Origin of the sequence: Arthrobacter sp. WCS2018Hpa-7, from assembly GCF_031843805.1 — a bacterium.
GTDB lineage: Bacteria > Actinomycetota > Actinomycetes > Actinomycetales > Micrococcaceae > Arthrobacter.
Window position 1 is genome coordinate 57243 of record NZ_JAVTJB010000018.1, and the last position, 47306, is coordinate 104548.

Annotated in this window: 43 protein-coding genes (1 of these 43 only partly in view); 34 read left to right on the forward strand and 9 right to left on the reverse strand. The window is 62.1% G+C overall.

Annotated elements, in window-relative coordinates; genetic code table 11:
* The 20 genes from rsmH to dnaE all read left to right on the forward strand — a co-directional run.
* Positions 1-422, forward strand: the 3' end of a protein-coding gene (rsmH, locus tag RQH14_RS17500; RefSeq protein ID WP_311214409.1) for a 16S rRNA (cytosine(1402)-N(4))-methyltransferase RsmH. Its footprint begins 577 nt before the window's first position; the window shows 422 of its 999 coding nt (coding positions 578-999); the start codon falls outside the window, past its left edge; it ends in the stop codon at positions 420-422.
* Positions 419-1081: a hypothetical protein gene (locus RQH14_RS17505; protein ID WP_311214410.1), complete on the forward strand. Its 663-nt coding sequence runs from the start codon at positions 419-421 to the stop codon at positions 1079-1081. The genes rsmH and RQH14_RS17505 overlap by 4 nt, the downstream gene beginning before the upstream one ends.
* Positions 1082-1123: 42 nt before the next feature.
* Entirely contained in the window at positions 1124-2920 is a 1797-nt protein-coding gene (locus RQH14_RS17510; RefSeq protein WP_311214411.1) for a penicillin-binding protein 2, read from the forward strand.
* Positions 2921-3022: 102 nt separating this feature from the next.
* Positions 3023-4660, forward strand: a complete 1638-nt coding sequence (locus RQH14_RS17515) for a UDP-N-acetylmuramoyl-L-alanyl-D-glutamate--2,6-diaminopimelate ligase (RefSeq protein WP_311214412.1) — start codon at positions 3023-3025, stop codon at positions 4658-4660.
* A 6-nt stretch (positions 4661-4666) separates the two neighbouring features.
* Entirely contained in the window at positions 4667-6157 is a 1491-nt protein-coding gene (murF, locus tag RQH14_RS17520; protein WP_311214413.1) for a UDP-N-acetylmuramoyl-tripeptide--D-alanyl-D-alanine ligase, read from the forward strand.
* Complete coding sequence (gene mraY / locus RQH14_RS17525; RefSeq protein WP_089594499.1) at positions 6154-7263, forward strand: phospho-N-acetylmuramoyl-pentapeptide-transferase; 1110 nt, start codon at positions 6154-6156, stop codon at positions 7261-7263. Before murF ends, mraY begins: the two co-directional genes overlap by 4 nt.
* Positions 7245-8834, forward strand: coding sequence for a UDP-N-acetylmuramoyl-L-alanine--D-glutamate ligase (gene murD / locus RQH14_RS17530; RefSeq protein ID WP_311214414.1), 1590 nt, complete (start codon positions 7245-7247; stop codon positions 8832-8834). The genes mraY and murD overlap by 19 nt, the downstream gene beginning before the upstream one ends.
* Positions 8835-8836: 2 nt before the next feature.
* On the forward strand, positions 8837-10138 hold the full coding sequence (ftsW, locus tag RQH14_RS17535) for a putative lipid II flippase FtsW (protein WP_311214415.1): 1302 nt from the start codon (positions 8837-8839) through the stop codon (positions 10136-10138).
* 6 nt (positions 10139-10144) lie between these two features.
* Positions 10145-11263, forward strand: coding sequence for an undecaprenyldiphospho-muramoylpentapeptide beta-N-acetylglucosaminyltransferase (gene murG, locus RQH14_RS17540; RefSeq protein WP_311214416.1), 1119 nt, complete (start codon positions 10145-10147; stop codon positions 11261-11263).
* Entirely contained in the window at positions 11260-12630 is a 1371-nt protein-coding gene (gene murC, locus RQH14_RS17545) for a UDP-N-acetylmuramate--L-alanine ligase (protein ID WP_311214417.1), read from the forward strand. The genes murG and murC overlap by 4 nt, the downstream gene beginning before the upstream one ends.
* A complete protein-coding gene (locus RQH14_RS17550; RefSeq protein WP_311214418.1) occupies positions 12623-13528 on the forward strand; it encodes a cell division protein FtsQ/DivIB in 906 nt (301 codons plus the stop codon). The genes murC and RQH14_RS17550 overlap by 8 nt, the downstream gene beginning before the upstream one ends.
* Positions 13529-13744: 216 nt before the next feature.
* Complete coding sequence (gene ftsZ, locus RQH14_RS17555) at positions 13745-14965, forward strand: cell division protein FtsZ (protein ID WP_011774419.1); 1221 nt, start codon at positions 13745-13747, stop codon at positions 14963-14965.
* Between the two features lie 25 nt (positions 14966-14990).
* Entirely contained in the window at positions 14991-15713 is a 723-nt protein-coding gene (locus tag RQH14_RS17560) for a polyphenol oxidase family protein (protein ID WP_311214419.1), read from the forward strand.
* Positions 15706-16464: a YggS family pyridoxal phosphate-dependent enzyme gene (locus tag RQH14_RS17565; RefSeq protein ID WP_311214420.1), complete on the forward strand. Its 759-nt coding sequence runs from the start codon at positions 15706-15708 to the stop codon at positions 16462-16464. The genes RQH14_RS17560 and RQH14_RS17565 overlap by 8 nt, the downstream gene beginning before the upstream one ends.
* Positions 16465-16549: 85 nt before the next feature.
* On the forward strand, positions 16550-17086 hold the full coding sequence (locus RQH14_RS17570) for a cell division protein SepF (protein WP_026542515.1): 537 nt from the start codon (positions 16550-16552) through the stop codon (positions 17084-17086).
* A 106-nt stretch (positions 17087-17192) separates the two neighbouring features.
* Complete coding sequence (locus tag RQH14_RS17575) at positions 17193-17480, forward strand: YggT family protein (protein WP_017200850.1); 288 nt, start codon at positions 17193-17195, stop codon at positions 17478-17480.
* Positions 17481-17636: 156 nt separating this feature from the next.
* Positions 17637-18338, forward strand: a complete 702-nt coding sequence (locus RQH14_RS17580; RefSeq protein ID WP_311214421.1) for a DivIVA domain-containing protein — start codon at positions 17637-17639, stop codon at positions 18336-18338.
* A gap of 99 nt (positions 18339-18437) precedes the next feature.
* Positions 18438-19061, forward strand: a complete 624-nt coding sequence (lspA, locus tag RQH14_RS17585) for a signal peptidase II (protein ID WP_311214422.1) — start codon at positions 18438-18440, stop codon at positions 19059-19061.
* Positions 19054-19980, forward strand: a complete 927-nt coding sequence (locus RQH14_RS17590; protein WP_311214423.1) for an RluA family pseudouridine synthase — start codon at positions 19054-19056, stop codon at positions 19978-19980. Before lspA ends, RQH14_RS17590 begins: the two co-directional genes overlap by 8 nt.
* 56 nt (positions 19981-20036) lie before the next feature.
* Positions 20037-23594, forward strand: coding sequence for a DNA polymerase III subunit alpha (gene dnaE / locus RQH14_RS17595; RefSeq protein ID WP_311214424.1), 3558 nt, complete (start codon positions 20037-20039; stop codon positions 23592-23594).
* A gap of 33 nt (positions 23595-23627) precedes the next feature.
* Here dnaE and RQH14_RS17600 read toward each other — a convergent pair whose 3' ends face one another.
* Positions 23628-24128, reverse strand: a complete 501-nt coding sequence (locus tag RQH14_RS17600; protein WP_311214425.1) for a flavin reductase family protein — start codon at positions 24126-24128, stop codon at positions 23628-23630.
* A gap of 110 nt (positions 24129-24238) precedes the next feature.
* Between RQH14_RS17600 and RQH14_RS17605 the strand changes: the two genes are divergently transcribed.
* The 3 genes from RQH14_RS17605 to nrdR all read left to right on the forward strand — a co-directional run bounded on the left by RQH14_RS17605 (position 24239) and on the right by nrdR (position 26818).
* A complete protein-coding gene (locus RQH14_RS17605; RefSeq protein WP_311214426.1) occupies positions 24239-24772 on the forward strand; it encodes a hypothetical protein in 534 nt (177 codons plus the stop codon).
* 4 nt (positions 24773-24776) lie between these two features.
* Positions 24777-26141: a histidinol dehydrogenase gene (gene hisD, locus RQH14_RS17610; RefSeq protein ID WP_311214427.1), complete on the forward strand. Its 1365-nt coding sequence runs from the start codon at positions 24777-24779 to the stop codon at positions 26139-26141.
* 173 nt (positions 26142-26314) lie between these two features.
* Entirely contained in the window at positions 26315-26818 is a 504-nt protein-coding gene (nrdR, locus tag RQH14_RS17615; protein ID WP_311214428.1) for a transcriptional regulator NrdR, read from the forward strand.
* 86 nt (positions 26819-26904) lie between these two features.
* Here nrdR and RQH14_RS17620 read toward each other — a convergent pair whose 3' ends face one another.
* The 3 genes from RQH14_RS17620 to map all read right to left on the reverse strand — a co-directional run bounded on the left by RQH14_RS17620 (position 26905) and on the right by map (position 29434).
* On the reverse strand, positions 26905-27672 hold the full coding sequence (locus tag RQH14_RS17620; protein ID WP_311214429.1) for an SDR family oxidoreductase: 768 nt from the start codon (positions 27670-27672) through the stop codon (positions 26905-26907).
* Positions 27673-27680: 8 nt separating this feature from the next.
* Positions 27681-28484, reverse strand: a complete 804-nt coding sequence (ppgK, locus tag RQH14_RS17625) for a polyphosphate--glucose phosphotransferase (RefSeq protein ID WP_311214449.1) — start codon at positions 28482-28484, stop codon at positions 27681-27683.
* A 71-nt stretch (positions 28485-28555) separates the two neighbouring features.
* Positions 28556-29434 (reverse strand): type I methionyl aminopeptidase, encoded by an 879-nt coding sequence (gene map / locus RQH14_RS17630; protein WP_311214430.1) that lies wholly within the window; start codon positions 29432-29434, stop codon positions 28556-28558.
* Between the two features lie 108 nt (positions 29435-29542).
* Here map and RQH14_RS17635 point away from each other — a divergent pair, with 108 nt between their 5' ends.
* Positions 29543-29707 (forward strand): SPOR domain-containing protein, encoded by a 165-nt coding sequence (locus tag RQH14_RS17635; RefSeq protein ID WP_011774435.1) that lies wholly within the window; start codon positions 29543-29545, stop codon positions 29705-29707.
* Here RQH14_RS17635 and panB read toward each other — a convergent pair.
* On the reverse strand, positions 29704-30609 hold the full coding sequence (gene panB, locus RQH14_RS17640) for a 3-methyl-2-oxobutanoate hydroxymethyltransferase (RefSeq protein ID WP_311214431.1): 906 nt from the start codon (positions 30607-30609) through the stop codon (positions 29704-29706). The genes RQH14_RS17635 and panB overlap by 4 nt on opposite strands.
* Before the next feature lie 190 nt (positions 30610-30799).
* Here panB and glnA (RQH14_RS17645) point away from each other — a divergent pair, with 190 nt between their 5' ends.
* Both glnA (RQH14_RS17645) and RQH14_RS17650 read left to right on the forward strand, forming a co-directional pair.
* A complete protein-coding gene (gene glnA / locus RQH14_RS17645; RefSeq protein ID WP_311214432.1) occupies positions 30800-32140 on the forward strand; it encodes a type I glutamate--ammonia ligase in 1341 nt (446 codons plus the stop codon).
* 9 nt (positions 32141-32149) lie between these two features.
* A complete protein-coding gene (locus RQH14_RS17650) occupies positions 32150-35161 on the forward strand; it encodes a bifunctional [glutamine synthetase] adenylyltransferase/[glutamine synthetase]-adenylyl-L-tyrosine phosphorylase (protein WP_311214433.1) in 3012 nt (1003 codons plus the stop codon).
* Here RQH14_RS17650 and RQH14_RS17655 read toward each other — a convergent pair.
* The gene (locus RQH14_RS17655) at positions 35158-36645 is read right to left on the reverse strand and encodes an arylsulfatase (RefSeq protein ID WP_311214434.1); all 1488 of its coding nucleotides are present in this window, start codon (positions 36643-36645) and stop codon (positions 35158-35160) included. The genes RQH14_RS17650 and RQH14_RS17655 overlap by 4 nt on opposite strands.
* Positions 36646-36705: 60 nt before the next feature.
* Between RQH14_RS17655 and RQH14_RS17660 the strand changes: the two genes are divergently transcribed.
* The 4 genes from RQH14_RS17660 to RQH14_RS17675 all read left to right on the forward strand — a co-directional run bounded on the left by RQH14_RS17660 (position 36706) and on the right by RQH14_RS17675 (position 38520).
* Positions 36706-37275 carry a GNAT family N-acetyltransferase gene (locus RQH14_RS17660; RefSeq protein ID WP_311214435.1) on the forward strand — a complete coding sequence of 190 codons (570 nt, stop codon included), beginning with the start codon at positions 36706-36708 and terminating at the stop codon, positions 37273-37275.
* Positions 37276-37329: 54 nt separating this feature from the next.
* Positions 37330-37545 (forward strand): hypothetical protein, encoded by a 216-nt coding sequence (locus RQH14_RS17665; protein WP_026542533.1) that lies wholly within the window; start codon positions 37330-37332, stop codon positions 37543-37545.
* Positions 37546-37604: 59 nt separating this feature from the next.
* On the forward strand, positions 37605-37832 hold the full coding sequence (locus RQH14_RS17670) for a hypothetical protein (RefSeq protein ID WP_311214436.1): 228 nt from the start codon (positions 37605-37607) through the stop codon (positions 37830-37832).
* A 337-nt stretch (positions 37833-38169) separates the two neighbouring features.
* Positions 38170-38520 carry a hypothetical protein gene (locus RQH14_RS17675; RefSeq protein ID WP_311214437.1) on the forward strand — a complete coding sequence of 117 codons (351 nt, stop codon included), beginning with the start codon at positions 38170-38172 and terminating at the stop codon, positions 38518-38520.
* 72 nt (positions 38521-38592) lie between these two features.
* On the opposite strand, the gene glnA (RQH14_RS17680) is transcribed toward RQH14_RS17675, so the two are convergent.
* Entirely contained in the window at positions 38593-40017 is a 1425-nt protein-coding gene (gene glnA, locus RQH14_RS17680) for a type I glutamate--ammonia ligase (RefSeq protein ID WP_089594519.1), read from the reverse strand.
* Between the two features lie 324 nt (positions 40018-40341).
* On the opposite strand from glnA (RQH14_RS17680), the gene RQH14_RS17685 reads away from it, so the two are divergent.
* On the forward strand, positions 40342-40779 hold the full coding sequence (locus RQH14_RS17685; RefSeq protein WP_311214438.1) for an RDD family protein: 438 nt from the start codon (positions 40342-40344) through the stop codon (positions 40777-40779).
* 83 nt (positions 40780-40862) lie between these two features.
* Here the strand turns inward: RQH14_RS17685 and RQH14_RS17690 are convergent, their stop codons facing one another.
* Positions 40863-41624: a DUF4191 domain-containing protein gene (locus RQH14_RS17690; RefSeq protein WP_311214439.1), complete on the reverse strand. Its 762-nt coding sequence runs from the start codon at positions 41622-41624 to the stop codon at positions 40863-40865.
* 189 nt (positions 41625-41813) lie between these two features.
* On the opposite strand from RQH14_RS17690, the gene RQH14_RS17695 reads away from it, so the two are divergent.
* From RQH14_RS17695 to RQH14_RS17705, 3 genes are read left to right on the forward strand one after another with little or no spacing between them, the layout of a single operon-like run.
* Positions 41814-43838 (forward strand): CDP-glycerol glycerophosphotransferase family protein, encoded by a 2025-nt coding sequence (locus tag RQH14_RS17695; protein ID WP_311214440.1) that lies wholly within the window; start codon positions 41814-41816, stop codon positions 43836-43838.
* The gene (locus tag RQH14_RS17700; protein WP_311214441.1) at positions 43838-45712 is read left to right on the forward strand and encodes a hypothetical protein; all 1875 of its coding nucleotides are present in this window, start codon (positions 43838-43840) and stop codon (positions 45710-45712) included. Before RQH14_RS17695 ends, RQH14_RS17700 begins: the two co-directional genes overlap by 1 nt.
* Positions 45696-46553, forward strand: a complete 858-nt coding sequence (locus RQH14_RS17705) for an acyltransferase (RefSeq protein ID WP_311214442.1) — start codon at positions 45696-45698, stop codon at positions 46551-46553. The genes RQH14_RS17700 and RQH14_RS17705 overlap by 17 nt, the downstream gene beginning before the upstream one ends.
* Before the next feature lie 51 nt (positions 46554-46604).
* Here the strand turns inward: RQH14_RS17705 and RQH14_RS17710 are convergent.
* Positions 46605-47306 (reverse strand): lipoyl synthase (locus RQH14_RS17710; protein WP_311214443.1); only part of this gene is annotated, 702 nt, incomplete at its 5' end.

A 47306-nucleotide genomic window follows, 5' to 3' on the forward strand; every position in this document is an offset into this window, starting at 1 on the left:
TTGCAACCACCGGCGAACTCGTGGAGCAGATCCGCAGTGTTGTCCCCGCCGCAGCCGCGAAGAGCGGTGGCCATCCCGCTAAACGCACGTTCCAGGCGTTGCGGATTGAGGTCAATGAGGAACTGGATGTTCTGGAACGGGCCGTTCCTGCAGCCGTTGCCTCTACGGCCATGGGGGGCCGGATTGTAGTGATGTCATATCACTCGCTGGAGGACAAGATTGTGAAGTCGGTTTTCCAGACCGGATCCAAATCCTCAGCCCCACTTGGTTTCCCCGTGGAACTTGAAGAACACAAACCCGAACTAAAGACCATCACCAAGGGCACGGAAGTGCCTACGGCAGCAGAAATCGCTGAGAATCCCCGCGCGGCGTCCGCCCGTTTGAGGGCAGTAGAGCGCATCAAACCGAGGAGAGACGCATGAGCAACGCCGCAGCGAAGACACTGCCCTCCGTGGTGGGCAATACCGCCCGTGCGCTGCCCGCTCCTGCCGGAAAGCCCGACGCCGGACGCAAGGCCCGCACTCCGCTCTCCCTGGTGCGCACCGCTCCGGGCAAACGCCGGACACCTTTCGTGGTCCTCTGCTTCGTGGCCATGGCAGCCGCCCTCCTGACCGTACTTGTCCTGAACATCTCAGTTTCCACTGCCCAGTACCAACTGGTGCAGCTCAAGGCTGAGGCAGCCACCCTGAACAAGGAAAACCAGGACCTGACACAGAAGAAGCAGAATTTCGAAGCTCCCCAGAATCTGTCGGCAAAGGCTGCAGAATTGGGGATGGTTCCTTCCACTGTCAAGGGACAGATTGATCTGAATACGATGACCGTCACCGGAAAGGCAACGCCGGCAGTTAAGGGAGATGCTCCTTTGGCCCAACTTGCTCCTCCGGCCGTCGCGGGGATGCTGGACGTGGTTCCCTCGGTGACAACCAAGGATCCGCTGGAGAACCTCAAACCGGTAACACCGGTGGCACCGGCCACTCCAGCGGCGCCTGCTGCAACCACCGCACCACCGGCAGCCGCACCGCCGGTTGAACTCAACGGGGGATCAGTCCCGGCCCCCCAGCAGAAGGCACCCGGGCAGTAATCCATCAGTCCACTGAAGCTAGGCCAGCAGCAAGGAATCAACGTGGCTCAGAACCCCGGCACATCGAAAAAAACGAAGACGCCGGCGGCAAAAAAGCGGCTGCGTGTTGGTCTTGGCATCATGCTGACCCTGCTCCTGGTTGTGGGTGGGAAGCTCTTCATGGTCCAGGGCCTGGACATGGGAGGAATGGCCGAAGCCGCACTGGCGAAGCGCCTCACTCCCCAGGTCCTGCCGGCAGAGCGCGGACAGATTGTGGACGCGAATGGAACTGTGTTGGCCAGCAGCGTCATCCGCTACAACCTGGTGGTCGATCAGGTCTTGAATACGAACACAGCCTCTTTCAAGCGCTATAACGAGAAGACCGACGAGATAGAGACCATTACCAGGGACCAGGGCATCTCGGAGCTTGCTACGCTCCTGGGGTCTGACGTGGAGAAGATCCGTGAGGCCCTGACCGGTGAGAAGAAGTACTTCGTGGTCGCCAAGGACATCAAGCCCGAACTTGAAGACCGCATCTCCAAACTGAACATCCCGGGAGTGGTCCCTGAAGGCGTCAGCAAGCGCGTGTACCCCAACGGCAGCGTTGCCGGTGGCGTGGTGGGTTTCCTCCAGGACGGGATCACTGGACAAGCGGGCATCGAGCAAACCCAGGACGAGATCCTTCGCGGTGTTGAAGGGAAGCGGGTCTTTGAGATCGGCGCTGACGGCCTGAGGATTCCGGTGGCCACCGATGAACTGACTCCGGCCGTGGACGGCAGCGACGTCAAGCTGACCATCAACACCGACATCCAGTACTTCGCCCAGCAGGCCATCCAAAGCCAGGTGAACAAGATGAACGCGGAGTGGGGGTCCATCATTGTGATGGACACCAAGACCGGCAATCTGGTGGCCTTGGCTGATACCAACGCCCCGGATCCCAACGATCCTGGAAAAGTGGACGCCAAGGATCGGGGCGTGCGCTCCGTGACGGCAGCCTACGAACCCGGGTCAGTGCAAAAGATGATCACCGCAGCAGCTGTCATCGAGGAAGGCAAGTCCTTCCCCTTGGATCACTTCACCATTCCAACGGCCTACACCATCGACGGACAGACGTTTACGGATGCCTTTGAGCACGGTACGGAGGAACGCACCCTGGCGGGCATCCTGGGATGGTCCATGAACACCGGAACCGTCATGGCAGGCAGCAGGTTGACCAAGGAACAGCGCTACGACTGGCTGAAGAAATTCGGCATTGGAGAGCAGACGGACATCGGGTTGCCGGCTGAAGCCACGGGCATCCTCGCCAAGCCTGAGCAGTGGGACGAACGGCAGCAATATACGGTGCTGTTCGGCCAAGGCGTTTCCCAATCCACCCTCCAGACAGTCCGGGCGTTCCAAAGCATCGCCAACGACGGCGTGATGCTGCAGCCCAGGCTTATTGACAGCTACGTCACCCCCGAGGGGGAGGAACAGAAGGTTGCCGCCAAGGATTCGCGCCAGGTGGTGTCCAAGGACACCGCGCAGCAGGTCCGGGACATTCTCGAGAGTGCCGTGACCGAGGGGCAGATCAAGGACGCGGCCATCGATGGCTACCGGGTTGGTGCCAAGACGGGAACCTCCCAGGCGCCCCGTGAAGACGGTTTGCCCGGCTTCGACGGCTATACCGCCTCGATGGTGGGCATGGCACCGATGGACGACCCGCGTTTCATCGTCGAAGTGGTCCTGCAGCGTCCCAAGGGAAACATCTACGGCGTCACCAACGGGCCGGTGTTCCGATCGGTGATGGCGCAGGTACTGCGGACCTATAACGTGGCTCCTTCCACGGGAACTCCCGCGCGCCTGCCCCAGTTCGTCAAGTAAGCTTCTTGGGCGTCTGTTTCGGCCAAAATTCGATCCACCACTAACGGCCCGGGCGCCGCTGGCCCCCAGCCGGTCGTTCCACGAGCACCAACGGAGAACCACGTGTCAGAGCACAATGAGGCAGCCAACAACGTCACGACGCCGGATGCAGGCCGGTCCGGCTTTCGCCCCGGGTCTGTGGCAGCGGTGCCTTTGGCCACCATTGCGGAGGTCCTTGGCGTTGCTGCCCCGGAGGGATTCCAGTCCGGGGGAGTAACGGGTATCACGCTCAACTCCAGGGCTGTGGAACCCGGTGATCTCTATATGGCTTTGCCGGGGGCTTCGCGCCACGGTGCCGACTTCGTTCCCCAGGCAGTTGCGGCCGGTGCAGTCGCGGTGGTGACGGACGACGACGGGGCGCGCCAGCTTGCGCTGGCCGGCGAACAGCCGGTGCCTGTCCTGATCATTGACGAGCCGCGCACGGCGGTGGGTCCTTTGGCAGCCCTGATCTACCGCAGCCAGCCGGCCGAGGGTGGTTACCCGACGCTCTACGGTGTCACCGGGACCAACGGCAAGACAACCACCACCTACTTCATCAACTCGCTGCTGCGGGCCCTGGGCAAGAAGCCGGGGCTCATTGGCACCATCGAGATCGTGGCGGGCGGCGAACCGATCCCCAGCCTGCTGACCACACCGGAGTCCACAGACGTCCACGCCCTGCTGGCTTTGATGCGGGAACGAGGCTTGGAGGCTGCCTCCATGGAAGTGTCATCCCATGCGATCTCCTACCGACGTGTGGATGGTGTGATGTTCGACGTCGCGGGCTTCACCAACCTCACCCAGGACCACCTGGACCTGCATGGGAGCATGGAGGAGTACTTCCGCACCAAGGCAGATCTTTTCACCGCAGGCAGGGCCCGGCACGCCGTTGTCACCGTGGACGACGAATGGGGACGCAAGCTCGCGGAGGCAGCCGGCATCCCTGTCACAACCCTCTCGGCCAAAGACTCCAACACCGTCGCTGACTGGCATGTCGCGGAGGTCTCCGCACGAGGACTCGGCTCGGAGTTTGAACTCCGGCACGTCGGTGGACGCGCCCTGCGCGTCCATACGGGTCTGCCCGGGGACTTCAACGTCGCAAATGCAGCCCTTGCAGCCGTCATGGTCCTGGCCTCCGGCGTCGATGAGCAGACTCTGCAGGCAGCGTTGGATGCCCACGATCCTTTTACCGTTGGTGTTCCGGGACGAATGCAGTTGGTGTCGACCGAACCGGCGGCCGTTGTTGATTTTGCCCACAATCCCGATGCTTTGGCGCGTGCCCTGGAGGCCGTGCGTTCCCCCCAGGAGGGCTCCAGGGTCATCGTGGTCTTCGGCGCCACTGGCCAGCGCGATCAAGGTAAGCGGCCCACCATGGGTGCCATTGCCGCGCGCCTGGCTGACGTAGTGATTGTCAGCGATGACGATCCCCATGACGAAGATGCCGGCTCCATCCGCGCCGAGGTCCTGCAGGGCGCCCACGCGGCGCGCGATGCCGAGGGTCTGTCCAGCGAGATCATCGAGTCCTACCCCAGGGACGCGGCGATCCGGCTGGCCGTGGAGATGGCCACAGTCAGCGACACCATCCTGATAGCCGGACGTGGCCACGAAGTGTGGCAAGAGGTCAAAGGCGTCAACCTGGCGCTGGACGACAGGGTGGAATTGCGCGCCGCCTTGACATCCAAGGGATTCAGCGTTTCAACGGACCAGCGGATAGAGTCCTAAACCGAGATGATTGCACTTACTGCGGCGGAGATCGCCGACATCACCCATGGCCGATTGACCGGAGCTCCCGACGTCGTGCCCACCTCCGTCGTCACTGATTCACGGGAAGCGACACCCGGTTCCCTGTACGTGGCCAAGCCCGGCGAGCACGCCGACGGCCACGACTTCGTTGATGCCGCGTTCGAGCGCGGCGCCGTACTGGTCCTCGCCGAACGTGAAGTGGCCGATGCCGCCGGAAGCCCTTTCCCCGCCGTCGTGGTTGACGACGCGGTCTTGGCCATGGGCGCGCTGGCAGCGGAGAGCGTCCGGCGCATCCGGGCTGAACGTGCGCAGCGTGGCGAGGACTTTACCGTCATCGGCATCACGGGCTCGGCCGGCAAGACCACCACCAAGGATCTCCTCGCCGGAGTGCTGACGGAGGCCGGCAAGACGGTGGCCCCGCAGGGTTCCTATAACGGTGAGGTGGGTGTGCCGCTGACGGTTTTCGCCGCTGACGCAGACACCCGGTACCTGGTCATCGAGATGGGCGCCACTGGATTGGGCCACATCAAGTACCTTGCGGACATGGTCAAGCCGGACATCGGCGTTGTCCTGGTAGTGGGCACGGCGCACGCAGGTGAATTCGGCGGCGTCGAAAACATCGCCCAAACCAAGGGCGAACTCGTTGAAGCCCTCAGCGAGCACGGCACAGCGGTCATCAACCTGGACGACGGCCGCGTTGCAGCCATGCGCAGCAGGACCAAGGCCAAGGTCCTGGGCTTCACGTCGTCACCGGCGACTACCGAGGAAGTCGAAGCCCGCAACGTAGTGGTCAATGACCAAGGGTTCCCGGAATTTGATCTTGTACTGCCCGACGGCGGGCCTGCCGTCGAGGTGCGAAGCCGCCTGATCGGTGGTCACCATGTGACCAATCTGTTGGCCTCCGCGGCAGCCGCGTTTGCCGCAGGCATCCCGGCCGCCGCTGTTGCCGCCTCCTTGAGCTCACAGTCTGCGGCCAGCCGCTGGCGCATGGAGCGGACGGAACGCGCGGACGGCGTGACCATCATCAATGATGCCTACAATGCCAATCCCGAATCGATGCGGGCAGCGCTGCGGACCCTTGCAGACCTCGGGCAAGGCAGGAGGACCTGGGCGGTCCTTGGGGCCATGCTTGAACTGGGGGAGGACTCCATCCGCGAGCACACCGCAGTGGGCACGCAGGTGGTCCGCTTGAACATTTCACGGCTGGTGGTGGTGGGACGCGAAGCACGTGCCCTCTACGTCTCAGCCATCCAGGAAGGATCCTGGGGTGACGAATGTTCGTTCACCGAGACAGTGGAAGAAGCCTACGAGCTCCTTCAGAACGAGCTTGAACCCGGTGACCTGGTGCTGTTCAAGTCCTCCAACGGAGTGGGGCTGCGGCATTTGGGTGATCGGATAGCATTACCTCCACGGGCCGAGCCCACCGGAGACAACGCGGCTGAAGCGGCCGCAAGCGAAGGGAACGAGCTGCTGTGATTGCACTTTTGATCGGCGCCGGCGTCGCCCTTCTGGTGGCCCTGATTGGGACACCCCTGTTCATCAAGTTCCTCGTGGCCAAGAGCTACGGGCAATTCATCCGGGACGACGGTCCGACGTCCCACCACACCAAACGCGGCACCCCCACCATGGGCGGAACTGTGGTGGTGGCGGCCGTCCTCATCAGCTACTTCGTGACCCACCTGATCATGTGGATGATGAACCCCCGCTCCCCGGGGCCATCGGCGTCCGGGCTCCTGCTGCTGTTCCTCATGGTGGGCATGGGTTTTGTGGGCTTCCTGGATGACTACATCAAGATTTCCAACAAGCGAAGCCTGGGCCTGAACGCCCGCGCCAAGCTGATCCTCCAGGCAGCGGTGGGGATCATCTTCGCTGTCCTGGTATTGCAGTTCCCCAACGAGGACGGCTTGCGCCCGGCATCCACCCAGATCTCGTTGGTTCGCGACATCCCCTGGCTGGACCTCGCTTTTGGGGGAACCGTGCTCGGTGCGATCCTCTTCATCGTGTGGTCCAACCTGATCATCACCGCGGCCACGAACGGCGTGAACCTGACTGACGGCCTGGATGGTCTGGCCGCGGGTGCCTCCATTATGGTCTTCGGGGCGTACACGATCATGGGGATCTGGCAGAACAACCAGGCCTGCGGATCGCCGCGTGAAGCGGGCAGTGGCTGTTACCAGGTCCGGGACCCCATGGACCTTGCCCTGCTGGCAGCGATCCTCAGTGCCGCCCTGGTGGGCTTCCTGTGGTGGAACACGTCACCGGCCAAGATTTTCATGGGTGACACGGGGTCCTTGGCGATCGGCGGCGCAGTTGCGGCCTTCGCCATCCTGTCCCGCACTGAACTGTTGCTGGCCTTCATCGGTGGGCTCTTTGTCCTGATCACCCTTTCGGTCATCATCCAGGTGGGCTTCTTCAAGCTCAGCGGCGGCAAACGTGTCTTCAAGATGGCGCCGCTCCAACACCACTTCGAACTGAAGGGCTGGGCGGAAGTCACCGTGGTGGTCCGTTTCTGGATCCTCGCCGGCCTCTTCGTGGCCGCCGGCCTTGGAATTTTCTACGCTGAATGGGTGGTACTGCTGTGAACGGAAGCCCGGAGACAACGCCGTCCGCCGTGGACAGGCTCAACGGACTTACAAGCTGGGACGCTGACTGGAGCGGCCTGCGGGTGGTGGTAACGGGAATCGGCGTGTCCGGCTTCTCGGCTGCTGACACCCTGATCGAGCTTGGAGCCAAGGTAGTGGTGGTTGATGCGGCCACCACACCCAAGGCCAAAGCCCAAGCAGACACCCTGAAAATTGTTGGCGCGGTGGATGTGTTGCTGGGGGAAGATGCCGTCAGTGCCTTGCCGTTGATCGATGATTCTCAGCCTGAACTCGTTGTTACCTCGCCGGGATGGCGGCCCGACCAAGCGTTGCTCGCTGCCGCCAAGCGCAAGCACATCCCCGTCTGGGGAGATGTAGAACTGGCCTGGCGACTCCGCGTCCGCGAGGGACGCAAGACGGCGGATTGGCTCACCATTACCGGTACCAACGGCAAGACCACCACCGTGGGCATGACCGAATCCATGCTGCAGGCGGCGGGGCTCAAGGCCATCGCCGTAGGCAACGTGGGAACCCCCATCCTCGATGCGCTGCGCGATCCGGTGGACTACGACGCCTTTGCTGTTGAGCTCTCCAGCTTCCAACTCCACTGGAGCCACTCCTTGTCACCTGTGGCCAGCGTGTGCCTCAACGTCGCTGAGGACCACGTGGACTGGCACGGATCGTATGCCTCCTACCTTGCGGACAAGGCCAAGGTGTATGAGAACACCCAGAAGGCTGCCGTCTACAACGCGGAGCAAATCGAAACCGAACGCATGGTGGAAAATGCCGATGTGGTGGAGGGGTGCCGTGCCATTGGCTTCACCACCAACACACCTGCCATCAGCATGCTGGGTGTGGTGGACGGACTGCTGGTTGACCGTGCCTTCATTGCCGAGCGCAAAGACTCCGCAGCGGAGTTGGCCGCGATGTCCGACCTCGGGCCCGTGGCGCCGCGGCACATGGTGGCCAACGCGCTGGCAGCCGCTGCGTTGGTCCGCGCTTACGGGATTGAGCCGGCAGCGGTGAAGCAGGGCCTGGTCAACTACCTGCCCGGCGCCCATCGCATCCAATTGGTGGCCAAGCAGAACGAGGTTCTGTGGATCAATGACTCCAAAGCCACCAACCCCCATGCTGCGTCCGCTGCGTTGTCTTCCTTCCAGCAGGTTGTGTGGATAGCGGGAGGACTGTCCAAGGGAGTCAACTATGACGACCTTGTCAAAGAACATGCGCCCCGACTGAAAGCTGTTGTGCTCATCGGTACCGATACCGAGGCGCTGGAAGGCTCCCTCCAGCGACACGCACCGGATGTCCCCGTGATAGCGCAGGCGAAGGGCGACACTGAAAAAGTGCAGACCGTAGCCGGCAATGCCGCTTCGCCCATCTACGGCGAGGCCATCATGGCCCAGGCCGTGGCGTCGGCGGCCCAACTGGCCATGCCAGGGGACACCGTCCTGATGGCACCCGCGGCTGCATCCATGGATCAGTTCTCTTCCTACGCTCACCGCGGCGATGCTTTCGTCCAGGCAGTTCGCGAGCTTGTGGAAGGGCAGGCACCGACCACCGAGGAGTAACAATGGTCAGCACGCCCACCCGCACCCGCGGCAAGGACCCCCGGGACGGGAAACCCAAGGCTCCGGCCAAGCCGGGGAAGAAGCCTTCCGGGCTCCGCGGACACCTGCGCAACTTTTGGGACAGCCTGGAAGGCAAGGACAAGGCGCCCAACAGTTCCACCTACTACCTCATCCTGGGGTGTGCCTTGGCCCTCACTGCCATCGGAATCATGATGGTCTTGTCCGCTTCAAGTGTCGAGGCGATTTCCGAAGGGAAATCGCCCTATGCGGATGCCTTGAAGCAAGCCGGGTTCGGCGTGGTCGGTCTGATAGGTATGTATGTCATTTCGCGGACCAACGTAAACTGGATGAAAAGGCTGTCCTGGTGGGCCCTCGGTGCGGTGGTGGTGCTCCTGGTCCTGGTCCAGGTTATGGGCAACACCGTCAACGGCAACAAGAATTGGATCGACCTTGGCGGGATAACCCTCCAACCGTCAGAGATGGCAAAACTGATCCTCTGTATCTGGATCGCTGCTGTACTTGCGCGCAAGCAGAAATTCCTCCACCGCTGGTGGCATGTCATCATTCCCGTGGTACCCGGAGCTGGAATGGTCATCGCCTTGGTGATGCTGGGCAACGACCTCGGGACGGTCATAGTCATCGCGGCCATCACAGCCGCAGGACTCTACTTCGCTGGAGTGCCGGGGAAGATGCTGGCCATCGCCGGTGCCGTTGGCGCAGTGGGCGCCGTCCTGGGAACCATCAGCAGCGCCAACCGCATCTGCCGCATTACCTCGTGGCTGGGCACGGCTTCAGCCTCTTGTACGGAAAACTTCGACTTCGACTTCCAGTCCACCAACGGCATGTACGGCCTGGCGCAGGGAAGCTGGACCGGGCTGGGGCTGGGCCAAAGCCGGCAGAAGTACAACTGGCTTCCCGAAGCCCACAACGACTTCATCTTCGCCATCATCGGAGAAGAGCTTGGACTGGTGGGGACCCTGGTGGTGTTGGTGCTGTTCGCGATCCTCGGCATCGCCATCTTCCGGGTGGTGGTCCGGCAAACCGACCCGTTCCAGCGCACGCTTGCCGGTGGGATCATGGTTTGGCTCCTGGGCCAGGCCAGCATGAACATGGCGGTCGTGACACAGCTCCTCCCCGTGGTGGGCGTGCCCCTTCCCTTCATCTCCTACGGTGGTTCAGCACTGATCATGTCACTTTGCGGTATCGGCGTAGTCTTGTCCTTGGCCCGAGGCCAGTTGCCGCCGCAGCAGCGCCCCCGGTTCCTGCCGCGCCGTTCTCCGAAAACCGCACGAAAGCGTACATAGCACTTCATGACTCCTGATTCCCGCACTGCGTCCAAGCCTTTGTCCGTCGTCCTTGCAGGCGGCGGTACTGCCGGGCACGTGAGCCCACTGCTGGCCATCGCCGATGCCATCAAGGACAAGCGTCCGGATGCTTCCATCCTGGCTGTCGGCACGCCGTCGGGCATGGAAACGCGGCTCATCCCGGCGGCCGGATACGAACTCGCCACGATTGACCGGGTTCCGTTTCCGCGCCGGCCCTCCCTTGACCTGATCAAGCTGCCGGGCCGGTTGCTGGCCGCGGTCTCCCAGGCCAGGCGGATCCTGAAGGATGCCAACGCGGACGTCCTGGTGGGTGTTGGCGGCTACGTTTGCACTCCGATGTACCTCGCCGCCCGCAAACTCGGCATCCCCGTGGTGATCCACGAGGCCAATATGAGGGCCGGTTTGGCCAACCGCGTGGGAGCCCGGTTCAGCAACCACGTTGCAGTGGCCTTCTCCGGCACCCGGTTGAGGGGCGCCCGTCATGTTGGCATGCCCATGCGGCGTCCCATTTCCGGGCTGCACCGGTCAACGGCGGCGCCTGCCGCCAAGGAAGCCTTGGGCTTTGCCCCGAACCGACCCGCGTTGATCGTCACCGGCGGTTCCTCGGGAGCCATGAGCATCAACCGATCCATCGCTGCCGCTTTGCCGGCATTGGCGGCCAGCGGTATCCAGACCCTGCACATCACCGGCAACGGTAAAGCGCTCCTCAACGACGACGGCGGCCTGCTCGCAGCCGAGGGATATCGCCAGGTTGAGTATGTGGATGGGATGGAGAACGTCTACGCAGCGGCCGACGTCCTTCTGGCACGCGCCGGCGCAGGAACGGTCAGTGAAGTGGCGGCGGTGGGAGTCCCGGCCGTGTTTGTGCCGCTGCCCATCGGCAACGGGGAACAGGCGCTGAATGCTGCTCCGTTGGTGGATGCGGGCGGGGCGCTCCTGGTTGAAGACAAGGACCTCAGCCCGGAATGGCTTGAAAGAGAACTCATTCCCCTGCTCTCGGACCACGGCCGGCTCGCCGCCATGGCGCGCAAATCCGAAGCCCTTGGTATAAGAAACGCCGATCAGCGCATGGCTGATCTTGTCCTGGAAGCGGTATCCGCATGACCACCAGCATCGCCCCCCTCGAGTCCCTGGGCCGCGTCCACTTCATTGGCATCGGCGGCGTGGGAATGTCCGCCGTCGCCCGGATCATGGTGGCCCGCGGCGTCCCTGTCAGTGGTACCGATGCCAAAGACCTTCCAGTCATGCACGACCTCTCCTCGGCAGGGGCGCGCATCGCGGTGGGGTACCACCAAGGCAATCTGGCAGACGCACAGACGATCGTCGCGGGCTCAGCCATCCGCGCCGACAATCCGGAACTCGCCGCAGCGCGTGCCGCCGGGCTGCCGGTGTTGCACCGTTCCGAAGCTTTGGCAGCCACCATGGCCGGCCACCGCGTGGTGACAGTGGCGGGCACGCACGGCAAGTCCACCACTACCTCCATGATCGCCGTCCTGCTCAAGGAAGCCGGAGTTGATCCGTCTTTTGCCATCGGGGCCAACGTCCCGGCGTTGGGAGTGAACGCAGCCCATGGTGACTCCGACATCTTTGTTGCCGAGGCGGACGAGTCCGACGGTTCCTTCCTCAATTACCGGCCGCTGATCGCGGTAGTGACCAACGTCGAAGCCGACCACCTGGACCACTACGGAACACCGGAAGCGGTCTTCGCGTCCTTTGACAACTTCGCGGCGCTCCTTCCCGCTGACGGCGTTCTCCTGGCCTGTGCCGACGACGCCGGCGCCCGTGCCCTGGCCGAGCGCACCGCAGGCCAGGGGACCACGCGGGTACTGACGTACGGGACCTCGGACGACGCCGACATCCGGCTCTTCGACGGCGGCCCGGGTGACGTTTCGGTGGCCATCGGGGACCAGGTCCACAAGGTTGAATTGCAGGTTCCCGGACGTCACAACGCCCTGAACGCGGCAGCCGCGTTCGCGGTCGCCGTCGAACTTGGTGTGGAACCGGAAGCTGCCGCCGCCGCGCTGGGCCATTTCACCGGCGCCTCGCGAAGGTTTGAGCTCAAAGGCCAGGGGAGGGGAGTGCGGGTCTATGACGATTACGCCCACCACCCCACAGAGGTTCGCGCTGCCTTGTCGGCGGCCCGCTCGGTAGCAGGCGGCTGTAAAGTCCATGTCCTGTTCCAGCCGCACCTGTTTTCGCGTACGCGTGAATTTGCCAAGGAGTTCGCCGCGGCATTGGACGCAGCGGATACTGCCTTGATCCTGGATATATATCCTGCCCGCGAGGATCCGCTTCCCGGCGTTACCAGTGCCTTGATCGCCGACCAGCTGGCCACGGGACGGCTGGTGGCAGCTGACGAAGCAGTGCAGGCCCTGGCAGCCGTCGCCCACGACGGTGACGTTATCCTGACCGTGGGAGCCGGCGACGTCACTGCCTACGGGCCAGTGATCGTGGAGGCCTTGGGTGGCTAGCACCCGCAAGCCGACGTACAGGCCGGGAACAGAATCCCGACCGGGCACCCCACGGCCGGGCAGCGGAGCCGACCCCGTCATCAGCGCGCAACGCTCCATTGACCCAGAGGCGAATTCCGTCACGGTTGCGCCGCCGCCGGCCACCGGTAAATCCGCCACGTCCGGCGCATCGTCGGACAACGTCATTGTCTTTCCGGAGCCGAAACGGCGGCGCCAGCGAAGACTGCTGATATGGACGCTGTCCATTGTGGCGGCTGCCGTGGCGGCCTTGATCGCCGGAGCGGTCTTCTCGCCCGTGCTGGCAGTCAGGACCATCACGGTTGACGGCACCTCGCTGTTGACTCCGGAAGCGGTGCAGAAAGCTCTTTCCGGACTCGAAGGCAAACCCCTGCCCCAAGTGGGTGAACAAGAGATCAACGAGCTCTTGAAGCCACTGGTGCAGGTTCGCTCCGCCACGATGGAGGCGCGGCCGCCGTCGGAGTTGCTGGTGCATGTCAACGAACGCGTTCCGGTGGCCTTGCTGAAGCAGGGAGACTCCTACGTGATGGTGGATGTGGACGGTGTGCAGCTCGGGGCAACCAAGGACCAGTCAGCGGTGGCGCTGCCCTTGATCGATGCCGGGGCCGGAGCCACCAACACGGAGTTGTTCAAGGCCATCGCGGCGGTCCTTGACACCCTGCCTGCCGATGTCCGGGCCAAGATGTCCACGGCCTCGGCAGCCTCTCCGGACGCCGTGGAGCTGAAATTGGTGGATGGAAAGACGGTAGTGTGGGGCAATGCCGAGGACAGGGAACTGAAGGCGAAGGCACTGGAAGCGCTGCTGAAGATGCCTGCGGACCCTAAGGTTCAAGTGAGTGTCTACGACGTCAGCGTTCCGCGGCACCCATTCACAAAATAAGCAGCGTTGAGGACGTAACCTACGACCGGCGGGGGCCTTATTTCGCGGCAATCACACGACACGCGCAAGCGGAGATTGCATGTGCGAAGCATAGGAAATACCGTCGCAGTAGAGTTACTTGACATAACAATAACCTTCAACTAGAGGGTTAAGGTCCAAGAATTCAAGTTGGACTCGATCAGTTTCGCTATAGGACACAAGCAAGGGGCACGAAACGTGGCAGCACCGCAGAATTACTTGGCCGTCATCAAGGTCGTCGGCATCGGCGGCGGTGGCGTGAACGCAGTCAACCGCATGATCGAGGTAGGCCTTCGGGGCGTCGAATTCATCGCGATCAACACTGACGCGCAGGCGCTGCTCATGAGCGACGCCGACGTCAAGCTTGACGTTGGACGTGAACTCACGCGTGGCCTTGGCGCCGGCGCGAACCCCGAGGTCGGCAAGCAGGCCGCCGAGGACCACGCCGACGAGATCGAAGAAGTTCTCCGCGGTGCTGACATGGTCTTCGTTACCGCCGGCGAGGGTGGTGGCACCGGCACCGGTGGCGCCCCCGTGGTGGCACGCATAGCCCGCTCGCTGGGCGCGCTGACCATCGGTGTGGTGACACGGCCCTTCACCTTCGAGGGTCGCCGTCGTGCAGGTTCGGCTGAGGCCGGCATCGACGCCCTGCGTGACGAGGTCGACACCCTGATCGTCATCCCCAACGATCGCCTCCTGTCCATCAGTGATCGCAACGTCTCCGTCCTGGACGCCTTCCGTTCCGCGGACCAGGTGCTCCTCTCCGGTGTCCAGGGCATCACGGACCTCATCACCACTCCGGGCCTGATCAACCTTGACTTCGCTGACGTCAAGTCCGTCATGCAGGGCGCGGGCTCTGCCTTGATGGGTATTGGGTCTGCCCGCGGCGAAGACCGCGCGGTCAAAGCTGCCGAGTTGGCCATTGCCTCCCCGCTCCTGGAAGCTTCCATCGACGGCGCCCACGGCGTCCTGCTCTCCATCCAGGGTGGATCGGACCTGGGCCTCTTCGAAATCAACGAGGCCGCCCGTTTGGTTCAGGAAGTGGCCCACCCCGAAGCCAACATCATCTTCGGCGCAGTCATTGATGACGCCTTGGGTGATGAAGCACGCGTGACCGTCATCGCGGCAGGCTTCGATGACGTGAAGGCTACCTCTCCCTCCATGGACCAGTCGCGTCCGGCCCAGAACCCCGTACCCTCAGATCGTCCCGCTGCCCCGAGCAGCGCACCGTCGAGCGCCGCTGCACCGCAGCACGCAACGGCCGGAATCGGTGCCGCGGGCTTGAGCAACTGGGGTCAGCAGCGTCCCTCTGCGCTCCCTGCCGACTCAGGCTTCGACGTCGATCTCCCGGCGGTAGTAGAGCCGGATCTTTCGGGCAGCCGTTCGGACGACCTCGACGTCCCCGACTTCTTGAAGTAAGCCGCGTTCGGAGAGTCAATTCCTGGTGTTCTGGTGGCGCAATGAAGTTCGGCCCGGCGTCTCTGTAGCCTTCACGGATACAGGCGCCGGGAACCTGGCTCTCCACGTGGAAGACAACCCCGAGGAAGTCCTGGCCCGCCGCGCTCAAGTTGAACAGGCCGCCGGACTGGAAGCCCGCAAGTTCCAATACATGGATCAGGTCCATGGCAGCGCCGTGGAGTTCATTGACGTCCACGGGGCAGGGCCCACCGCCGACGCCATGGTTTCAGCCGCCACCGCTTCCGGCACTGCCTCCCGTGCCGCGCAACCGTTGGCCGTCATGGTGGCCGACTGCGTACCCGTGGTTTTCGTGGGTAACGGTGCAGGCGCCGGCCCTGTGATTGCCGTGGCCCATGCCGGGCGTCCCGGTGTGGCTTCCGCAGTTGTCCCCGCAACCGTTGAGGAAATGCGCAAGCGCGGTGCACTGGATATCCACGCCTGGCTGGGGCCGTCCATCTGCGGATCCTGTTACGAGGTGCCCGGCGGGTTGCGGGACGAGGTCGCGGCCCGGGTTCCTGCCGCGTGGTCCTCCACATCCTGGGGCACGCCCTCCTTGGACCTTCCCGCCGGCGTCAGGGCCCAGTTGGAAGCCATGGATGTCACCGTGGAGTACTCGGGGGAGTGCACGCTGGAGCACAATTCACTTTTCTCATACCGCCGGGACTCCCGGACGGGTCGATTTGCAGGTTTGGTGTGGACTCATGATTAGCCTTGGTCGCGACGACGAAAAGCGCGAGGGCCTGACGGGCGATGCCCGGACCGCCGAACTCTCCCACCGGCTTGACGTGGTCAGGCGCCGGATCGAAGCGGCTGTTGCTGCTGCCGGACGGAGTGACCCGCCACAGCTGATCGTGGTGACCAAGTTCCATCCCGCAGACGATGTCCGCCGACTGGCTGCACTCGGAGTGACCGATGTTGGAGAGAACCGTGATCAGGAAGCGGCCGCCAAGAGCGCTGGGCTTCCCGACGTCGACGTCCGGTGGCATTTCATTGGGCAACTCCAAAGCAACAAGGCCAAGTCGGTAGCCAAGTATGCCGCGTCGGTTCAGTCGATCGACAGGCTTCAGGTTGTCGACGCCCTGGCCAAAGCTGTTGCGAGGGAACAGGATGCTACCGGGCGCAGCCACCTCGACTGCTTCATCCAGGTTGGTTTGGACGACGACGCCGGCGCCCACCGTGGTGGCGCCAACCCCTCCGACGTCGGGGTGTTGGCGGAGAGGATCGAATCGGCCTCCGGCCTGAACTTGTCCGGGCTCATGGCCGTAGCGCCGTTGGGAGCGGACCCGGAAGCGGCATTCGAGAAACTTGCCGGTATTTCCGAGGCCCTCAGGGCCACTCATCCAGCCGCAACTGCGATATCCGCAGGGATGAGCCAGGACCTCGAAGCGGCAGTGAAATTCGGGGCGACACACCTGAGAATAGGCTCCGATATTCTCGGTTCCCGTCCGGCCGTGGGGTAGCGTCAAAGTATTGGAATGACGGGCCGGGGTTCCAATATGTCACGTCATGGCGGCCCGCCTACTGCAGAAACGATAGGAGTGCACCATGGCTGGCGCTCTGCGCAAGACAATGATCTATCTTGGGCTCGCCGACGGCGATGAACACTACGAATCTGAGCAGGCCGTCGCCTCGCACCACGACGAAGAACGCCCCCAGGCACAGGAACGGGAAGAGCGCAGGGCGCCTGCTCCCGTCCGGGAAGTTGTCCGTGAAATGCCCACTGTAGATGCCGAAGAGGAATACCGCGCACCCGTGACACCCATCAAGCGTGCGGCCTCCAGCCGCGAAGATGCCTCTGGCCTGAGGCAGATCACCACCGTTCACCCCCGTTCCTACAACGACGCCAAGGTCATTGGTGAGAGTTTCCGGGATGGCATTCCCGTCATCATGAACGTCACCGACATGGGTGAAGCCGATGCCAAGCGCCTCGTGGACTTCTCCGCCGGCCTGGTGTTCGGCCTTCACGGCAGCATCGAGAGGGTGACCAACAAAGTCTTCCTGTTGTCGCCGTCGTATGTCGAGGTCATCGGAGATGACAAGAAGGCCAGCGAAACCCAAGCCAGCTTCTTCAACCAGAGCTGACAACGATCTTTTGCGGATGCCAGGCGGGTCACCCTGCCTGGCATCTGTGTTGCAATAGTAGGGACCGATCCGCATTCCGGAACAAGTGGGAGATCTGAGCTAACTCGTGGGCATTGTCTTCGGCCTTATTTATATTGTGTTGTTACTGTTCTTCATTGCCCTGATCATCCGGCTCATCTTCGAATGGGTCCAGATGTTTGCCCGCCAGTGGCGGCCACGGGGTGTGGCGTTGGTTACAGCGCATGTGGTCTACTCCGTGACGGATCCTCCGCTGGGGAGGCTCCGGAGGCTGATACCGCCCCTCCAGTTGGGCGGAATCTCCTTGGATTTGGGCTTCCTGATCCTGATTATTGCCGTCAGTATTGCTATGGCGGTAACCAGCAGCCTGGCGTAGCTGCTCCGCGGAACCCGGACCACCGATGGTTCAAAGGCCGCAAATTCTCCAAATCAACACGATGGTGTTGAATTGGAGGAACAAGATGATATTTAGGTACCGTAGTTTTGAACGGCCGGAAGGCCTACTGACTAACTAGACCAACGAGGTGACCAGATGGCTTTGACGCCAGAAGACGTTGTCAACAAGCGCTTTCAGCCGACCAAGTTCCGCGAAGGCTACGACCAGGACGAGGTAGATGACTTCCTCGACGAGATCGTGGTGGAACTTCGCCGCTTGAACCAGGAAAATGACGAACTTCGCAAGAAGCTCGGCGAAGCCGGTTCGGCAGTGCCTGCTGCAACTGCTGCGGCTCCGGTGGTTGAGAAGGTTCCTGCCCCCGTCAAGGTCGACAAGGAAGCTGAAGCCAAGGCAGAGGCCGAAGCCAAGGCTGCAGAAGCTGCCAAGAAGAAGGAAGCCGAGCAGGCTGCAGCGGCTTCTGCCGCTGCTGCGAAGGCTCCCGCTGCGAACAACAGCGTCACACCCTCCGCTGAATCTGCTGCAGGTCTGCTGGCCATGGCCCAGCAGATGCACGACAAGCACGTCTCCGACGGTGCGCAGCAGAAGGAAAAGATCATTGCCGAGGCTCAGATCGAGGCTTCCAGCCTCGTCAACGATGCCCAGGAGAAGTCCCGCAAGATCCTTGGTGCCCTGGAGCAGCAGCGCTCCGTCCTTGAGCGCAAGGTTGAGCAGCTCCGTGGCTTCGAGCGCGATTACCGTTCACGCCTGAAGGCCTACATCGAAGGCCAGCTGCGCGACCTGGACGCCCGTGGTTCTGTTGCCGCCCCCGAGGTCGGCGAAGCAACCGCAGACGTTTAGCAAGTATTCTGAAAGCCGGTGGCTGAGGACTCCTCGGCCACCGGCTTTTGCTGTTAAAGCCCATGACAGCGCCCGCCACGCTTCCCGAATGAAAGCACTATGACCGATTTCACCGATGACGCCCCGCAGCCGGCGCCCGCCGCCCGCCGCAAGTGGCGCCCGGCCATGCTCTGGCTGTTTGCCGGCTTCGCCGTGTTTGCCTACGCCTTTGACCAACTCACCAAGCTTTGGGTGACCAGCAATATGACGGAGGGCGAGCGGATTCCCGTACTTCCCCCGCTGCTGCACTGGTACTACATCCGGAACTCGGGTGCTGCGTTCTCCATCGGCGAGAACGTGACGTGGATCTTTACGATTGTCATGGCCGTCGTATCCGTGGCGATCCTGTTCCAACTACGGCGCCTGGGATCGGCCTGGTGGGCCTTGTCGCTGGGCCTGCTCCTCGGGGGAGCGCTGGGCAACCTCACAGATCGATTGTTCCGGGAACCGTCCTTTGCCATGGGACACGTGGTGGATTTCATCCAGCTGCCCAACTTTGCCATTTTCAACATCGCCGACTCAGCTGTGGTGTCCGGCGTCGTCATCATCTGCCTCCTGACGCTTCGCGGCATCGGCATGGATGGGACGCGTCAGGCGCCTGCTCCCAAGCCGGCTGATGACGGCAAGCCTGCCAATGACGCCAAGCCGGCCGGCGGTTCCACGGGGGAAACTGCCGGTGAGTAGCACTGTTGTAGTGCCCGACGAACTTGCAGGTGTGCGGGCTGACGCCGGCCTGGCCCAATTGCTTGACATTTCCCGTTCTGCGGCGGCGCTGCTGATCGCTGAGGGCAACGTCACCGTAGGCGGCGTGCCAGTGGGGAAATCGGCAAAGCTGGCCGCCGGCTCGGTGCTGCATGTCACCGTCCCTGATCGGCGGGACCCCTTGGAAGTGGTGGAGGAAGTTGTGGAAGGCCTGAAGATCCTGCTGGACGACGAGGAATTCGTTGTCATCGACAAGCCGGTGGGAGTCGCAGCCCATCCCTCACCAGGGTGGGTGGGACCCACAGTGGTGGGAGGTCTCGCCGGCGCCGGGTACAGGATCTCGACATCCGGAGCGCCCGAGCGCGCAGGGATCGTCCACAGGCTCGATGTCGGCACGTCGGGGGTCATGGTGGTGGCCAAGACTGAACACGCGTATACGGTGCTGAAGCGCGCTTTCAAGGAGCGCACGGTGGAGAAGGTCTACCACGCCGTGGTTCAAGGACTGCCCGACCCCCTGGAGGGCACCATCGATGCTCCGATCGGTCGCCACCCCGGCCACGACTGGCGGTTCGCGGTGATCGAAGACGGCCGGCCATCAGTGACCCACTATGAGGTATTGGAAGCCTTCGGCAAGGCAACCCTGGTGGAAGTGCACCTGGAGACCGGCCGGACGCACCAGATCCGCGTGCACTTTTCGGCCTTGCGTCACCCGTGTGCCGGAGATCTCACCTACGGTGCGGATCCCCGTCTCGCAGCCACCCTTGGATTGACCCGGCAGTGGTTGCACGCACGTCAGCTTGGATTTACCCACCCCGGCACCGGTGAGTGGGTGGAAGTCAGCAGCGAGTATCCGGCGGACCTCCAGTACGCCTTGGATCTCCTCGCCACCGGTTCAGCGTAGGGCACCGCCGGCCAGGGGTCCCTGCCCCGCGCGGGCAGGGACGGTAGACTGTCGTGGTGACTTCCAGCAATGATTCGTTCGTCCACCTGCACACCCATACCGAGTACTCCATGCTGGATGGAGCGGCCAGACTGGGTGAGCTGTTCGATGAAACCGAACGTCTCGGGATGCCCGCCCTGGCCACCACGGACCACGGCTACCTGTTCGGTGCGTTCGACTTCTGGCGCAAGGCCACCGACCAGGGCATCAAGCCCATCATCGGCGTCGAAGCCTACGTCACGCCCGGCACCGCCCGGGGTGACAAGGAACGAGTACGCTGGGGCGACGAAAGCCAGCGCAAGGATGATGTTTCCGGTGGTGGCTCGTACACCCACATGACGCTCCTGAGCTACAACAACGTGGGTATGAGGAACCTGTTCCGGGCCTCGTCCATTGCTTCCCTCGACTCCGTTTTTGGTAAGTGGCCCAGGCTGGACCGGGACCTGCTTAACACCTACTCCGAAGGTTTGATCGCCACCACGGGCTGCCCTTCCGGGGAAGTCCAGACCAAGCTGAGGCTCGGCCTTTACCGCGAAGCCGTTGAGGCCGCAGCGGAGTTCCGCGACATCTTCGGGGCAGAGAACTACTTCCTTGAGCTGATGGACCACGGCCTGGACATTGAACGCCGCGTCACCGGCGACCTCCTGCGCCTGGGCAAGGAGCTCAGTCTCCCGCTGGTGGCCACCAACGACCTCCACTACACGCACGAGCACGATGCCAAAGCCCACGAGGCCCTGCTGGCAATCCAGTCCGGTTCCACGCTCCTGGAACCAACGTATGACAACGGCGGCTCCCGCTTCGCTTTCTCGGGCAGCGGCTACTACCTGAAGTCGCCGCAGGAAATGCGGGAACTGTTCCGCGACCACCCCGAGGCGTGCGACAACACGCTGCTCATTGCAGAGCGCTGTGAAGTTTCCTTCAATACGGGCGCCAACTACATGCCGCGTTTCCCTTGCCCGCCCGGCGAAGACGAGACCTCCTGGCTGGTCAAGGAAGTAGACACCGGGCTGAAGTACCGTTACCCCCAGGGCATTCCGGACAAGGTCCGCAAGCAAGCGGACTACGAGCTCGGCGTCATTACCTCCATGGGATTCCCGGGCTACTTCCTGGTGGTTGCCGACTTCATCAACTGGGCCAAGAACAACGGGATCCGGGTGGGTCCCGGCCGTGGTTCCGGTGCAGGCTCCATGGTGGCTTACGCCATGCGCATCACCGACCTCGACCCTCTGCAGCACGGCCTGATCTTCGAACGCTTCCTGAACCCGGACCGCGTTTCCATGCCCGACTTCGACGTCGACTTCGATGATCGGCGCCGCTCCGAAGTGATTGACTACGTCACCAAGAAATACGGCGACGAGCGCGTGGCGATGATCGTCACCTACGGAACCATCAAGACCAAGCAGGCGCTCAAGGACTCCTCCCGCGTGCTGGGCTACCCCTTCAGCATGGGTGAGACCCTGACCAAGGCGCTTCCGCCTGCCGTCATGGCCAAGGACATTCCGCTGGCCGACATCCAGAACCCGGAGTCCAAGCGCTACAGCGAAGCGGGCGATTTCCGCCAGCTCATCGCTACCGATCCGGAGGCCGCCAAGGTCTTCGAGACCGCCTTGGGCATCGAAGGCCTGAAGCGCCAGTGGGGTGTCCACGCCGCTGGTGTCATCATGTCCTCGGACCCCATCATCGATGTCATTCCGATCATGCGCCGTTTCCAGGACGGCCAGGTCATCACCCAGTTCGATTACCCGACGTCCGAGGGCCTCGGCCTGATCAAGATGGACTTCCTGGGCCTCCGAAATCTGACGATCATTTCGGATGCCCTGGAAAACATCAAGATGAACCGCGACGTCGAATTGGACCTGGAAAACCTGGAACTCGACGACGCCGCTTCCTATGAACTCCTTGCCCGCGGTGACACCCTGGGCGTGTTCCAGCTTGACGGTGGACCCATGCGGTCCTTGCTCAAGCTGATGAAGCCCGACAACTTCGAAGACATCTCTGCGGTCCTGGCGCTGTACCGGCCGGGTCCCATGGGCGCCAACGCCCACACTGACTACGCGCTGCGCAAGAACGGGATCCAAGAGGTCATCCCGATCCACCCGGAGCTGGAAGAACCCCTCAAGGAAATCCTCGGCGGCACCTTCGGCCTGATCGTGTATCAGGAGCAGGTTATGGCCGTGGCACAGAAGCTTGCCGGATACTCGCTGGGCCAAGCTGACATTCTCCGCCGCGCCATGGGCAAGAAGAAGAAGTCTGAACTGGACAAACAGTTTGCCGGCTTCTCCCAAGGCATGCAGGACAATGGCTACTCCATGGCTGCCGTGAAGACCTTGTGGGACATTCTGCTTCCGTTCTCCGATTATGCCTTCAATAAAGCCCACTCGGCTGCGTATGGCGTGATCTCCTACTGGACGGCCTACTTGAAGGCGCACTACGCGCCGGAATACATGGCTGCACTGCTGACCTCGGTGGGCGATGACAAGGACAAGTCGGCCATCTACCTCAACGAGTGCCGGCGCATGGGCATCACGGTCCTGCCGCCGGATGTCAACGAATCCTCGCTGAACTTCACGCCTGTGGGAACGGACATCCGTTTCGGCATGGGTGCCATCAGGAACGTCGGTGTCAACGTGGTGGACGCCATGGTCTCAACGCGGGCAACAGAGGGAAACTACACCTCGTTCAAGGATTTCCTCTTGAAGGTTCCGGCCGTGGTGTGCAACAAGCGCACCATCGAATCGCTGATCAAGGCCGGCGCTTTCGACTCGCTGGGGCACCACCGCCGGGCTTTGGCCATGATCCACGAAGAAGCCATCGATTCGGTGATCACCCTCAAACGAAACGAGGCGATTGGCCAGTTCGACCTCTTCGCCGGCTTCGAGGACCAGGAGCCCGAAGCGTCGCTCACCACGGAAATCCCGGACATGCCCGAGTGGGAGAAGAAGGACAAGCTGTCCTTCGAACGGGACATGCTGGGGCTTTACGTTTCAGATCATCCCCTGCAGGGGCTGGAGGGCGTTCTCAGTCAGCACGCGGAACAGTCCATTACCTCGATCATCGGTGAGGACGGACCGCACGACGGCGCGATTGTCACCATCGCGGGCATGATCACCTCGTTGAGCCGCAGGATCGCCAAGGCCAGCGGCAACGCCTACGCCCGGGCCGAAATCGAAGACCTCGGCGCTTCCATGGAGGTCATGTTCTTCGGCCAGGTCTACGGTCCCATCGCCTCCGTACTGGCGGAGGACCTCATTGTGGTGGTTAAGGGCAGGCTGCAACGCCGGGACGATGGCGCCGTGACGCTGAACTGCATGGAGCTTTCAGTCCCGGACCTCAGCGAGAGCGTTAATGGTCCCGTCGTCATTACCATCCCCACCTTCAAGGCCACCGAAGCGGTAGTGACGGACCTGCGCGATGTGCTGCGCACTCACCGCGGGAACTCCGAAGTCCGGCTCAAGCTGATGGGTGATACCAAGGTGGAGGTCATGGGGCTGCCCGTGCATATGCGGGTCAACCCCAGTCCGTCCCTTTTTGGTGACCTGAAAGTCCTGCTGGGCCCGGCCTGCCTGGACAACTAGCGGCCCGCCCCGCCCGCGCGGATTCCGCGTTGACTAGATTTCGTAGTCGAGCGGGGCAGGCTTGCTGTAGCCGCCGCTGTGGTAGAGCAGGGGAGTGCCGTCACCGCCGACTTGCCCGTCAACAACCTCCACCACTACCACTGCGTTGTTCTCGAACGAGAGCCGCATCTGGATCCTGCCCACAAGCCAGCCGCTGACGTCCTTGAGGATGGGGACGTCGTGAGGGCCCGGCTCCCAGTGGTCGCCGTCGAACCGGTCACGTGTGCGGGCGAAACGGTTGGCGAGGGCTTGGTTCTCGAGCCCGAGCATGTGGACGCCGATGTACTCGGCATTCGCCACGGCCGGCCACGAACTGGAGCTCCTGGCCATGTTGAAGGTGAAACGGGGCGGCTCAGCGGACAGCGACGCCACAGAAGTGGCCGTGAAACCGAAGGGCTTTCCGTTCAAGTTCGCCGTGATGATGGCAACTCCGGCCGCATGCCGGCGGAACATCTCCCTGAAAGTCCGGTCAAAGCCGGATGGTTCGCTTGTCACGTGGATGAATCTCCTGGACTGGGGGCTGAGTCTCCCTTCAGAGTATTCCTCCGGCGCTGGCGGGTCCTCATTTTGTGGGGCCTGCATGAACCTTTGTTAATGTGAGGGGTATGACCGAGCCAACCGTGCACGTCCCTGCTGTTGCCGAACCGGCTTCGGCCCCTCCTCCCGGCAGTTCCAAGGAGACTCTCTGGCTTGTCCTTCCGACAGTTGCCGGCGTCGTTGTTGGCGTGCTCTGGTGGCTGCTTGCTCCCGGTGGGCTCAACTTTGTTTCCGGCAACCCCGCGCTTGCCGATGCAAGCAATCCGGAGTCCTGGCTTCCACGCGACCTGGTCCTGGCAGGTTTGGTGCTCGTGGCGGGCTGCTTCACCGGCGTCATGCTGGACGGGAAACTGCAGGGCCACAACGTGGGACGCCGGTTGACGTTCGCACTTGCAGGTGGCGCATTGGGTGGCCTTGTGGCGTGGTTGGTTGGCTTGCTGGCCGCGCAGCTGTTTGGTCCGGCTCCCAACCCCGCCCTGGGCCCCGGATATGGATTCACCCTCCGTTCCTATGCTGTGCTGGTCCTGTGGCCGGCTGCGACGGCATTCATCACGTTCGTCCTGGCGCTGTTCGGGGTTCTTTCCAAGAAGCCCGTAAAATAGCCACGTGACCACTTCTTCGGATACTTCCGCCCGCGCCGCCGCTTCCCTCGATTTCCGGAGCATCGATTTCCGGGGCCGCCACCTCTCCTTGGCTGAGTTGCGTGCCGCAGTCCCCAGGGCGCGCCATCAGACCATGGCCGACGCCGAGCAGAAGGTCCAGGACATCATCTCAGCCGTCCGCGGCCGCGGCTTTGCGGCCCTCGCTGAGCTGGCGAAGAAGTTCGACGGCGTGGAACAGTCCCACCCGCGCGTGCCGGCCGAGGCGCTGACCCAGGCCTTGGCCCGGCTGGATCCCGACGTCCGCGCTGCTTTGGAAGAGTCCATCAGCCGAGCCCGCCAGTTTGCAGAGCAGCAGCGTCCGGCCAATGTGGATGTTGCCCTGGCCGATGGTGCCGTCGTCAGCCAGAATTGGATTCCAGTCGGCCGTGTTGGGCTCTATGTGCCCGGCGGGCTCGCTCCGTTGGCTTCCTCCGTGATCATGAACGTTGTACCGGCCGTAGCGGCCGGAGTTGAGTCGATTGCGCTGGCTTCCCCGCCGCAGAAAGACTTCGACGGCCTTCCGCACCCCACCATCCTGGCGGCCGCAAAGCTGTTGGGCATTGATGAGGTCTATGCCATCGGCGGTGCACAGGCGATCGTTTCCTTCGCGTACGGGATCCCGGGCTCAGCGGATGAGTTGCCCATCGAACCTGTGGACGTGGTGACTGGCCCCGGAAACATCTTCGTAGCCACAGCCAAGAGGCTCGTCAAGGGCGTGGTGGGCATCGACTCCGAGGCCGGCACCACCGAGATCGCCATTCTTGCCGACTCCACTGCACAAGCTCCCCTCGTGGCCGCCGACCTCATCAGCCAGGCAGAGCACGATCCCAAAGCAGCTTCGGTCCTGGTGACGGACTCCGCTGACCTGGCTGACGCCGTCGTGCGTGAACTTGCACGGCAGGCTGCCGTCACCAAGCACAGCACCCGGGTTCTGGAGGCATTGTCCGGGCCTCAGTCCGGTGTGGTGCTGGTGGACGATCTTGATCAGGGGATCGCGGTCTGCAATGCCTATGCGGCTGAACACTTGGAAATCATGACGGCGGATGCTGCGGCTGTGGCGTCGCGGATCCGCAATGCCGGTGCCATCTTTGTAGGTGACTACAGCCCCGTGAGCCTGGGTGATTACTGCGCCGGATCCAACCACGTATTGCCCACCAGTGGGACAGCCGCCTTCTCTTCAGGCTTGAACGTCACCACGTTCCTCCGTGCCGTGCAGGTCATCAACTACAACCGTTCGGCGCTGGAACAGGTCAGCGGCCACATCGTGAGCCTGTCCGGTGCCGAGGATCTTCCCGGCCACGGCGACGCGGTACGGATCCGCTTCGCGTAAGCGTCCAACCACTACATATAAGGGTGCCCACCACTACATGTAGTAATTACACGCTTGTCATTACGTACTGAACAAACGTAAACTGGTGCCGGAAGTTAAACTTCCGGCACCTTTTGCGTTTCCGGCAACCCGCCGGGCCCGTTTCGTGCCGGATCTGTCAGGGGAGGCCCAGCGTGTATTGTCCGTTCTGCCGGAACCCCGACTCCCGCGTCGTTGACAGCCGCATGGCCGACGACGGCTCTTCCATCCGCCGCCGCCGTCAATGCCCAGAGTGTGGTCGCCGATTCACCACAGTGGAGACCACCAGCCTGTCCGTCATCAAACGGTCCGGCGTCGGCGAGCCCTTCAGCCGCATCAAGGTCATCAGTGGTGTCCGCAAGGCATGCCAGGGACGCCCGGTCACCGAGGACGATCTCGCCATGCTGGCTCAGGAAGTCGAAGAGAACATCCGGTCCTCGGGTGCAGCGGAAATTGACGCGCACGAGGTAGGTTTGGCCATTCTTGGCCCCCTGCGGAAGCTGGACGAGGTGGCGTACCTGCGCTTCGCCAGCGTCTACCAGGCTTTCGAGTCCCTGGAAGATTTCGAATCGGCCATCTCACTGCTTCGCCACGAGCATCAAGAGCATGCGAAGGCCGGCGCCAAAGAGGCCACGGGTTCAGAGAAGAGCCCGCTCTAGCTCCGGTGGCGGTGCGGAGGGGAAGCCGCACTCGCCACCGGCACCAGGACCGAAGCGCATCGGGGTACGCCTTTCCGGCACGCCGGTCAGCGTCCGCCGGAAACAGGAAGCACAGCGCCGGTGATGTACCCCGCCTCAGCGGACATCAGCCACAGGACTGCCGCCGCCACTTCTTCGGGTTCGGCCCCGCGCCCCATGGGAATGGTGGAGTTCAGTCTTTCCACCCGGTCCGGCATCCCCGCGGCGGCATGCAATCCGGTGTTGGTGCTGCCGGGGGCCACCGCATTGACCCGGATGCCCTGTTTGGCCACCTCGGCCGCCAAACCAACCGTGAGGACATCCACAGCCCCCTTTGTGGCAGCGTAGTGGACCCACGTTCCGGGGGAGCCCGCCTTGGTGGCCGTAGAGGAGATATTGACGATTGATCCACCGCTGCCGCCGTTGTCCGTGGAGAGTCGTCGCACGGCTTCCTGGCACGTGTAGATCATCCCGGACACGTTGACGTCAACGACCCGTTGGACGGTCTCGGCCGGGACCTCCACCAAGGTGCCGATCAGGTTGCCAGTGATGGCCGCGTTATTGATGACAGCGGTCACCTGACCCAGGCCTGCGGCTTCGTCGAACAAACGCACGACGTCGGCAGGGCGGCTGATATCTGCCTGGACGGCCAGTGCCCTGCCGCCCACGCCGATGATGTCCTCCACCACGGTTTTGGCTCCGGCACTGTCCTCGGAGTAATTCACCACCACCGCGTATCCGGCGCGGGCTGCAGCGAGTGCCACGGCTGCGCCGATGCCTCGGCTGGCTCCCGTCACGATAGCCGTACCGACCTCCAGGACCGTGCCCCCAGCCATCCCGCGGACTACTTGGCGAGCTTGTGGTGCAGGGCGACCTCAAGCGCTGCACCGACAATGCCGGCGTCGTTCTTCAATTTTGCGGTCACGATCTTGGTGCGCAGGTCCAGATGCGGGAAGTACTCGTCGGAGCGCTTGGAAATGCCGCCGCCCACAATGAAAAGTTCGGGAGAGAACAGGAATTCCACGTGTTGAAGGTAGCGGTTAAGCAGGACGCCGTACTCGTCCCAGCTCAGTCCATCGCGTTCACGGGCTACCGCGGAAGCCTTGGTCTCGGCGTCGTGTCCATCCACCTCCAGGTGGCCCAGTTCGGCGTTGGGGACCAGTTGGCCGTTGAAAATGAAGGCAGAACCAATGCCGGTTCCCAGCGTGATGACCAGGACCGTTCCGTCCACGCCTTCGCCGGCTCCGTAGCGGGCTTCCGCGAGACCGGCTGCGTCGGCATCGTTGATGACCTCCACGGGACGGCCAAGACGCTTGGTAAACGTTGCGTCGATGTCAGTGCCGAGCCAGGTCTTGTCCACGTTCGCTGCTGAGTTGACCACGCCGTGCTGGATGATACCGGGGAAGGTCACACCCACCGGGGAGTCTGCAGCCGGGGCGTCCGGACGGCTGGAGAGTTCTTCGACAATCTGGGCTACGACCCCGGCGACTGCCTCGGGAGTTGCGGGTTGGGGTGTGGGAACACGGAAGCGGTCACCAATCAGCTTGCCCTTTTTCAGGTCGACAATGCCGCCCTTGATGCCGGTGCCACCGATGTCGATACCGATCAGCGGTGCGTTCTTGTGGGTCTTCTCATCCTTCTTGGACAATGCAATTCCGATCATGGCAGGAGGGGATGGGCATGGCGCAGCCGCCCGGGCTGCTGGACCTTCCGAAGAGCTTAGGGAAGGGTAAGGATTTCCGCGCCGGTCTCAGTAACCAGCAGGGTGTGTTCGAACTGGGCCGTGCGCTTGTGGTCCTTGGTGACGACTGTCCAGTCGTCGGCCCACATGTCCCATTCGATGGTGCCGAGCGTCAGCATGGGTTCAATGGTGAAGACCATGCCTGCCTCGATCACGGTGTTGTACGCCGGGGCTGCGTCGTAATGCGGAATGATGAGGCCCGTGTGGAAGGCCTCACCCACGCCGTGGCCAGTGAAGTCCCGCACCACGCCGTAGCCGAAGCGTTTGGCGTAGGACTGGATGGCACGGCCGATTACGTTGATTTCGCGGCCAGGGGCCACGGCCTTGATGGCCCGGTTGAGCGACTCCTGCGTACGCTCAACCAGCAGACGGGATTCCTCATCCACGTCGCCAACCAGGAAAGTGTAGTTGGTATCCCCATGGACTCCACCGATGAAGGCTGTGATGTCGATGTTCAGGATGTCGCCGTCCTGCACCACGGTGGAATCGGGGATCCCGTGGCAGATGACTTCGTTCAGCGAGGAACACAACGACTTGGGAAAGCCACGGTAGCCAAGCGTGGAGGGATAGGCCTTATGGTCCAGGAGGAACTCGTGGCCGATTTTATCCAGGTAGTCCGTGGTGACGCCGGGCTCCAGGTGCTTGCCGACCTCGACGATCGCCTGGGCAGCGATTTTGCCGGCGATGCGGATCTTCTCGATGGTCTCCGCCGACTTCACCTCGGAACCTGTGAACTTGGCCGCCGCCTTCTTGCCGACGTACTCGGGCCGCGGAATAGAGACCGGGACAGGCCGCTCGGGGCTGACGGTTCCCGGTGTGAGGGCGCCGATGGGTGCAGTCGAAGCAAGAGAAGGCATAGATTGATCATATAAGGCACACAAGAGACGTAAGTAACAAAGGGTGGCTGGGTTCCTGTGACCCCGCCAACGTTACGCGTCCAGCCGCCCGAGGACCGAGGAGGAGACGTGACGGAGTACTGGTACAACGTCAAGACGCACGAGATCGAAGAGGACGCCATGTCCGATTGGACCCAGCTGATTGGCCCCTATAAAACCAGGGAAGAAGCCGAGCACGCCTTGGAAAAGGTTAAGGCCCGAAACGATGCCTGGGACGCCCAGGACGACGATTAGAAGGAATGCTCAGGTCCGGGAAACTGCCCGGACCTGACGTCCTCGCCGTAGGCTGCCGCTGCGTCGCCCAGGGTGGTGCGGAGATCAGCGTATTGCTTGACGAACTTGGCCATTTTGCCTCCCCGCAATCCCGCCATGTCCTGCCACACGAGGACTTGGCCTGTAGTGGTGTTGCCCGCACCGATACCTACGGTAGGTACCCGCAGCGCGGCATCGACGGCGGCTGCCGTCTCCGCCGGAACCATTTCCATGAGCACGCTGAAAGCTCCGGCGTCCTGCAACGCAACGGCGTCGTCCACGAGGCGTTGTGCGTCGTCTCCGCGGCCCTGGACGCGATAGCCGCCCAAAGAATGTTCGCTTTGCGGGGTAAAGCCAATGTGGGCCATGACGGGGATGCCGGCCTGGACCATGGCTTTGACGGTGTCCGCGTAATAGGCGCCGCCCTCGATCTTGACCGCGTGCGCCAGGCCTTCTTTGAGGAACCTGACGCCTGTAGCAACTGCGTGCCCTGGCGAAACCTCGTAGCTTCCGAAGGGAAGGTCCGCCACGATCAGGGCCCGCTTGGCCGCCCGGCTCACCGCCCGTGTCAGGGGCAGGAGTTCGTCCACAGTGACCGGCAGGCTCGTCTCGTTGCCGAAGACGTTGTTGGATGCCGAGTCGCCGACGAGGAGGACTTCGATTCCGGCTTGGTCAAAGATCTCCGCGGTGTACTGCTCATAGGCAGTCAGCATGGCGAAGCGCCCGCCATTGTCCTTGGCCTGCTGGAGGTGGTGGATCCTGACTCTGCTGATCGGCTTTCCAGTGCTTGAAGCGGGCGTCGTGGCAGCAGCTGCCGGGCCGGTCCCGTACGGTGCGGGAACTTCGGCGGGCGTGGTGGACTCAGGGAGGTTGCTCGGGGCCATGGGTAGAGCCTAAGGGGTGCCGACGACGCCTGCCACCAGTGTGCCAAGCGTCACTGAATGTAAACGCTGTGTTACGCGCAGGTACTGCTGCGGCATAAGCACCGAAGTCTTAGTAGAGTGAAGGCTGAGTTGTCGTGGCTCCAAACCATTGGAACCAGCGGCATGGACACTGAATCGGAAAAGAGGCCCTATGGACCGCCAGCAAGAGTTCGTTTTGCGGACGATCGAAGAGCGTGACGTGCGCTTCGTACGCTTGTGGTTCACCGACGTCGTGGGTTCCCTTAAATCGGTGGCGCTTGCGCCTGCCGAGGTTGAAGGAGCCTTTGAAGAAGGCCTCGGCTTTGACGGTTCAGCAATCGAGGGCCTTGCCCGCGTCTTTGAGTCCGACATGCTCGCCCAGCCGGATCCGTCGACTTTCCAGATCCTGCCGTGGCGCGGTGAGACGGAGCAGACATCGCGCATGTTCTGCGACGTCCTGACTCCTGATGGTGAACCCTCTGCCGCTGACCCCCGCAACGTCCTCAAGCGGACCCTGGCCAAGGCTGCAGACATGGGGTTCACGTGCTACACCCACCCCGAGATCGAGTTCTACCTGCTCAAGTCCAAGGACCTCGGCCCCGATGGCTCTCCGGTTCCCGTGGATGAGGGAGGCTACTTCGACCACGTTCCGGGCGGCGTTGCCCAGGACTTCCGCCGTACGGCTGTCACCATGCTCGAATCCGTCGGCATCTCCGTGGAATTCAGCCACCATGAAGCCGGCCCGGGCCAGAACGAGATCGACCTCCGTTACGCGGATGCGTTGCAGACCGCTGACAACATCATGACCTTCCGTACGGTCATCAAGGAGGTCGCGCTCCAGCAGGGGACATACGCCACCTTCATGCCCAAGCCATTCACCGACCACCCCGGCTCCGGCATGCACACCCACTTCTCCCTGTTCGAGGGCGATACCAACGCGTTCTTCGAAGCCGGAGCTGAGTTCCAGCTGTCCAAGACGGCACGCCAGTTCATCGCGGGAATCCTGAAGCACGCGCCCGAATTCACGGCAGTCACCAACCAGTTCGTGAACTCCTACAAGCGGCTTTGGGGCGGCGGCGAGGCGCCGAGCTACCTGAGCTGGGGACACAACAACCGCTCCGCCCTTGTCCGCGTTCCGCTGTACAAGCCCGGCAAGGGCCAGTCGGCGCGCATCGAGTACCGCGGGATCGACTCCGCCACCAACCCGTACCTGGCCTACGCTGTCCTGCTGGGCGCCGGATTGAAGGGCATCGAGGAAGGCTACGAACTTCCCGCTGCAGCAGAAGACGACGTCTGGTCGTTGACCACCGCTGAGCGCAGGGCCATGGGGCATGCGCCGTTGCCCGCCAGCCTCCACGACGCCATCCGCGCCATGGAGGAATCAGAGCTTGTGGCCGAGATCCTGGGCGAGCAGGTCTTTGAGCACTTCCTGCGCAACAAGCGCGCGGAGTGGCAGGATTACCGCCTCCAGGTCACGCCGTACGAGTTGCAGCGCAACCTCGGCATTCTGTAGGCAGGGCCAATGAGCCTTGCACGTCGGCTCATTTCAGCCGGTTTCAGTGATCTCGAAAAGGCAGAACGTTTCCTTGCTGCTCCTGAGCTTGAGGGCATTGACCAGGAAGCGCTCTTTGCCGGGCTCTCCATGTCGGCGAGCCCGGACACGGCGCTGCAATCGCTGGTCCGGCTCCTCGAGAAGAATCCCGGGCTGAAGAAGCTGGCTGCGGCGGAGCAGGACACCAGCGAGCCCATGTACCGTCTGTTGGGCGCTTCCGAGGCGCTGGGGGAGTTCCTCATGCGTCGGCCGGAACATCTGGATGTCTTCGATGTCCGCGTCAGCCCGGAGCCCCTCCAGGCCTCCAGCGAAGAGCTCCGGGCCATGCTGCTCCGTTCCGTGAAGGCCGAACCCGGAGCCCAGCGCCCGGTGGCCGGGATAACGGGGATGCCGGCCTACGCGGCCCTTCGAAGCGCCTATCGACGCGGGCTGACAGAGCTGGCCATCAAGGATCTTTGTGCCGCATCGCCCCAGGACTTCATGCCGGCTGTCGGAGCCGAGCTGGCCGACCTTGCCGGTGCCGCCATCGAGGCTGCCCTCGCCGTGTCCCGGGCCGAAGCGGCCGGACAGTACGCTGCCGCGGAGATCGCCGACGTCGGGCTTGCCGTCATGGGGATGGGCAAATGCGGCGCCCGCGAACTGAACTACATCTCCGACGTCGATGTCATCTACGTCATTGAGGCAGGCGAGCTGGAGGACGCGCGGGCATCCACCATTGGTACGGCCCTGGCGTCCGGGATTTCCCGTGCGATTTCCTCGTCGGCGCCGGAGCCCGGGCTGTGGGAAGTCGATGCCAACCTCCGTCCCGAAGGTAAATCGGGGCCGTTGGTCCGAACCTTGCCCTCCCATCTCAGCTACTACGCACGCTGGGCAGAAAGCTGGGAGTTCCAAGCGCTCCTGAAGGCACGGACCATCGCCGGCGACCGCGAACTGGGCCAGCGCTATGAGAAGGCAGTGGAACCGCTGGTGTGGGCCTCCGCAGGCCGTGAGGGGTTCGTCGAATCTGTGCAGGCGATGCGCCGCAGGGTCACCGATTACATTCCCGCGGCCGAGGAACAGCGCCAGATCAAGCTGGGGCGGGGCGGCCTTCGCGATGTCGAGTTCACCGTCCAGTTGCTGCAACTGGTCCATGGAAAATCCGATGAATCCCTTCGATGCAGGGACACCACGTCAGCCATTGCCGCACTCTCTGCCGGCGGCTACATTGGCCGTTCGGATGCGGCCGCTTTCGACAACGCCTACCGGTACCTGCGCTTGCTGGAGCACCGGATCCAGCTTTTCCAGTTGCGGCGAACCCACCTCATGCCTGTGACAGAGGACGCCCAACGGTTCCTTGCCAAGGCCGTCCTGGGGCCCTTCTCGCTGGAGCGGCCCCATCCGGACCAGCTGATGGCTACGTGGCAGAAGACCAAAAAAGCCGTGCGGGAGCTGCACGAGCGCATCTTCTACCGCCCCCTGCTCAATACTGCGGCCAAGCTGAGCAGCGAGGATGCCAAGCTCAGCCCCGAGGCAGCGCAAGGCCGGCTTGCTGCCCTGGGTTACTCGGATCCGCAAGGAGCCATGCGGCACATTGAAGCACTGACGGCCGGAGTCAGCCGGCGGGCGGCGCTGCAGCGGCAGCTTCTTCCCATTTTGCTGGGCTGGCTCGCTGAAGGCGTGGACCCCGACGCCGGTCTGCTCGCCTTCCGCAGGGTCAGCGAAGCGCTTGGAACCACGCACTGGTATTTGGGTCTGCTGAGGGATTCGCAGGCGGCGGCGGAACGCTTGTGCCAGGTGCTGGCCAATTCCCGGTTGATTTCTGACCTGTTGGAAGTTTCCCCGGAATCCGTAGCCTGGCTGGGCAGCGACAAAGAGCTGGTGCCCATCAGCTTCGAGGCCCAGTGGCAGGAGATCCGTTCCAAGCTTTCCCGCCACCCGGATCCCGAAAGCGCCATGAGGCTCATTCGCCTGATCCGGCGCCGCGAGATCCTGCGGACAGCGATTGCCGACAGCTCCGGATTGCTGGACCAGGACGCGGTTGGTCTTGCTCTGGCCGAAACGGACCGGGCCGCTGTCCTGGGGGCGCTTCATGTAGCCGAATCCGTCATTGCGGGCGATGGTCCGCTGAAAACCGATGTCCTGGTGGTTGCCATGGGGCGGCAGGGCGGACGGGAGATCGGTTACGGCTCGGACGCCGACGTCATCTATGTGCATCGCGCCCGGCCCGGGTTCTCTGATGCAGAGGCCCAGGAGCAGGCGACGGCGATCGTCGCTAAAGTCTCCAGCTTCCTCACCCAGCCACTCAAGCCGGCCATCATGGCCGAACGTGTTCTCATGGTGGACGCGGACCTGCGGCCCGAAGGCAAGAACGGTGCCATGGTCCGGTCGCTGGAGTCTTATGCGGAGTACTACCGCCGGTGGTCGCTGATCTGGGAGGCCCAGGCGCTGCTGCGGGCGCGCCCCATGGCAGGTTCTGATGAGCTGGCTGCCGATTTCGTCAGGCTTATTGATCCGATCCGCTACCCACGTGAGTTGGCGGAGCAGGATGTGCGGGAAGTCCGTCGAATCAAAGCGCGCGTGGAGTCTGAACGTTTGCCGCGAGGTGCTGACCCTGCGCGTCACGTCAAGCTTGGGCGCGGCGGGCTGAGCGACGTCGAGTGGTTGGTCCAGTTGATCCAGCTGCAGCACGCCGGCCAGCATCCGGAGCTGCAGACCAGTTCGACGCTTGAGGCCCTCGCCGCGGCGGAAAAGCTGGACTTCATTGGCCACGACGACGCTGCGCTGCTGCGGGATGCCTGGCGGTTTGCCAGCCGGATACGTTCAGCGAATGTGATCGTCACGGGACGGGCTTCGGACCTTTTGCCGTCATCTCGCAAGGACCTTGAGGCTGCGGCGCGGTGGTGTGGATATGCGCCGGGAAATGCGGGCCAGTTCGAAGAGGACTACTTACGGCTCAGCCGGAGGGCCAGGGGCGTGTTCGAGAAGGTCTTCTACGGCAATTAGCCAAGGGGAAGGGCCGCGTCGGCCTTTTCCCGGGCATGCCGCAACATGGAGACCACCGGAACGCCGGGCACCAGCTTGCCGTTGACCACGTAGCCTTCTTCGCGGTCCCGGAGTGTCTCCACCATCCGATCCCGCCAGCGGTCCAGTTCAGCGTGGCTCGCGGGGTCGTCGGCGAGGTTAAAGCGTTCCTGCGGGTCGGCGTCGAGGTTGAACAGTTCTTCTGTTCCTTTTCCGGACCCCCAAATGTATTTGTGGTGTCCGTCGGTCAACCAGTGCAGGTTCTGCCCCCAGTAGACGTGTTCGCCGTGCAGGACGTCCCGGACGGATTGGGTATTCTCGCCCCGCACCAGGGGCGCAAGGGACTTCCCATCCACGGAGTCCGGGATGGGCAACCCGGCAAGATCCAGCAGGGTGGGCATGATGTCCCGCAGTTCCACCACGTGGTCCACCACGGCCCCACGCGCTGAGTCCTTTGCTGCAGGTGAGTTGGCGATAATGAAGGGAATGCGGGCGGAACCTTCGTAAGGCACAGCTTTGCGGAACATGTGGTGGTCGCCCATCATTTCACCGTGGTCGCTGGTGAAGGCCATGACGGTGTTGTGGTCAAGGCCAAAATCCGCCAAGGACTCTTTGATCCGGTTGATCTGCAAATCGATCTGCGCCATCAGGCCGTAGTACCCAGCCCTGGCACGGTGGACCACATGGTCCGGCATTCTGCCATAGCTTGCTTGGTAGTCGCCGTCCCTCCGGTTCTCATCCCAGTGGTGCTCCCAGTTGCCCACCACGGCCTCATAGTCAGGGATGCCGAGGTACTGCTCAAACGCCCACGACGGCGGGTCGTACGGTGGGTGCGGACGGTGGAAGGAAAGGTAGAGGAAGAAGGGCTTCACGGGATCACGGCGTTGCATCCATTCAATGGCCTGCGTTCCGATCCACTGTGTAGGGTGCAGGTTCTCCGCCTTGTCCCAGGGCCGGGCGACAATTGAGTTGCAGTTCACTCCGTGATCGAAATACTCGGCATCCGGGCCTATCCCCGGCTGCCTGCGGAGCCACGGGACGTAGTCATCAAACATGGCGAAGTGCTGTTGGTGTTGCCGCCGCGCGTGGTGAAGGTAGCCATCATGGAGGATCACGTCGTCGAAGCCGAGCCTTGAGCGTTCGGGCCACACATGCATCTTTCCGATGGCTTGGGTGTGGTAACCGCCCTTCCTGAACTCGTCCTGTACGGTCACCGGGTGGACAGCGTGAAACGGTATGCCGTCGTTATACCCCACCCGGCCGTGCCGTTCCTGCGACTGGCCTGTAAACAGGGCCGCGCGGGCAGGGACACAGGATGGCGTAGCAGAATAGCCTTTGGAGAACCGCACGCCGCTGCGGGCGAGTTCGTCGAGATGGGGTGTTTCGACGTGGGGATGGCCGTCCGAGGACAGGCAGTCGCCCCTCCATTCATCCACGCAGATCAGAATGACGTTCGGCCGGTTCATGGAGAGGTTCCTTCGACGTAGGGAACTGTTGTGACAACCCTAGTAGGAAGACCCCGGAAAATGCTTGAATATGACTCGGAAGATCTGTTTTCGAGCGTGAATGATCACCATGGTGTGGATGATGTGTGGCTTATTCCGCTGAGATTGCTCGACGATGACGCGCGGGCCATTCACCTGGGCGCCGTGGCTTCGCTGTCCGTCAAGGCGGGGCAGTGCGAGTTTGTCGGCGACCCCCTCCGCATGATGCTGCTGGGCATGGAGGAGGAGTCCCGCCTGCCGTACGTCATTGAGTCAGGGGGGCTGGCGGTGGGTGTACTGACCCTCCAATGCGGGGCTGGGAGATTGGCAGGTTGGTCCGACGACGATTCAGCGTGGCTTCTCAGGGGCTTCCTGATCGACTCGGGAAGCCAAGGGCGCGGCCTGGGAACAAGGGCCGCGCGTGCGGCAGTGGAGGAGGCGCGCAAGCTGACGGCCCGGCTGGGCGGCGGCCAGGCCGGCGTCGTGCTGTCCGTTAACGAACGCAATCCGGCGGGCCGGGTTGCTTACGGCAGGGCCGGCTTCGTCGATGCAGGCAGGTACCTGGGCGGCAGTTCCGGTCCGCAGCGGATCATGTACAGGGCCTTCGACTGATGCTGGTGTCAACATTGGTTGACGGTCTCCATGTTGTCAACTATGGTTGACGACATGGAGGTGGATCGAATGAAGACACTGGTGGGATCGATGGATGGAATGGGCCCGGCTGAGGCACTTTACGCTGTAGCTGAACTTCAGAAGGAAGTGGGGCGGCGGGAAGCTTCGCTGGTACGTGCGGCCAGGCAGTCCGGGTTGTCATGGGAGGCGATAGCCCTTTGCCTGGGCGTCAGCAAGCAGGCGGTGCACAAGAAATACGGCAAGCAGTAGAAGAACCATCCCGGCTGAGGGTCTGGTCCCGGGCGGCTGGGGTCGTTTAGGATTCTCCCGTGACAATCAGTGTGGATCCCGATGGTGCAGCTTTCTCCAACATGTGCTGTTTCCGCTGCGAGCAGGCAGGGCCGCACTGGTCCTCCCGTCACGGCCGTGCCGGTACTTTTGTCTGCCGGCGCTGCTTTGCCACCTTCTCCGATAACGAACCTGCTGCCATGGCCGGGGGAGTTGTCAGCCCGGATCCGGCGACCTTAGATGAGCTGCGTTTTTACGAATCCAAGTAGTCGAGGCGCCTGGCAGCCGAAAAAACGAGTACACGCTACTCGTGTCCCCGCTATTGCCGCGGGGGCAGCATGGTGGTTATGACAACGTATGTGATTGAACCAGCGGCCCTGCTCCATCGCTGCCAGTGCTGCGGCGAAGAAACCGACCGGGTGTTCTGCACTGACTGTGCGGCGCCGGAAGTCCCGGGACAGGCGCCCAGAACCGAGCGCTGATCGCGTCGCGCCCGTGAGTGCCGCCGCTGCCGGGTCTTGGTGGGGCATCAAGCTGCGCAGACGCTAAGTATCCTTATAGACTTCTTGTGTCACTGTTCACTGTTCACGAGGCAGAGGAAAGTCCATGGAATACAAGGGAAGTTCGACAGAGAAGACCGTCCTTGCCGGGGAGTTGGACCGGCGCCATGTGGGTCAGTCCGTGAGCTTTCAGCCCAATGACTTCACTGTGGTTTTCGGAACCATCGCAGGCATTGCGCGAACCGAAGCGTTGGTCTACCTGTCGCTGGATGGAGTCGGCGGCGGTACCCACCTGAAGGATGAATACGACCTCCCGATAGACCACAAGGTCTACCTTCAGCTGGATCCGCTCGGCAGCGCCGAAAAGGGTCTGTCGGAAGCTGCCGGTTTCGTCAAGGAGAAACTGGATGAGATCGCCAGGAACATCCGCGAACGCGATCAGGATAAGACTGAGTAGTTGGCTCACTAAAAAGGCGATCCCCGGTCCATGTGGAACGGGGATCGCCTTGGTTAATGCTTGTGGTGGAGCTTAGACGCCGTAGTAGAGCTCGAACTCGTACGGGTTCGGGCGCAGCGACAGCGGGCGGATCTCATTCTCGTACTTGTAGTCGATCCAAGTATCGATGAGGTCCTGGGTGAAGACGCCGCCGGCCTGCAGGAACTCGTTGTCCTCGCGAAGGGCCTCAAGAGCTTCTTCCAGGGAGCCCGGAGCCTTGGGGATGTCCTTGGCTTCCTCGGCCGGGAGCTCGTAGAGGTCCTTGTCGATGGGAGCCGGGGGTTCAATGCGGTTGCGGATGCCGTCGATGCCGGCCATCAGCTGGGCAGCGAACGCCAGGTACGGGTTGGACGAGGGGTCCGGTGCGCGGAACTCGATGCGCTTGGCCTTCGGGTTGGTGCCCGTGATGGGGATACGGATACCTGCGGAGCGGTTGCCCTGCGAGTAGACCATGTTCACGGGGGCTTCGAAGCCCTTGACCAGGCGGCGGTAGGAGTTGACCGTCGGGTTGGTGAAAGCCAGGACTGCCGAAGAGTGCTTCAGCAGGCCGCCGATGTACCAGCGGGCCATGTCAGAGAGGCCTGCGTAGCCCTTCTCGTCATAGAACAGCGGGTCGCCGTTGCTCCACAGCGACTGGTGGCAGTGCATGCCCGAGCCGTTGTCGCCGAAGACAGGCTTCGGCATGAAGGTGACGGACTTGCCCCAAGCATCGGCAGTGTTCTTGATGATGTACTTGAACTTCTGCAGGTCATCAGCAGCCGCGGTCAGCGTGGTGAACTTGTAGTTGATCTCAGCCTGGCCGGCGGATCCAACTTCGTGGTGGGAGCGCTCAACCTCAAGGCCGGCCTTGTCCAGCTCGATGCACATTGCGTCGCGAAGATCGGCCTGCTTGTCCGTGGGGGAGACCGGGAAGTAACCGCCCTTGACGGGGGTCTTGTACCCGAGGTTTCCGCCCTCTTCCTTACGGCCGGTGTTCCAGTGGGCTTCTTCAGAGTCGATCTTGTAGAAGCTGCCCTGCGGGGAGGACTCGTACTGGATGTTGTCGAAGACGAAGAACTCGGCTTCAGGAGCGAAGAACGCGGTGTCGGCGATGCCTGTGGAGGCCAGGTAGGCTTCAGCCTTCTCGGCTACGCCACGGGGGTCGCGGTGGTAGGGGTCACCGGTGCGGGGGTTCACGATGGAGAAGTTCAGCGCAAGCGTCTTCTCGATGCGGAACGTGTCGATGAAGGCCGAGGTCACATCCGGGATGAGCTGCATGTCGGACTCAGCGATGCCCTGGAAGCCGCGGATGGAAGAACCATCGAAGAGCTGGCCATTGACGAAGAAGTCAAGGTCAACGCTCTTGGCCGGCACATTGAAGTGCTGCTGGACACCAGGAAGGTCGGTGAAGCGGATATCGACGAATTTGACGTCTTCGTCTTTGATGAACTTGAGGACTTCGTCCGCAGTCTTGAACATCTATGCTCCTTATGCATATCAAGTAACAGGCCCGGAAGGCCGCGTGGTGCAGCCCATGCCAAAGCTCCGGAGACACAAAACATCCCCTTGCAATGGTGGCTGGCAACTCATACCACCATAGGGAGATGGGATTTCCCGGGGGTGTCAGTATTGTTTCCGGCAGGTTACAGAATCATCTGTTGTGTAAACGGTAGTCGGCTTTCCGGTGTCTGGTCCACGTCGGTCCGGTGGGCGAACACTGCGCCCCCAACAAACACCCCTGGCGGCCTCTTCCGGAGCTGTGGGAGGTCGGACACCGAGCAGCCCAGCCGTTAGGCTTAAGGTGTGGTTGACAGAAAAGACATTGGCTCCTGGTTGAGCGGTCCGGACACGTCCGGAATCTCCAAATATCCCGGCGAGAGACTTGGGTTGCCGGAGTCGGGTCCCGGCTCCACCGCGCGCGCCGGTCGCCGTATCCTGGGCATCGTTGTGGATTGGACCATTGCGTTGGTCATCAGCAACTTCGCTTTCGGCGGCAACCAGTGGGCTACGCTGGCCATTTTCGCGGTTGAGCAGATTCTCTTGATTGGTACTCTGGGCTACAGCATCGGACACAGGATCGTTGGTATCCACGTGGTTCGTTTGGGTGGTGCTCCGGCCGGCCCGGTGGCCGCAGTGGTACGGACGATCCTCTTGTGCTTGGTTATTCCGGCGGTCGTCTTTGATCCCGACCAGCGGGGCCTGCACGATAAAGCCATGAACACGATCCTCATACGGATGTAGGCATCCTTCCCGGCAACGAGACAACAAAAAAACCGTTGCTCCCCGAAACGGGGAGCAGCGGTTTTTCGTTGCCACGAACAGCGTCAGCGTCCGCGTGCGGCCTTGCGGTCAGGGCGCGCTTTGTAAGGATCGATGCCCTTGGGGATCGGCAGGCGGTTCCCCAGGGAGTTGATGCGCTTGCTGACAGCGTTCACTTCAATCTTGGTGAGCTCGTTCTTGAGCTTGCCCATGGTTTTTGCCAGCTTGTTCAGGGGCACTTGGCCTTCTCCGCGTCCGGATTCCAGGACGTGGATGGTGACGTTCGGGAGAATCCGGGCAAGGCGCTTGCGCTCTGCATCCACAAGGGGCTTGACACGGTGTGTGGGGCCTTCGCTGACAAGGACAACGCCCGGGCGGCCAATGGCCATGAAGACTGCGTCCTGCGTGCGGGGGTTGACAGCTACAGGCTGGTCCTGTGTGACCCAACCGCGGCGGAGGGTTCCCAAGGCGGCACCAGAAGCGCCCGGCTGGTTCTCGATCTGAGCGAAGGCGGCCTTTTCGGCCCTCCGGGAAAGGATGAAAACCGATGCCAGAAGACCCAGCGGAATACCAATGATCAGGCCTGTGACCCAGTTCTCCAGGATGAAGCCGATCAAGAATGCGACAGCTACCACGGCAAGGAACGCCAGCACCATGATCCACACGACCTGGGGATCATTCCGCCGGGTCATTTTGAAGACTTCAGCGATTTGCTTCAGCTGGCTAGGCTTCTTTGCCTTGGTTTCCTTGGGCTTGCGCTGGAACAGCCCACGCTTGGGTGCGTCGGCCGAGGGGGTCGAGTTGCTGGAATCAGGGGAGTTCGCCATAGTGCCTTAATTCTACGTGATGTACGCCCAGACACCGGACGCCTTGTGGAACCTGGCCGGGCCACAGGCGATTCATTCTTAAATTCTTCGTCATGATCCAGCCCGCTGTGTCACTTGGTTTAAGTGACTCCCAAGCGCCGGAGTGACTCGATACTGCGCATTTCCCACGTTCGATCCCCTAGGAACCACATGCCCGATTTGCCGCCACTGCTCACCATCGTCCTGGAGGAAACCGGACAACTCGACCGCGAGTCAGCCATGTACCGGCGATTGATAGCTGCGCGCCTGCGCCTTGAATCGCATTTCGTTGTCCTCCATGTGGCCGAGTCCTTGACGACGGCCGTCATTGCCAGGCTTTGCCGGCAGATCGACAGCAAGTACGTCATCTTCATGCGGACATCCCATCTCTTGTCTGCGAACTACGTGGCCACCCTCTTCGAATACCTCAAGTCGCGCACCGTCTATCTTGCGGAGCCCGTCATGTACACAGGCCCCATCCCGAAGAACGTAGCCGGAACCAAGCTCGACGACGCCTACCACTACGCCCGCGACACCGACGTCTTTGGCAGTGCCTTCAACACGAGGCGACTGTCCGACGCGCTGGAGGCGCTCGGGGATGTGGATCGCTCCGCCATCTACACCAGCTATCGGATGTATTGGTCCATAGCGAAGGTCAGGCCGCTCACCACAGGTTTCTCCATGGCATCGGACACCAAGGCCGCGATCGGCCTGAGGATTGCGGCTGAAGCCAACCGCCTGTTGCCGGTGATGCCCGTTCACTCCAAAGAAATCAGGCTGCAGGTCCTGCGCTACGTTGCACTGTTCCTCAGGGGGATCCGGGGGCAGAAAGCGACGTCCATTACCTTGAACCATCTTCGGGACTTGATCAGCGGCTTCGAGCTGATGGAGCTGCTGGCAATGGTTGAGCCACTGCAACCTTTCGAAGCTGCCTGGATCCGCTGGCTGGACGATTCGGCAGACGGCAGGCAGTTCTACAAACAACTCAGCAACAAAGATTCCTACCTGGTTTTCAGCCACAAGCCAGATGACACCAGCAGCGGGATACCGCTGTATGAGTTGCTGTTCAACGAGGAAATCCTGACGATCGGAAAGTGTTATCTGGCACGCAACCTCAGGTCCGGCCATGCCAGGCCAGGGAGCTACAACTTCTATAACAGGCCAATCCGCCCCTCCTCGACCATCCTCTTCTTCGACCGGCCGCATCAAGCGGACGACAATGCCGAGCATCTGTATGAGTACTTCACTGCGAAGCATCCCGAATTCGCCCATGCGTATTTCGCGATCAACCCCAAGTCGCCCGATTGGGAGCGCCTCGAGGCCAAGGGCTTCAACCTGATCTCCATTTTTACCAAAGAGTTCTATGAGAAATTCCTCATATCAGACCTTGTGGTGTCCTCTCAGATCTACAACATCAGGTACCGGGGAAAATCGTTTGCCAACTCCCGGTTTGTCTACCTCCAGCATGGAATCCAACTCAACGACATGTCCGACTGGGTGCTCTCCAAGTACTTCGACGTGTTCGTCGCCACGGGCAGGATCGAAGCGGACTACATGAGCAAATTGGCGCCGGTTGAGACCCTGAACAGCGGATTGCCGCGATATGAGTCCCTGGCCCGTGATGTCCACGGACAACAGCATCTTCTCTTGATGCCCACATGGCGTTTCAACCTGCACCAGGCATCGACTGAGCACTTTGTCCAGTCGAGCTATTTCCATGCGATTGATGCCTTGCTCTCGGACCCACGGCTCATGAAGTTCCTTGAGGACACAGACCGGATCATGCATGTGAAGCTGCACCCCAACGTAGAAAAGCGTGCAGGCCAGTTCAGGTTCACAGACCGCATTGTGAGGTCTGATTTGACCTACAGGGAGGCCATACGCGCCGCTGAACTCGTAGTGACCGACTACAGCTCCGCGGCTCTCGACGCGGCCTTCGTTGGCACGCCCATCGCGTATTACCACTGGGATGCAGTGGACTTCTTCAACGACCAGCCCTACGAAAGCCGCCTCGACTACACCGAGGACGGCCTTGGCCCGGTGTTCAGCGAGCACTCTGAGCTGGTGAACCACATCGTCGGGGAGGGATTCGCCGTCGAGGACCCCACGTACATCCGGCGTCGTGAGCGCTTCTTTGAGGGAGTGGACCCAGCACGCATCAACGAAAAGATCGTCGAAAGGATGTTGAGTCTCTGATGGCGTTGATTCATGGCTTCAAGAGGAGCATCACCAAAGCGGGGCGGGCGGCGGCCTACTCACCTGCCGGGCTGGAGGTTGCCAGGGCAGTCCTGGCAACCCGTGCTGATTCACCTGTACGGCGCTTCATCAAGGCCAAGGGCCTGGAGGGGAGGCTCCGCCGGGTTGCCTCCGAAAGCCTCCCGCAAGGGGCCTACTTTGCCAAGCTGACCCTGGGCAATTGGGAGGCCTGGGAGGGGCAGCAATTCAGGCTTCTCCAGGACGGGAAAGTGGTCTATGGAAACCTGGTGGAACCACCGGCCCGGGGTTTCCCCCTTGAATACCGCAATATCATGGTCACCTCGGACGATGTCTCCCGCTTCGCCGTCGATATCGACGCGCCATATGAGCTGATGATCGGCCGAGGTGCGTTCACTACGCAACAGCAGGTTGCCTACGATGAGCAGTATGGAGTGGAGCAACACGGGGATGTGTTCTACTCCTTGCGCGGCAACACAACAAACCCGAAAAAGATGCTCATCACCTTCCCCGGGTTTGGCCCCTCGACAACGCGGATTTCCTACGCAGTAAGTTACCTCAAGGACCTCACGGAAACGGACCTGCAGGACACCTTGATGGTGTGCTTCCAAGACCGCTACCTGGTTGCCGGTTCCTACATGATGGTGGACAACGCGGGCAGGTCTTTGGAGAGTCGCGTTGGGGGAGCCATTGAGGGGCTGCGGAGCCGGTTCCACATTGATCGAAAAGAGATGCTCTTCTTCGGAGCCTCCAAGGGCGGTTCCATTGCCATCCACTATGCCAAGGACTATCCCGGTGCTGCCATGCTGCTTGCAGTGCCGCAAATGAACCTGCCGTACTACTTCAACAAGCCGTTCTTCAAGGACAACCTCTTGCAGAACCGTGCCCTGCGCGATGTCGGGCAACCAGAGGAGAGCCTCCGCCGGTATTTCGCGGAAGGACGCAAAATTGATTATTTCTATACGAACTCCGATGAGCTGAGCAACCACTCACTGATCGAGTTGGCCTCCGACATACCCAATCTCTCGAAATACCGCATCAATGGCGGACACTCCGATGTCGCCAGGGCCGCGCTTCCTGCCATGTTGTGCATCATCCGGAGTTTCCTCAGCCACCGGGTGAAGGAACACTTCGCCTGCGAAGAGATGCGTACTTTCCGCTACGGCCAGACCCTCCAGGTGCAGGTCCGGATCGACGCCGAAGCCTCCATGGTCGCTGGGGCCAACTGGTTCATCGCCGGGAGCTCGGGGAGAACACGGTTCCTGCAGCTGATGACGGACCATTCCTACCACTTCGTTAAATACACCGCAGGGGAGCAGAGCCTCTTCCCGGCCTTTGACCCCGTAACCCAGCTCTCCGAGGTCATCGCCATGAAGGCCGACGGAGCCAAGTGGACGGCCGCTTTGCCTGCGGCTGTAGAACCGGGAACCCAGGTGCCAAAGACGAACTTAAGTTTCCAGCCGCTGACTCTTGAGACAGAAACCACGCAAGAGTACGCAATACTCGACGGCGACACCGTCGCCCGCTTCCGTTATGACTGCCGTGCTCTGGCCGGTGACGGAGACACGATGGAAATCCATTTCGTTGCCACTACAGATTCAATGAGTGCAGACGTCCCTGACAGCAGCTCTCGAACCGCTTTCAAGGCTGTAGTTCAACCACTTGATGGCTGGGCATTGGCGGACATCGCAGCGCTGAGGTTTGTCATCGCCGCCGGAGCCCAGCGCTTGTTGCTGATCGTCCACGGAGACACGCATGCCGAAGCTGCGGAGGTCCTGTCCGGCATCGACTGGGAAGACACCAGTGTTGTGCTTGCTGACTCCGGGGAGGTGTTGGCCGGTGCAGGACACCACTGATTCACCCAGCAGTGCCCAAGCGCCAAAAAACCAGATCATCCGCTCTTACGCGGACGTCGCCGCGATTCAAGACAACGTCGTGCACCTCAAGGAAACGCCCGGTTCTGAATTCACCTCATCCAGCGTGGAATTCGCGGGAACCGGAAACGTTCTGTTCATTGAGGACGGAACAAGGCTGCGGAACACAAGGCTCCGTTTCCTGGGGAACGACGCCGTCATCCATCTCCGGAAATCCCATGGGTTCATCAGGCTGATTGTGACGGTATTCGAAGAGTCCGTGTTCTATTTGGGGCCCGGTGCTACTTTCACGGCCGAAGCACGCGTCCTCCCCACTGAACGCAAGCACGTGATCGTGGGCCGGGACGCAATGTTCTCGTCGCGGGTTGCCTTCAGGACGGCCGACCCTCATTTGATCTACTCAGTGGAGCACCATCAGCGGGTCAATCCAAGTGAATCCATTTGGGTGGGAGACCATGTTTGGTTGGGGGAAGACACGCTCCTTCTCAAGGGAGCCAAGGTGGGTTCCGGCAGCATTCTTGCTGCCCGTGCCTTGATTACCAAGAATGTCCCATCCAACGCTACTGCCGCAGGTGTGCCCGCCAGAATTGTCAGTAAAGGCATCTTCTGGACCCGACCATCCGTGCACGGGTACACGGCGGCCCAGACGGAAAAGAGCCTTATCCACACGGGGGACGAGTTCATCTTCGCCCCCGACGAACAGGTCATTGACGTCCCCACCTTGGAACGCAGCTTGGACGCTGCTACCTCTGGCATCGGGCGGGCCGCTTGGTGCTTCCAGTTGGATCACATGGGCGCCAGGAACCGGTTCTACCGCGGGTGAAACAACTCAGCCGCGCCGCCTGGTGGGGCGACGCGGCTGAGGACGGTTTGCCTACTTGTGGGCGGCGAGGATGGTGGAGGCTTCCTGGCGGGTGGTGCCGGAGGATTCGATATGGGCCAGGGCTGCCGGGATTTCCCAGCCCTTCTTCCGCATCGCGGTGGCCCAGAGGCGCCCGGCCCGGTACGAGGACCGCACCAACGGCCCGGACATCACACCAAGGAAACCGATCTCCTCGGCCTCGTGCTGGAGGTCCACGAACTCCTGCGGCTTGACCCACCGGTCCACCGGCAAGTGCCGCTCGGACGGGCGCAGGTACTGGGTGATCGTGATCAAATCACACCCGGCCGCGTGCAGGTCCCGCAACGCCTCAGAAATTTCCTCACGGGTCTCGCCCATGCCCAGGATCAGGTTGGACTTGGTCACCATACCCAAATCCCGGCCCTGGGTGATGACATCAAGGGACCGCTCGTACCGGAACGCCGGACGGATCCGCTTGAAAATCCTCGGCACGGTCTCCACGTTGTGCGCGAACACCTCGGGCTTGGAATCACAGATCGCCGCGATGTGCTCGGGCTTGCCGGAGAAGTCCGGGATCAACAACTCCACCCCGGTGCCCGGGTTCAGTTCATGGATCTTCCGGACCGTTTCGGCGTACAACCACACACCCTCATCGGCCAGGTCATCACGGGCCACCCCGGTCACCGTGGCGTACCGCAACTGCATGGCCTGCACCGAGCGGGCCACCTTGGTGGG

Coding starts and splice junctions, on each gene's coding strand:
- RQH14_RS17505 (WP_311214410.1), top strand. CDS start 419: ATGAGCAACGCCGCAGCGAAGACACTGCCCTCCGTGGTGGGCAATACC.
- murF (WP_311214413.1), top strand. CDS start 4,667: ATGATTGCACTTACTGCGGCGGAGATCGCCGACATCACCCATGGCCGA.
- murD (WP_311214414.1), top strand. CDS start 7,245: ATGGGTGGTACTGCTGTGAACGGAAGCCCGGAGACAACGCCGTCCGCC.
- ftsW (WP_311214415.1), top strand. CDS start 8,837: ATGGTCAGCACGCCCACCCGCACCCGCGGCAAGGACCCCCGGGACGGG.
- murG (WP_311214416.1), top strand. CDS start 10,145: ATGACTCCTGATTCCCGCACTGCGTCCAAGCCTTTGTCCGTCGTCCTT.
- murC (WP_311214417.1), top strand. CDS start 11,260: ATGACCACCAGCATCGCCCCCCTCGAGTCCCTGGGCCGCGTCCACTTC.
- RQH14_RS17565 (WP_311214420.1), top strand. CDS start 15,706: ATGATTAGCCTTGGTCGCGACGACGAAAAGCGCGAGGGCCTGACGGGC.
- RQH14_RS17570 (WP_026542515.1), top strand. CDS start 16,550: ATGGCTGGCGCTCTGCGCAAGACAATGATCTATCTTGGGCTCGCCGAC.
- RQH14_RS17580 (WP_311214421.1), top strand. CDS start 17,637: ATGGCTTTGACGCCAGAAGACGTTGTCAACAAGCGCTTTCAGCCGACC.
- lspA (WP_311214422.1), top strand. CDS start 18,438: ATGACCGATTTCACCGATGACGCCCCGCAGCCGGCGCCCGCCGCCCGC.
- RQH14_RS17605 (WP_311214426.1), top strand. CDS start 24,239: ATGACCGAGCCAACCGTGCACGTCCCTGCTGTTGCCGAACCGGCTTCG.
- RQH14_RS17620 (WP_311214429.1), bottom strand. CDS start 27,672: ATGGCTGGGGGCACGGTCCTGGAGGTCGGTACGGCTATCGTGACGGGA.
- map (WP_311214430.1), bottom strand. CDS start 29,434: ATGCCTTCTCTTGCTTCGACTGCACCCATCGGCGCCCTCACACCGGGA.
- panB (WP_311214431.1), bottom strand. CDS start 30,609: ATGGCCCCGAGCAACCTCCCTGAGTCCACCACGCCCGCCGAAGTTCCC.
- glnA (WP_311214432.1), top strand. CDS start 30,800: ATGGACCGCCAGCAAGAGTTCGTTTTGCGGACGATCGAAGAGCGTGAC.
- RQH14_RS17650 (WP_311214433.1), top strand. CDS start 32,150: ATGAGCCTTGCACGTCGGCTCATTTCAGCCGGTTTCAGTGATCTCGAA.
- RQH14_RS17655 (WP_311214434.1), bottom strand. CDS start 36,645: ATGAACCGGCCGAACGTCATTCTGATCTGCGTGGATGAATGGAGGGGC.
- RQH14_RS17660 (WP_311214435.1), top strand. CDS start 36,706: ATGCTTGAATATGACTCGGAAGATCTGTTTTCGAGCGTGAATGATCAC.
- RQH14_RS17665 (WP_026542533.1), top strand. CDS start 37,330: ATGGAGGTGGATCGAATGAAGACACTGGTGGGATCGATGGATGGAATG.
- RQH14_RS17675 (WP_311214437.1), top strand. CDS start 38,170: ATGGAATACAAGGGAAGTTCGACAGAGAAGACCGTCCTTGCCGGGGAG.
- glnA (WP_089594519.1), bottom strand. CDS start 40,017: ATGTTCAAGACTGCGGACGAAGTCCTCAAGTTCATCAAAGACGAAGAC.
- RQH14_RS17690 (WP_311214439.1), bottom strand. CDS start 41,624: ATGGCGAACTCCCCTGATTCCAGCAACTCGACCCCCTCGGCCGACGCA.
- RQH14_RS17695 (WP_311214440.1), top strand. CDS start 41,814: ATGCCCGATTTGCCGCCACTGCTCACCATCGTCCTGGAGGAAACCGGA.
- RQH14_RS17700 (WP_311214441.1), top strand. CDS start 43,838: ATGGCGTTGATTCATGGCTTCAAGAGGAGCATCACCAAAGCGGGGCGG.